Source organism: Shewanella sp. SACH, assembly GCF_001887095.2.
GTDB lineage: Bacteria > Pseudomonadota > Gammaproteobacteria > Enterobacterales > Shewanellaceae > Shewanella > Shewanella baltica.
This window is the reverse complement of record NZ_MPDG02000001.1, coordinates 830,216-887,886: the sequence shown is the minus strand read 5'-3', so window position 1 is coordinate 887,886 and position 57,671 is coordinate 830,216. Positions and strand designations below refer to the sequence as shown.

Below are 57,671 nucleotides of genomic sequence, written 5' to 3'. Positions count from 1 at the left end.
ATCGTACATGCTCGACACCATGCCAATACCGGATAAATCGATATCATCTATGATGTAACCCACAGAAGAATTAGGTGCACCTTGGTATTGCTCTTGCTCACCTACGCCGCGAATTTGAAAATACTTCGGCCGCGAACTTCCACCTGACCAGTTAAAGTTGGCGATTGAATTAAGCAGATCTTCAAAGTGCTGCGCGCTTTCATCTTGAATTTTTTGGCTGTCGATAACGGTAATGCTGGAAGGCATTTTTTCTAAGCTTGAGCTGCGAAAATCCGCCGTCACCACCATGACTTCCATCTCAGTGCTGGGATCGGGTTTATCGATAGCATCGGTTTGTGCAAATGCAGAAGTGCTCAGCGCGGTAGCAATGGCTAACGCCAGCGGCGCTCGGGTTAAAAACAAGCTGGGTGTGATGGTTGAAAATGGGGAATGACGTTTTGACGTGTTACTGTTTAGCGTTTTACTGTTTAACATAGGACCTCAAATACATAGTTTGAGATCCGGCAACGAATAAGCGATTCAGAAGTGTGCTGTTGATTGGCCCATTCCTACGCCGGTATTAGCCGGATCAGGTTCTAAGGGTTCGTCAGCTGACATCTCAGTTTGCAGTAATCAACGTAAATTAATTCGCTGCAAACACCCCTTGGCGACGCCTAGTATACATGAGTAATAGGATGGGATGACACATTTACCTCATAAAATGAAAAATGCCAGCATAGCTGGCATTATCAGGGCGAACTTCAGGCTTAATTCGAAAAAGTTTCGCGCACGTACACATCAAATTTAACCGCTTGGGCATTGGGCGCCACGGCGGCGACTTGCAATTGTTGCTTGCCATGCAGCTTGACCGATTTCCAGCTCGTCGCTTCATCTTCTATGGTGTAGCCGCTGGCGTCGTACCAAGTGAATTTATACTGCACACGCATGTCAGTTGATGATTTGCTAACAATCAGCGCTGAACCCTGCACTAAATCGCCAACTCGGCGTGCATCCACACTTTCAACTCCAATATCTCGGGCAAAGCTGGAATTATCGACGCGGGTTTCACCGAGCGAACTCACTGAAATACCTGCGGTATGTGAGGCACAAGCACCTAAGGTCAGCGCCGCGGCCAATAATAGTCCTGTATAAATTTTTTTCATCTCTTTCTCCCAGTCACGCGACAAAATGCGCGGCCAGCGCGCATCATTTCCCATTAAACGACAAGCTAATCGAACTGTGCTGAACTTATGCTTAATAAGACAGACTTAATCATCACTCGAACATCTGCTCACTAAAACGGGTTAATCAATCAGGAAGTGCGCCCGTGCCGTAGCAATGAGCTGCTTACGATTGGTTTGCCAACAATCGATATTCACGTTGGCCACTCGTCGCCCCTGACGGGTAATGCGACATTCTGCAAAGCTATCTTTATGCAGTCCTGCACGTAAATAGTCGATGGAAAAATCGACCACTTTAGGCACTTTGGCTGTTTGCATAAAGACCATTAACTGCACTATCGCCGACATCTCCATAAAACCTGCAATGACGCCGCCATGAATCGCTGGCAACACAGGATTACCGATATTGTCGTCCTTAGCAGGCAGTTTAAAAATCAGTTCATCACCAAAACGCTCAACCTTCATCCCAATAAATTTGGCATAGGGGACGTGCTCAAGTAAATGACCGAAATCGTTAAGCTCAGTCGCGCGTTTAACAATGCCTTGCACATCGATAGGCGCTTTTACTTGGGCGTGTTGAGTGGCACTGGCGGTGCCAAGTTCCGAATTATTTGCGCTCATCAGTGTCTCCTATCCCAGGCACGGCCTCACCCATTAACGCTTGTCTAAAGGCATCACCCACCATTTCTGGACTGATCCGCATAAAGGAACCAACAGCATGGGCAATAGGATCATCTATGCTGTCTTGATAAGCAATCGCGCGGGTAAAGGCAATGTTGGAAGACAACTTGTAGCATTCCGCAAACCCAAACACAGGTTTATGGGGCTGAGCGGGCTTCATATAATCCACCCGCAAATCGAGCGTCGGTGAGATTTCTAACAATTTGAATTTATGGAATATCGCGCTGACCACTGCACTGCCACAGGCGGTATCCATTAAGGTGGTAATGACTCCGCCGTGGATAACCCCCGTATCGGGATAGCCAATTAATTCAGTGCTGTAGGGCAACTCAATCAACACATGGTGCTCGCTCGCCTCCAGTACCGTTAAACCGAGACGACGACACTGAGCGAGTTGATCCACAAACCGCTGCGCCATTTGGGTCAGCGGGAAAAAATCCGAATTTACCTTCATTTGCCTTGGCTCAACATGGGCCCCAGAGGCTCCCCGCCCACAAGGTGGAAATGAATGTGATAGACTTCTTGTCCACCGTGTTGATTGCAGTTCATGATCAGTCGGTAGCCATCTTTAGCGATACCCGCTTCCGTCGCCAATTTAGCGGCAACTGTCATCATGCGGCCAAGTACCGGCTCATCAGAGGCTTTCATGTCGTTCGCCGTTGGGATCAAATGATTCGGCACAATCAAAATATGGGTTGGCGCCTTAGGGGAAATGTCTCTAAAGGCAGTCACAAGTTCATCTTGATACAGAATATCCGCGGGAATTTCGCGACGAATAATTTTGCTGAAAATCGTTTCTTCGGCCATGGGGCGTCCTCCTTGGGTTAGTTGGCATAGTATACTAGCAATTCAACGCTTTGTGTCTGTAGATATTTTGCTTTTCATTTGCCAGTTGCAGGCATTTTTGGCAGCATGGCCACCATTAAAATACTCAGGTTTTGCAGGATAAATATGATCCATTACCAGATAATCCCCGTCGATCCGAAAGCCCATTTATTCGCAGTCACTATGACATTATCCCAGCCCAAGCCTGTGCAGGTCTTTAGCCTCCCCGCTTGGCTGCCTGGCAGTTATATGGTGCGTGACTTTGCTAAAAATATCATTGAACTCAAGGCACAAGATGCTAATGGCCAAACGCTCAAGCTCATACAGCTAGATAAGCAAACTTGGTCGGTTGACAATAATAGCAGCGAAATCATTTTGACTTATCAAGTGTATGCTTGGGATCTGTCGGTGCGCACTGCGCATTTGGACACAACCCACGGCTTCTTTAACGGCAGTAGCGTGTTTTTATCCGCCCACGGTTTTGAACAACAAACCCTCACTGTCACTATGTCACCGCCCTCTGAGCCCACATTAAGTGACTGGCGCGTTGCTACGAGCATGACCCGCATCAATGGTGACGACTTTGCCTTCGGCCAATTTAGTGCCACAAGCTATGACGAGCTTATCGATCATCCAGTGGAAATGGGCTTATTTACCTTAGCCAGTTTTGATGCCTGCGGCGTCCAACACGATATCGTACTCAATGGCCGCCACCGCGCTTGCATGCCAAGGCTCTGCCAAGACTTAAAAACCATTTGTGAGTATCAAATCAATCTTTTTGGTGCACCTGCCCCCTTCAAACGTTATTTGTTTATGACCACAGTATTAGACAATGGTTTTGGCGGGTTAGAGCACAGAGCTTCTACTGCATTAATGTGTTCACGCAAGGACTTACCGCTGTCGCTCAATGCACCAATTAATAACGACTATCGCACTTATTTATCCCTGTGCAGCCACGAGTATTTCCACAGCTGGAACGTGAAGCGGATTAAGCCGGAGTGCTTTTTACCCTATAAACTTGAGGCTGAAACCTATACGCCGCAACTGTGGGCCTATGAAGGCATCACCTCCTATTATGATGACTTCCTTACCTATCGCGCCGGACTGGTAGATGAACACAGCTATTTAGATATGCTGAGTGAAACCTTCACCCGCGTCTATCGCAGCCAAGGACGCTTTAAACAAAGTGTTAAAGATTCAAGCTTTAATGCCTGGACTAAGTTCTATAAGCAGGATGAAAACGCGCAAAACGCCATCATCAGTTATTACACCAAAGGCGCGCTGTTTGCGCTGTACTTAGATTTAACCCTGCGCAGTGAAACCCAAGGCAAATACAATCTCGACCATGTTATGCAGATTTTATGGCAGGAATATGCTCTGCAAGACAAAGGCACGACTGACGGCTGTCACCAAGCGATTGTCGAGCGACTCCTTGGTCGTGATTGCCACGATTTGTTTGCCTACTTAGATAACACCGACGATATCCCACTGGCTCCGCTACTCGCCGAATTTGGTGTCGAGTTTAACCTTCGAGCCAGCCAAGGTCCGCAGGATGTGGGCGGCGGGCAAGCAAAAGGTTATGACATTGCCTTTGGCGCGAAAACTCAAGCGGCGCCGATGGGATTGAAAGTGGTGACCGTTACCCAAGGCAGCCCTGCCCACCTTGCGGGGTTAAGTGCGGGAGATATCTTAATCGCCGTCGATAACTTGCAAGTCAGCGCGCAATTTGAGTCGCAGCTACAGCAATATCCGCTGGGTGAATCCTTGAATCTACATTGGTTTAGACGGGATGAATTGATGACGGGTGAATTGATGATAACTGCCGCGCCTAAGGACACTGTCGCCCTAGCGATTAGCGACAAGACTAAACTCGCGGCTTGGTTAGGACGTTAATTTAACGTTTTGATTAGACAGGTTTTAAGAAAAACAAAAGGGGCAAAAGCCCCTTTTATCATTTCTGAGATAACACTTAACTTAGGTACTAATATCCAAACGAACACATCTATGTCTAGATCAGTATTCCCTTGCCAAATCAGTGTCTTCTATCAGTGCTAATACAGACTTAAACCACCACATCGTGCAAATAGGTTTGCGCCCACGCGATCGCTTGACCACGGCTCGACACACCGATCTTACGGAATACTCGGTACAAATGGGTTTTTATCGTGCTTTCACTGACAAACAACTGATTGGCAATATCTAAGTTAGTGCTACCCGTTAAGAGGGCTTGTAATACTTCTCGCTCACGAATCGTCAGCGGTTCAGTATCTTCGAACAAACCAAAGTCATCGTTCACCCCATTGACGAGTTGAATTGGGATCACCCTATGGCCTCGTAAAATATTCGAGAATCCTAGGCTAATCTCAGTTAAACCCGCATCGAGATAAAACACCCCTGCGGTCGTGGCAGCTTGCATTAAAAAGCGCGCATCCACTTGTTTAGGGAATTGTAAATAGACGACTCGTACACTTGGTTGTTCACGGGCAAGTAAACGCTGAAATTGATGGGCTTTTTGAAGATCAACAGTCGCTAAATCAATCACTACCATGGAGGCATGATTATCCTTGATTTGTTCACACATCTCATCTGGGCTGACTTGCGTCAACTTAACGAGAAACTCCTGTGGCCAACGTCCTGCTAGCAGTTCCATTAATACTTGCGATCGTGACACTACAATCCAATGTAATATTTTGAACATCCTGCTCACTCCCTGTCTGATTAACGATTATTCACTTTGAGAACCTAAGATCCTCTCAATACAACTTCAACATCCGTTCAATAGACTTCCAAGTCTATCGTGGTGACGATATTAGCATTAGATAAAACAGATTAAAAAGACTTACGTGAAAAATATTTACCGTACGCAAATCAAAAACTTCTAACACTTTCGTTGAATCCACTATCAATCAGAAGTCTTAATTGAAACTGAAAAAAATTACTGAAATTTTTAGATAAAAGCGTAAGATCATATCAACACAAAAAATAAGGAAATTCCATGTCCAGCAGTAAACCCACCGCGCTTGAAGTCAAATCCTACCCTGTGTGGGACAAACCGACTCGATTATTCCATTGGATAAATGTCATTCTCGTGCTCGCACTCATATTAGTGGGTGGCATCATGATGTATCGCACTGAGTTGGGCATCACTGAGTTAACCGGCAAAATTGGCTTAAAAACTTTACACGTATGCATAGGATATGCGTTTGCAATCAACCTCATCATTCGCCTTGTGTGGGGTTTTGTCGGTAACAAATATGCGCGTTTCAGCCATATGTTTCCCAATGCCAATAGCAAAAATGAGTTAATGACCTATAAGTCAGAACTGGCCGCGGGTAAAAATCCGCAGTATTTAGGCCATAATCCTAAAGGCAAATTTGCTGTCCTCGGCATTATGCTGCTGTTAGTTACTATCATGGTAACTGGGCTTTTACGCGCAGGAACAGATATTTACTACCCGCCATTGGGTAGTGCAGTACAAAGCTATCTGGCCGATACCAATGTCGATCCAGCAAGCTTAAAACCCTATGATGCCACTGGGGTGAATACCGAGAAAGCGGATGCGCTTAAACCGCTGAAGGGACTTGCCGGTGAAGTTCACGTTTATGCGGTTTATCTACTTATGCTACTGATTTTACTGCATGTATTCGCAGTGGTTTATACCGAAGTTAAACGTCAACCTGGGATTATTTCAGCCATGTTCTCTGGCAAGAAGATCATCCAAGGTCAGCCAAAAGACGAGTAATCGTTTAGTTTAATGATAAAAATAACGCCAGCATTTGCTGGCGTTATTTGTTTAGACTTGAAGGCTTGCGCCAACGTTTCTAACATTTTTTGATTATTTTTTCAGAATAGTCGCAGGTGTACGGCCATCATCATGGCAGCTTTCACAGGTAGGTTTTTCACCTACATTCATATCATGCACCGCATGACAATCTGCACAGACTAAATTGCCGTCATGTGGTTTATGAACAGCGTCCATCTCAGCAAGAGAACCGTGACAGCTTTGACACTGTTCAAATTCAAAGGCACCATCCGCAGAAGGTGTACCATCTTTATGACAGCTTTCACATCCACCCGACTCAGCGTGGAAATCAGACAATTTTTGATCTGCAGCAAATGCGGTTGGCGACAGCGCTAACGCTGCGAGACTAGCCCCGAAAAGCGCACTTAATAGTTTTTTGCTCACAATAGTATCCTCCAATGGCGATTGTCAGTGGAAATTCTTGTCAGGGTGACTTCCATCTCGCAACCAAAAGTAAATAGCACGACTCGATATAACTTAGCTAAGGATGTATGAATAAGCAAACCCATGCTAAGCACCCCAACTTTATCAACATACTCAAGGGTAAAATGTGCGCTGCATCATGTAACCACATGCTTATATAAGAGTTTTACATATGCCTAACCTAGAGGCTACATAATGTAAATCCCTAAAGCGACTAAGGACAAAATAAAAAGCCTGAATTAGACAATATGGGCTCTATTCAAGGGACTTGAAGACAAATGACAAACCCGAAGGCAATAACGCTAAACAGGAAATATAGCGAGTGATTGATGAATATGTGTAATGGAGACGAAACATGGCGCCTATATATGGTGCCTAAATGTGGCGCCTGAACGCCCTACTCGTCTCAGGCACTGAGTTCCATGACAGAACTCAATGCTCACAAGGACAAGCTCAGCAAACCGTTCAGCGAGTCGGCATCAACTCGCATCCAGTCCATGGAGAGTTTCAACCTCAGTTTTAGGCCAAGCGTTAATCACGGCTTTGACCAGCGAGGCCAATGGAATGGCAAAGAATACCCCCCACACGCCCCATAAACCGCCAAAGACTAATACTGCCGCTATGATGATCACCGGATGCAAATCCACAGCATCGGAGAACAAAATCGGCACGAGTAAATTACCGTCGAGCGCCTGAATGATGCCGTAACCCAACATCAAATAGCCAAATTCAGAACTAAAACCCCACTGAAAAAATGCCACTAAGGTGATCGGTAAGGTGACTAAGGTTGCACCAACGTAGGGGATCAATACCGACAACCCAGTCAACACCCCGAGCAACACTGAATATCTCAGTCCCATTACGGCAAACAAGATATAGGTCGCGACGCCAACAACCACAATTTCAATCACTTTACCGCGAATATAATTGAAAATTTGCTGATGCATTTCAAACCATACTTTGCGGGCTAACTGGCGATTGGCGGGGAAAAAGCGCTTACTGCCGCTGATCAGTTGGTCTTTGTCCTTTAAAAAGAAAAACACCAGCAAAGGCACTAAAATCGCATACACCATCAAGACAAGTAAAGAAGCTGAGTAGCCAATTAATTGCTTAGCAATATCCAGCACATGCTGAGTATCGAGCAGCTTTTTAAGCTCTCCGACCATCAGATCTAACTGCTCTGGATTGATAAATTGCGGATATTGATTGATCAAGGTTTGTATTGTCAGCAGCCCTTTATCTATCATGCTCGGCAGATCGGCAATTAAGCTCACGCCTTGGCGCCACACACTCGGAATTAAGCCAAACGTCAGTAGGACCACAATGCCTAAAAACAACACGATAACTAAGGATGCACCAGCGGTGCGATTAATGCCCAATTTAAGCATTTGTGCCACGGGCCATTCCAATAGAAATGCCAATACCAGCGCGACTAACAAGGGGGCAAGTAAACCTGCAGCAAAATAAATCACTAACGCGAACCCAACAAGGATAGCCATTAAGGTCACCGCTTGTGGATCACTAAAGCGCTCTTGATACCAACGAGAAAAAACAGTAAACATGGATCATTCCAATAATGATGGTTGGCTAGGCTTCCCAAACGCTCAGGAAAGTTTATTTATCATGCTGTTATTTACGACGTTACTCAATCCTACTTTTACTTCAACTTATCAGCTAAATTATAAAAACTGAGATCACAAAGTTCAAAAATCGTATCTAAGCGCAACTCTTACACTAATCAGGCACTCTGATCATGTGAACTCATCTGGCGCCCACATGAGGTTAAGCCGCGACTCGGACAGGATTTAAACATGAAAATCCTCAATTTATCCCTGAGATAGATCAACTTTGATGATCATCAAGGCTAACAGACTCACATCATTACGCAACTCTTGCACGACGTGACCTTGTTTTTTTAAATATTGGGGAACATCTCGCCTCGAGCCTGAGTCAGAGAGTAAGATATGCAATTGCTCGCCGTCTCGCATTGGCTTCAATGCAAGCTTTACTTTAACTAAAGGTACAGGACAGCGAAATAGCGTTAAATCAATAAAAATCATAATGAACTTGCTATAGACGAACTTGGGCTATTATCCTAAGTTGCACCTCAAACTACAAGCTAAGTGCAGTATCTCTGCCTTTAGTTGAGATAATTAGAAATAAAAGGATCCGCTTGCGTAATTTGACTTTTTTAACTCGATTAAAACCTTTTGTTGCAGGCGCACTCTCTTTGATGCTGCTAACCTTCGCCGCCAAAAGCTTTGCTAACAATGACTTACCGGATTTAGGTACGGCCGCAGTTAACACCTTCAGCCTTGAAAAAGAAATGGTTTACGGTGATGCCTATATGCGCATCATTCGCTCTTCGGCGCCTATGTTAAATGATCCCGTGTTAAGTCAATATCTTACTGAGCTTGGCAACAAACTGGTCGCCCATGCCACAGGGGTAAAAACACCCTTCTATTTCTTCCTGTTACAAAATGATGAAATCAACGCCTTCGCCTTCTTCGGCGGCCATGTTGCCGTACACACAGGCTTATTTCTCAATGCCGACAACGAAAGCGAACTCGCCTCAGTACTAGGCCACGAAATTACCCACGTTACCCAACGTCACCTTGCGCGTTCGCTCGAAGCACAGCAAAAGAGCAATCCTGCGACGATTGCGGGTTTACTCGGTGCCATTTTACTAACCATCGCCGTGCCACAAGCCGGTATGGCTGCGCTGGCAACGACCCAAGCGATGGCAACGCAATCAAAAATCAACTATACCCGTTTACATGAGAAAGAAGCCGACCGCATCGGTATGCAAATTTTGGTGGATGCAGGCTTTGACCCCAACGCAGCGGCTGATTTTTTTGGTAAGTTGGCCACTCGTTATCGCTTTACCACCACACCGCCACAAATGCTGTTAACTCACCCATTACCTGAGTCGCGGATCACCGAAGCCCGTAACCGCGCTGAGCAATATCCTAAGCGTTATATTCCCGATAACCTCAATTTCCAGCTGGCGAAAGCCCGTATTCAAGTCCGTTTTTCCAGTTATAGCGACGAAGCGGTTTTAAGTATGTTTGACAGACAACTGAACAAACAGACCTACAGCTTTAAAGAGGCAGCGCTCTATGGCAAAGCGCTGGCCTTGTTTAGATTGAAGAAGTTTGGTGAGTCGGAAAAAATCGTCGATGAACTGTTGAAACTTGATGATAACAACCTGTTTTATATCGATACTAAAGCCGATTTACTGACCGAACGAAAAGACTACGCGAAAGCGATTGCGATGCTTGAAGCCCAGCGGAAAATGAAGCCAACATCGCAAGTGATCAACGCCAACTTAGCCAATATCTACCTAGAAGCTGACCAAGCCCCTAAGGCAATCCCTTTACTAGAAGATATGATATTCCTCGATAAGCAAAATCAGCTGCCCTATCAATTGCTGAGCGCTGTCTATAAAAAAACAGGCAATCAGGCATTGGAATATTTTTCCACCGCTGAGCTCATGGCATTAGGGGCTAACTATAAGGGCGCTATCGATCAGCTTAACTTTGCCTACCGTGCATCCGAAAGTAATCCCTTACAGCTTGCACGTATTGAAGCCCGTATTCGCCAATTCAAAATGGCCGATAAAGAGATGGAAGCACTTAAGTAATCAGTTGTTTTATCAATTGATTTAACTTAATAGCCCATTTATGCGCCCCGAACACACTGACGGGGCGCTGTTTTTTCTGTTATCATCCGCTCCATTGTTATTTCAGCCCGTATTGAGCCTCTAGCACTATGACCCAAGCGACGATTTACCATAACCCACGTTGTTCAAAAAGCCGTGAAACCTTAGCTCTACTTGAGCAACAAGGTTGCGATATTACCCTAGTGGAATACTTAAAAACGCCCCCTACGGCTGAAGTCATCGGCGATATTCTGGCTAAATTAGGCATCAGTGCTCGCCAATTAATGCGCACCAAGGAAGCGGAATATCAAGCCTTGGAACTTGCCGACACCTCGTTGACGGAGCAGCAATTGATTGAGGCCATGGTGAACAAGCCTAAACTCATCGAACGCCCGATTGTGCTGGCCAATCAACGCGCTGCCATCGGCCGTCCTCCAGAGAATGTGCTCGCTATTCTTTAATCCATGATTTTAAAACAAAAATCGCTTTAATTTTAATCCTTAGGTAGACATATGACGTCCAACACCTTATTTACCCTTAGCCGTTTAGGTTACTTCGCGCTCGTTCTGCTATTAGGCGGCTGGTTTGTTGGCCAAGGGATTAGCGGTGAATACACTCTGCTATTTAGCCTATTATGGATAGTGCCATTATTACTACCTGCAAAAGGGGTTTTCCAAGGTAATCCATATACTTATGCTTGGGCGAGTTTTGTTCTGTGCCTTTATATGCTGCATGGACTGACACTGCTTTATGTCACTACCGATGCCTTCGCTTTTGCATTAATCGAAGTATTGTTGATTGGTGTACTGCTGATTGCCTTCCCCTTCTACGCTCGGATCCGTGGTCGTGAACTTGGATTAGGCCTGAAGAAAAAGTCTAAAGAATAAGCCATTGCATATAAAGTGATTTCAGTGCCGTCTTGCCTTACTGGATATGACGGCATTTTTATATCGTAACGCCAAACTCCGCTGCAGATCTGCGTTCAAATATCCCCTTCAACCTCAGTTCAGCGCCCAGCTAAACGAGCAGTTAAACCGCGTAGAATTAACACTTAATATACTTATACTGACTTTTTGCAACTTCCCCCCCGTGCTATAGTCAGTTTCTCATCGTGGGTCCTTGGTATCCCGTGAGTCACAAAAAGTCTAATCGCACAGCTGAGTTAACAAGGGAGAATGCTGTAATGGGGATATCGATACCACTGAAGCTTTTGGGATTAATGGCCTGCTCAAGCCTACTCATGGCGTGCGGAGGCGGTGGAGACAGCAACACAGATAATGGCGGAGTAACGCCCCCCTCCACCTCACTGCCACGCTGCACAGATAGCATTTCGCCGCTTATTGTTACCACATCATCCTCAATCCGTTTTCAAACTGAACCGACTTATGTGGCAGGTCAATCCAGTGCCATAATTGCCAACATCCTAAATCGTGATAGCCAAAACTTAACCTTTCGCTGGCAGCAAATCGATGGACCGAACATACAGTTAGTCAGTCAAAACAGCCCGGTATTAGCCTTTGATACTCCCACCGCAGGCGGCTACCGTTTTAGCTTGCATGTCACGGGAAGTAATCTAGATGTCAGCGGAGAAATTGGCATTAATGTCGATCCCGCATCGACGGGTGTACTGAACGTCCGCCAAGATCACCAAGTGGTTGAAGGTAACAATGTTAGCTTAAGGCTTGGACAACAATCAGGATTAAGCGCAGCGAATATCTCTTGGTGCGTAGCGTCTGGCCCAGATTTAATGGTCGATTTGAGCGACCCATTTAGACCTTTATTTACCGCGCCAACCGTCGCCCAAGATACAATCACTCGGCTCAAAGTGAACGCCAGCATTAACGGTAACTCACTCAGTGATGATGCCTTTGTGCTAACAACCGCGGCGCCGGCGATCAGCTCGCAATATTTCGATACTCCAGTGGCGCGCACTCACGCCTATCGTCCCGCCTCGCCTTACGCTAATGTACTAGCGGGCTGTGTTTACTCTAATCAGCTTAATGATAGTTGCACTATCAATACCTTACCTTTGATAGGACAAACCTCAAGCGATCTAAATCGTGAGACCATTCTAAATCGTGTACTGGTTTCCCACGACTGGATGGGCGATAACTTTGCCGCCTTTTTAGCTCAGATGGACCCCAACAGCGATTTTGCTCGCCTGTTACAATCCGTCACGGCCGTGGTGATTAGCTATGATGTGCGCCCTTCCTTCTATTGGGTGGTAACAGGGGCGATTTATCTCGATCCCGACGATTTATGGCTTACGCCAAGCCAGCGCGACACCATTAATGAGGCGCCGGATTACCGCAGTAATTTCGGTGATGATCTTAACTTTGTGATGCCTTGGCGTTATGTGAAAAACAATCAATATGCGTCACTTGGCGTACCTATCACCGTCAGAGCAGACCGAACGTTAGCACAAATCAATCCCGATCTAGCCTCCTTGCTGTATCACGAGCTAGCCCATGCCAATGACTTCTTCCCCCGCAGCGTACATGCCTCACTCACAGGGCCAAGACTGCTAGATGATTACAGTCGCCGCAATGCCAACAAGAGCCTGATATCTGATCAAGTCAGCACCAGCTATCCATTAATGAGCACTGAAATGATGGGGCTTGCCAATGTCCGTTTCCTCGGCGCAGCGGCGAATAATGTGCAAAAGGCCTATCAGCCATCGGATGTGAGTACTTTCTTTTCTACCGATATCGCCAGCGACTTCTATGCCTATTCCAGCACCCGTGAAGACACGGCTATGCTGTTTGAAGAAGCCATGATGAGTTATCGCTATCAAATATTGCGTGATGTCGCCGTCACCAATAAACCTGCGGTGTTAACCGCTGATACGCTGGTTATTGATTGGGGACAAAGAGGTCGAATTGCACAAGATAGTCTAGAAAATCGCGCCGCACTCGTGATTGATGAAATTCTGCCAGAGCTTGATGGCATCAGTTTGATTGAAAGCCTGCCCGAACCGATTGCCATGACCCAAGGTCAAAGCTGGCGTCAAACGCTCGCCATATCACCTGCGAATGCGCAGCTCAAAGGCCAAAACAATGCACCGACAAACGATGTGCTGCCACGCTTTGAGCCTGAACTTCACTTAAGTGGCGACCGTCACCGTCATCCTCAGCAATAGAGTATTTAAGTTGTAGATAAACAAAAGCCCGTCTGCATTCAGCATGACGGGCTTTTGATTTTTGGGCTTTACGCTTAATGGATAGTACAATGTTTAGCGTTTACATCGCTCAACGCTAATTCCAAACTAATTCAAAAACAACTCAAAAGAATGTTCAAAACACGCTAAAAAGCCGACTCAAACCATGTCTCTAACCAATCATCATGCTTTTAAAGATGCAGCATCTCTTTGGCAAAGGGGATGGTGAGCTTGCGCTGGTGCACTAATGAGGCTTTATCTAACTTATCCAGTACATCGAACAAGGTACGTAAATCCCGCGCCATTCGGTTCAGCAAAAAACGTCCCACATCTTCCGGTAATTGCAAGCCACGCATGGCAGCGCGGCGTTGCAGTGCGGCAAGTTTCTCATCATCAGCCATAGGTTGCAGTTGATAATTCAACCCCCACTGCATGCGTGAAACGAGATCAGGTAACAGAAAACCAGCATCCGCAGGAGACGAACTGCCACTGACCACTAAGGCACAATTTTTATGTTCGGCGACGCGATTATAGAGATCAAAAATCGCTTCTTCCCAGACGGGGTGACCAGCGATGGCATCGACATCATCGATACAGACTAAATCTAACTGTTCTAGACCTTCAAGCAAGGCGGTCGAAATACTCGCATGTATGCCTAAGGGAATATAAAAGCTGCGACGCTCTACTTCATTGGCATGGGCGCAAGCGGCGTGCATTAAATGGGTTCGACCCGATTTGACTGGGCCCCACAAATAAATGGCGGCTTCACCCTGCCCTTCGGCATTGGCTCTCAGTTTTTGAATAAGCTCATCATTACCCGCGGCGGGGTAATAACTGTTAAAGGTTTCGTCGTCTGGCAAATGCACAGGTAACGAGAGTTGCAGAGGTGAGTTTAAGGGCACTCGGTCTTCTCAATATCAAATAAAAACAATGCCGCGCTTAGCATGACTCAGCACGGCCGATAACAACTTAAGGTAAACGCCATTCATACACAGGCTTGCCTGTTTGGTTAGATACTGGACTAAATTCCCCCGCACTCACAGGTGCAACCACAGAAATTCGCGGCTCTAAGCTTAATAAACGTTGTAAATCCGTTTCTGAGCCAAACAAATCTAGCGAGAAGGTCACGGTATGACCTTGAATATGCGTTAACGTGGCATTTTTAATCGCGCTAAGTTGTTTCAAATATTTTTCAACTTCAACTAATTGCGCCATTTTTTGAATATTCACAAAAGTGACACTCGCGCCTTGCTGTGTACCAGTATCAGCAATGGCATACTTAGTAAAATAGTATTCGCCTAACGCCGCCATCATGGCTTCAATCGCTTGAGTAGAATTTTCAGCGGTGCCGTTGTAACTGAATAACGGTGGCGTCAAAGAGTCAATGGTGGCCTTAGTATAGAGATTTAAACGGTAACGAACTTGGCTGCCAGCGGTATCAATCGCCACCAATGCCAAAAAGTCAGCTTGATAACGGCCAGAGACACTCGCCACGATATCGGCAAACATACCTTTGATATCGTTAGGGTTAATCCCCATCAACTCATCAAGATCTAAGATTGGCAGCAATACTGGAATACCGCGAGCATCGGAAAAATCACTAAAGAGTTTACGTTCGGCTAACGCAGACGAGTCACCCAATATCGTAGTGTCGCCATCGCCTGGCATTGCGACCCAAAATAAGGTCAGCGGGCGTTGTGTTCCCCAAACGGGCAATTGCGCCTGACGCAGTAGCGCCACGATGCGACGGTGTTCAAAACTGGCAGTTAACAGTAATTGGCCATTCTGCTCGATATAACCATACTGGCTCAGCAAGGTATCAGGATTACTGAGCTGAGATTGGATCAGACTGTTATCGAGGGATCGCGCCGTGCCAGTGTTCTTGATAATGACTTGCTCAAGCGCACTTTTTAAGGCTTTGTCGCGTTCTGCAACCGCACGCGAAGACACAGGCACATTGGCCTCATCTAATTTACTCACCTCAACAGCATTAACGCTATTAATCGTGAACAGACAATATAGAAATGCAATTAAGCTCGGCTTCAATAGGAATTTCAGCATCTTTGAGTAGTTGAAGTAACGTCAGATGGGGCAAATTGTACCATAGTTAGCGCCTTAAGCGAGTCTTGGCAAAATTTAGCCCCATTTCAGTGCCAACCATGGCACGGAAAACCCAAACAGTGATCCGAGTCGGCAAAACGGGCGATTTTCTTCTGCTCAAAATCCAACAAACTGATATCATTTGGCGGTTTACCCTAAAATTAACGAGAATAATAAATGAGACGACTCGCTATCCCCCTACAGGGCGCGCAAATGCTGTTTGTAGCCTTCGGTGCCCTAGTGCTAATGCCGCTACTGACAGGACTCGACACCAGTGTGGCATTGTTTACCGCAGGTATCGGCACCCTACTGTTCCAATTGATCACTAAACGCCAAGTGCCTATCTTCCTTGCCTCTTCCTTCGCCTTTATCGCCCCCATACTCTATGGCGTGCAAACTTGGGGTATTCCCTCCACCATGGGCGGCATTATGGCCGCAGGCGTGGTCTACGTCATGCTCGGCGCCTTGGTCAAAGTGCGCGGCACCGACTTCATCCATAGGCTGTTACCGCCTGTGGTAGTGGGTCCTGTGATCATTATCATCGGCCTTGGCTTAGCACCTGTCGCTGTGAATATGGCCTTAGGTAAAAGTGGCGATGGCAGCTTGACTCTCGTTGACACCAATATTGCGCTATTTATTTCGCTCGCATCACTCTGTACCACTATAGCAGTAGCAATTTTTGCCAAGGGCTTACTACGAGTGATGCCGATTTTAGCGGGGATTATCGTGGGTTACGGCTTAAGCCTTACCTTTGGTATTGTTGACTTTGCGGTTGTGACTGCCGCCAGTTGGATTGCGATTCCTAAATTTGTCGCCCCCGAATTTAACTGGCATGCCATCGCATTTATGATCCCAGTTGCAATCGCTCCGGCGGTTGAACACATTGGCGATATTCTGGCGATATCCAATGTCACAGGTAAAGATTTTATGAAAAAACCGGGACTACATCGCACGCTAACGGGTGATGGTATTGCCACAATTGCAGCGGCAGCCTTTGGTGGCCCACCAAACACGACTTACTCAGAAGTGACAGGCGCAGTGACCTTAACGCGCAATTTTGATCCGAAAATCATGACTTGGACCGCCATTACCGCCATCACGTTGGCCTTTGTCGGCAAATTAGGTGCGCTGATGCAAACCATTCCTGTCCCAGTCATGGGCGGTATTATGTGTTTGTTATTCGGCTCAATTGCAGCCGTTGGTCTCAACACCCTTATTCGCAATCATGTGGATTTGTCTGAGCCGCGTAATTTAAGCATTGTCGGTGTCACCTTAGTATTTGGTATCGGCGGCATGGCATTTGGCATAGGCTCATTCAGTCTGACCGGTATCAGCTTGTGCGGCATTGTCGCGATTACCATGAACTTATTATTACCCGCGACCAAGCCACACGATAAACACAATGAGTCAGATGTCACCCCTCACTAGTCGTTGTTTGAGGAATCGCCGTTTTATTGAAGTGTTTGTTGTAATGTTTTTTAGCGATAGCTCTTTGAAAAACAGCGACAAAAAAGCCGCCGTGATATTAATCATGGCGGCTTTTTCATTCATACTTATAAAAAAAGCATTAACGCTTATTCTTCAGTCTTGATTTTAGCGGCAGCGGCTTTGATCAAAGGTTGTAATTCGCCTTTTTGGAACATGTCCACGACGATATCACAGCCACCGATCAGCTCACCTTCAATCCACAATTGTGGGAAAGTCGGCCAGTTAGCAAACTTAGGTAATTCTGCGCGAATGTCTGGATGCTGAAGAATATCCACGAATGCAAACTGCTCACCGCAGTTAATCATGATCTGAGCTACCTGTGACGAGAAGCCACAGCTAGGCAACTTAGGAGAACCTTTCATATAAACAATGATAGGGTTTTCCGTGATCTGCTGCTTAATTTTCTCTACTGTTTCCATTTTGATTCCTAAGTAGGATGACATTGACTCAATGCGACTATTGTACGTCAGCTAGAGGCAGAACAAAATCCCACAGTTTGTAAGGTTATGCCGACATTTGATTTTTCGATGGCGTCTATCTAGTCAATTAGCTAAACAATGATTCACATCACAAATTTTATCGGTACAATAGTCCTAAGTGAGCACGTTTAAAAACGATAACCTAAGACCATGGAGAGATACTAATGGCTTTCGAATTACCCGCATTACCATATGCAAAGAACGCACTAGAACCACACATTTCTCAAGAAACCATTGAATACCACTACGGCAAGCATCACAACACTTATGTTGTTAAGCTAAACGGCTTAATCGAAGGAACTGATTTCGCTGGTAAATCTTTAGAAGATATCATCAAAACTTCTACTGGCGGCGTATTCAACAACGCAGCTCAAGTGTGGAACCACACTTTCTACTGGAACTGCCTAGCACCAAACGCTGGCGGCGAGCCAACAGGCCCAGTTGCTGATGCAATCAATGCTGCTTTCGGTTCATTCGACGCATTCAAAGCACAATTTACTGATTCAGCAGTAAACAACTTCGGTAGCGCTTGGACATGGTTAGTGAAAAAAGCCGATGGCACACTTGCTATCGTCAACACTAGCAATGCTGCAACGCCACTGACTGACAGCTCAGTCACGCCAATCATGACAGTTGACGTGTGGGAACACGCTTACTACATCGATTACCGTAACGTGCGTCCTGACTACCTTGCCCACTTCTGGCAATTAGTTAACTGGGACTTCGTTAACCAAAACTTCGCTGGTTAATTCATTTAACCTATCGTTGTTGACTGCTGCATGAGCAGTGAGTTAATCCCAGTAAAAAGAGCCCTAGTGGCTCTTTTTTTATGCCCCTCATTTGCCGTCCACCCCTTATCCCGCTGATTGCCTCTCCGTAAACTACAAGTGCAATAATTGCGTTTGCAACTATTTGTTATTGTTTTATTTGATATTTTTTTGACACAGATAGTGAGTTTATGTCTAAGATTAGAGTAGGAGGCTGGCTAGCCAGTTATCCGTTCCATGACATCACTGGCGTTTCAGGGGGTTTATATGGGCATTTTCGAGCATTACCAAAAGCGCTACGAACAAAAACTCGATGAAGAATATTCTTTGCAAGAGTTTCTGGATATCTGCAAAGGAGATCGCAGCGCTTACATGTCAGCATCAGAGCGACTACTGCTTGCAATCGGTGAAGCAGAAGTCATTGATACCGCAAAAAATCCAACACTTAGCCGTATTTTTTCGAATAGACTTATTTCACGCTATCCCGCATTTAAAGATTTCTTCGGCATGGAAGATGCCATAGAGCAAATCGTGGCTTATCTAAAGCACTCGGCTCAAGGATTAGAAGAATCCAAACAAATTTTATACCTACTGGGCCCAGTGGGCGGCGGTAAGTCATCGCTGGCCGAAAAACTCAAAGCCCTAATGCAAAAAGTGCCCATTTACATTCTGAGTGCAAATGGGGTACGTAGCCCTGTCAACGATCATCCCTTCTGTCTGTTTGATTTAGAAGAAGATGGTCAGCTGTTAAAAGATGAGTTCAACATTCCCAACCGCTATCTCAAAACCATCATGTCGCCTTGGGCGGTAAAACGTCTGCATGAGTTTGGTGGTGATATCTCCAAATTTCGCGTGGTGAAAGTCTTTCCATCAATTCTGGACCAAGTGGCGATAGCGAAAACAGAACCCGGTGATGAAAACAACCAAGATATTTCCTCCCTTGTCGGTAAAGTGGATATTCGTCAGCTCGAGCATTTCTCTCAAGATGATGCCGATGCTTACGCTTATTCGGGTGCATTGTGCCGCGCCAACCAAGGGGTGATGGAATTCGTCGAGATGTTTAAGGCACCGATTAAAGTGCTGCATCCACTACTAACTGCGACGCAAGAAGGCAACTATAACGGCACTGAAGGCCTATCGGCCCTGCCCTATAGCGGAATTATTCTGGCTCACTCAAACGAGTCCGAATGGTCAACCTTCAAAAACAACAAAAACAACGAAGCCTTCCTCGACCGTGTTTACATAGTCAAAGTCCCCTACTGTTTACGGGTTTCGGAAGAACTACAAATCTATCAAAAACTGCTGATAAACTCTGAGTTATCAAAAGCACCCTGTGCGCCTGGCACCTTAGAAACCCTAGCGCAATTTAGTGTGTTGTCGCGCATCAAGCCACCTGAAAACTCCTCCACCTACTCTAAGATGCGGGTGTATGACGGTGAAAGCCTGAAAGATACCGATCCTAAGGCTAAGTCTTACCAAGAATACCGTGATTACGCGGGTGTCGATGAAGGCATGAATGGGCTATCCACCCGTTTCGCCTTTAAGATTTTGTCGCGGGTATTTAACTTCGACCATTCAGAAATCGCCGCCAACCCAGTGCATTTATTCTATGTACTCGAACGGCAAATTGAACAAGAACAGTTCCCCGGCGATACCGCCGAACGTTATCTGGAGTTTCTAAAAGGTTATTTGATCCCTAAATATGTGGAGTTTATCGGTAAAGAAATTCAAACCGCTTACTTAGAGTCTTACTCTGAATACGGCCAAAATATCTTCGACCGTTATGTCACTTACGCCGATTTTTGGATCCAAGATCAAGAATACCGCGACCCAGAAACAGGTCAGCTATTCGACCGCGCCGCCCTCAATGCAGAACTTGAGAAGATTGAGAAACCCGCGGGGATCAGCAATCCTAAAGATTTCCGTAATGAAATCGTCAACTTTGTACTGCGCGCCCGCGCGAACCATGAGGGTAATAATCCACTCTGGACCAGCTACGAGAAACTACGCACTGTGATCGAGAAGAAAATGTTCTCCAACACAGAAGATTTACTGCCTGTTATTTCCTTTAACGCCAAAACATCGAACGACGATCAACGTAAACACGATGATTTCGTCAATCGTATGATGGAGAAAGGCTATACCAAGAAACAAGTCCGACTCTTGTCTGAGTGGTATTTACGGGTTCGTAAATCTTCTTAAACTTGCGCTAACTAAGTACAGGGCTTTGGTGTTGCCAAAGCCTTCGCTGGGTTTTGGGAGGTGCGTATGGCGAACTTTATCGATAGACGGTTGAATGCGAAAGGAAAAAGCACAGTCAACCGCCAACGCTTTATCAATAGATATAAGCAACAAATTAAAAAAGCCGTCAGCGATGCAGTGACTCGCCGCAGCGTAACGGATGTAGATAAAGGCGAAAAAATCAGTATCCCCACTCGGGATATCAGTGAACCTATGTTTCACCAAGGCAAAGGCGGTGTCAGAGACAGAGTGCATCCCGGTAATGACCAATTTACCCGTGGCGATAAAATTGACCGGCCACCCGGTGGTTCTGGCGGCGGTTCGGGCAAAGGTGAAGCCTCAAATTCGGGTGAAGGCGACGATGACTTTGTGTTCGAAATATCTAAGGATGAGTATCTAGAATTATTGTTTGAGGACTTAGAACTCCCCAATCTACAAAAAAATCGCCTTAATAAACTGGTGGAATACCAAATCTACCGTGCGGGATTCACCAATGATGGCGTCCCCGCTAACATCAATATTGTCCGTTCATTACGTTCATCACTAGCACGTCGTATTGCGATGTCAGCCAGTAAAAAGAAATTGTTAAAAGAGTTAGAACAAGAACTTGCCGAACTGGAAAATATTCCAGGTACTAAGGCCGAGTTGATTTTGGATTTAAAAGCCCAAATTGAGGAGTTAAAACAAAAGATTGCCAGAGTGCCGTTTATCGATACCTTTGATCTACGCTTTAATAACTATTCCAAAAGGGAAATCCCTTCTAGCCAAGCCGTGATGTTCTGCTTGATGGATGTGTCTGGTTCTATGGATCAGGCCACCAAAGATATGGCAAAACGCTTCTATATCTTGCTGTATCTGTTCCTCACCCGCACCTATAAGAATTTAGAAGTGGTTTATATTCGCCATCACACCCAAGCCAAAGAAGTCGATGAACACGAGTTCTTTTACTCCCAAGAAACGGGCGGCACCATAGTGTCCAGTGCATTGAAATTAATGCATGAAATTCAACAAGCTCGCTACCCCGCCGATGAATGGAATATTTACGCAGCCCAAGCATCCGACGGTGATAACTGGGCCGACGATTCACCAACCTGTAGGCAATTGTTAGAACAAAAAATCTTGCCACTGGTGCGCTACTACAGCTACATCGAAATCACCAATCGCGCCCATCAAACCCTGTGGCGTGAATATGAATCCCTGCAACAGCATTACGACAACATCGCCGTGCAGCACATACGTCAAGCCGAAGATATTTACCCTGTCTTTAGGGAGCTATTCAAGAAACAAGCGGTTTAAGGGGGCACTATGGGGATAACTAAATCAACACCTTGGACACCACTGAGCGATGGTCCTGACTGGAGCTTCGAGCTACTGCAGGACTACCTCAAGGAAATTGAACGGGTAGCAGCACTGTATAAGCTCAGCACTTACCCAAATCAAATTGAAGTCATCACCGCTGAGCAGATGATGGATGCTTATGCGGGCATAGGTATGCCCATTGGTTACACCCATTGGTCCTTTGGCAAACGTTTTATCGAAACCGAGCAAGGTTACAAGCGCGGCCAAATGGGGCTTGCCTACGAAATTGTGATTAATTCTAACCCCTGTATTGCCTACCTTATGGAGGAAAACACCATCACAATGCAGGCTCTGGTGATCGCCCACGCCTGTTTCGGACATAATAGCTTTTTTAAAAACAACTACTTATTTAAGACATGGACAGATGCCAGCTCGATTATTGACTACCTTGTTTTTGCTAAAAACTACATCAGTGATTGCGAACAAAAACATGGCGTTGCACAGGTCGAAAGCGTCATCGACTCCTGCCATGCGCTAATGAACTATGGTGTCGATCGCTATAAACGCCCCTCAGAAATTTCATTCCGAGAAGAACAAGCAAGACAAAAAGATCGCGAGGCGTACCTTCAAAGCCAAGTTAATGATTTATGGCGCACGATTCCTACCCAGCAACATGAACAGTCTCAATTGAAGAAACGTCGTTTCCCCGCAGAACCGCAGGAAAACATCTTATATTTCATCGAGAAAAATGCCCCTTTACTGGAACCATGGCAAAGGGAAATTATCCGCATTGTACGTAAAATGGCGCAATATTTTTACCCGCAAAAACAAACTCAAGTAATGAATGAAGGCTGGGCCACCTTCTGGCACTACACTATTTTGAATCACTTGTATGATGATGGCGTGGTCACTGACCGCTTCATGATCGAGTTTTTGCAAAGCCATACGGGCGTGGTTGCCCAACCCGACTACAACAGTCGCTATTACAGTGGCATCAATCCCTATGCTTTAGGCTTTGCGATGTTTACTGACATTCGTCGAATTTGTGAAAATCCGACCGATGAAGATAAAGCCTGGTTTCCCGACATTGCCGGCAGCAATTGGATTGAAACCTTACACTTTGCAATGCAGAACTTTAAAGACGAAAGTTTTATTAGCCAATATCTTTCACCAAAAGTCATCCGCCAATTTAAGTTGTTTGGTATCCATGATGATGAGAAACGCAATTATCTGTCTGTATCGGCAATTCATGATGAACAAGGTTATCAAGATATTCGCCAGTTATTATCGCAGCAATATAACTTGTCGAATATTGAGCCGAATATCCAAGTGCATAATGTAGAGATCAACGGTGATAGATCCTTGACCTTGCGTTATGTGCCAAATAACGATATTCCCTTAGCCAGCAGCCATAAAGAAGTATTAAAGCATTTACATAGATTATGGGGTTTCACTGTCACCTTAGAGCAAAAAAATGAGGATGCGAGTGTGACCGTATTAGCTTCCTGCCCTGAAGCGGCTAAACCAGAATAATTAACCGAATAAAAAAGCCGTTTCCATTGGAAACGGCTTTTATGTATTTATCGCTATTTTAATGCGACATCAATCGCAGCAATTAATTATCCTGTGCGATAGACGCGGGCATATCATCGCGTAATTGTAACCACATCTTACCGCTGTTCATGCCGTAGGTGCGCATCAGCGCAGGAACGTCGAGATAATTTTTCGCCTGAGCCAGTAGCTCTAACTCTTTATAAAAGTTCAAAGCCAATAAACGCGCATCGGGACTGGTAAAATAATAGCGACCGACTCGGCTATACAATCCCTTAAATCCATTTAATATCAATACGTAAAGTGGATTCCCTGAGGAAAAAGCTAAAGTGTGATGCAATAAATAGTCAAATTCGGCATAGGATTCCGCCGTATCTTCAAGCTGGTGAATTTTGGCGAGCACATCCACAGCTGTATCTGGGTTATAACGCAAAGCACCGCGGAAATAGATAGCGCTAACGTTAGTACGGGCAGACAAAAGTTGGTCAACCAATACCGGAAATCCTTCGGGATTGAGATCGGCAATCGTCTCTAGAATGTTTAAGCCTGAGGTTTCCCAGAAGTTGTTCACTCGCGTTGGTTTACCGTGTTGGATTTTCAACCAACCGTCACGGGCCAAGCGCTGTAGCACTTCACGCAGAGTGGTGCGAGTCACACCTATCAATTCCGAAAGCTCACGTTCAGCCGGTAAAATGGACCCTGGAGGAAATTTATTATCCCAAATGGATCTCACAATATACTTCTCTGCAAAACTTGCAGGTCCTTTGGCATTGATAATCATCAGCCCACTTATCCAGTTGTTGTGCGTCGTAATGGTCACTGATCATACCAGAGCGGTAAAAAATGGAAACCATTCACTTAAATTCACTGTGTTATCGCCGTGTAAATGTCACACAATCGCTCAAAAAAACGACCAAGATCAAGGCAAGAAACGCCAATTTTGCCGATTAGCTCCGCTTTTTGAAATGTGGGTATCAGTATCTCGTTACATTAGCTTTCTCTTTAGGCTAGACTGATTTAACAAACGCAGGTATTGATATTAAACACGTGCAATTTTTAACATAATTAGAAGAGAGGCTGCCATGCCGGCGACAATGAGTCAGGCGTTTATTGGGAACTTCTTAGGAAATTCTCCTAAGTGGTACAAAACCGCAATACTGTCATTTTTAATTATCAATCCACTACTCTTTTTCTATGTCGACCCCTTCGTGGCCGGCTGGGTATTGGTGCTTGAATTTATTTTTACCTTAGCAATGGCATTAAAATGTTATCCATTACAGCCTGGCGGATTATTAGCAATTGAAGCTGTCGCAATTGGAATGACATCCGCAAGCCAAGTCTTACATGAAATAGAAGCCAACCTCGAAGTATTATTACTCTTGGTGTTTATGGTCGCTGGTATTTATTTCATGAAGCAATTGCTGCTATTTGGCTTCACGAAAATTATTACCAAAGTGCGTTCTAAAGTTTTAGTGTCACTGATGTTTTGTTTGGCATCGGCGTTTTTATCTGCCTTCTTAGATGCGTTAACGGTTATTGCCGTGATTATCGCGGTCGCTGTGGGTTTCTATTCTATTTACCACAAGGTCGCTTCTGGAAAAGATTTCGGCGCCGATCACGATCATACCTCCGAAGGTAAAAACGCAGCGGGCGAAGATCAGTTAAACGAAGAAGAACTCGGTGCATTCCGTGGCTTCCTACGTAATCTGTTAATGCATGCGGGTGTCGGTACTGCACTTGGCGGTGTATGTACTATGGTAGGTGAACCTCAAAACTTGATCATTGCTGCACAGGCCAACTGGCAGTTTGGTGAATTCGCCGTGCGTATGTCACCTGTTACAGTCCCTGTATTGATTTCTGGCATCTTAACCTGCTACTTAGTTGAAAAATTTGGTATTTTTGGTTATGGCGCTAAATTGCCAACGGCCGTTCATCGGATCTTATGTGAATATGCCGCCCATGAAGATGCGCGCCGTACTAACAAAGACAACATGAAGTTAATCGTCCAAGCCCTAGTGGGTGTATGGTTGATCGCAGGTCTTGCCTTGCATTTGGCTTCAGTGGGCTTAATTGGTCTTTCTGTGATTATTTTAACCACAGCCTTTAATGGCGTCACCGATGAGCATGCCCTTGGTAAAGCCTTTGAAGAGGCACTGCCTTTTACCGCATTATTAGCGGTGTTCTTTGCGGTTGTTGGCGTGATTATCGATCAACATTTATTCGCCCCCGTTATCCAATGGGCACTGGGTTATGAAGGCAATACCCAATTAGTGATTTTCTATATCGCCAACGGATTATTGTCTATGGTGAGTGATAACGTGTTCGTCGGCACTGTGTATATCAACGAAGTGAAGGCGGCATTAATTAACGGCCAAATCACCCGTGATCAATTCGACTTACTGGCCGTTGCGATTAATACCGGAACTAACTTACCTTCGGTGGCGACACCTAATGGTCAAGCGGCGTTCTTGTTCTTACTGACGTCAGCCTTAGCACCGCTGATCCGCTTATCCTATGGCAGAATGGTATGGATGGCATTGCCCTACACTATCGTGCTATCCATTGTGGGCGTTATGGCGATCCAAACCGGATTCTTAGAACAAGCCACTCAATATTTCTATGATTCCCATACAATCATCCACCACAGTGCAAAAGAAGTGTTGGGCACAGTGTCTGGACATTAATCTTCTCTATTGACTGAACTTTATTAAATAAGTAAAGTCCAAAAAACGCCCCATGTCTGAGGGCGTTTTTTGTTGATATGGAGCTCACTTTGACTGTCATTACACGCTTTGCCCATTCCCGTTCGTCTTGGTTTATTCTCGCAGGCACAGCCCTAGGCTTAGAGTTAAGCGCACTGTATTTTCAACATATAATGAAACTCGACCCCTGTGTTATGTGTATTTATCAAAGACTTGCTGTCTTTGGTATATTAGCGGCCGGTCTTATCGGCATGACGGCGCCAAAATATCGCATCGTAAGGATTCTCGCGGCCATTGTTTGGGCAGTCAGTGCGACTTGGGGATTAAAGCTAGCGCTATCACTGGTAGACATGCAAACCAACCCATCGCCTTTCTCAACGTGTTCATTCTTACCTGAATTCCCAGCTTGGATGCCATTACACGAATGGTTCCCTTCCATTATGATGCCTACTGGCATGTGTACTGATGTGCCTTGGGTCTTTATGGGGGTGACAATGGCCGAATGGATGGTAGTGGCTTTCAGTGGCTTCCTAGTGGCTTGGTTACTCTTTATTGTGCCTATCCTGAGTGGTTCAAATAAACCTTCTCTTTATAAATAACGACCTTGAGATAAGGCAGGGAGCAACCCTGCCTTTTTATTAGCGATTTGTCCCGTCCTGAAATACGTTGACATAAAGAGGACTTCTTTATGACAACATCAAGTAACTCAAGCCGTAAGCGTACTCAACGCGATTACACCTTAGCTTTTAAATTAGGCGTTGTTGAACGTGTTGAAAAAGGCGAAATGACATACAAGCAAGCGCAGACTCGTTTTGGTATTCAGGGTAAAACAACGGTACTCGTCTGGCTGAGAAAGCATGGTAAACTCGATTGGTCGAAACTCTTTCAGCATCCCCTTATGCCTCATTCAAAAGAAACCCCAGCCGAAACTATCAAGCGCCTTGAGCGTGAGTTAGCCGAAGCGAAGCTGCGTAACCAAATTCTCAATGGTATGGTCGATATCATGGACAATGAATACGGAGCCGGCCTCAGAAAAAAGTACTTATCCGGTATCTCTGGCAAGCCAAAACCCAAAGCAAAATAAACCTCGCCGTTGCGTGTCGCGCTGTCGGTATTTCACGGCAAGGTATTTATCAGGCTGTCGCCCGAATGGCGAGCCGAAGCGCTGAGCTATCGGTCATCAAAGACTGGGTCCAATATTGGCGTAACTATATGCCACGATTGGGGACGCGTAAGCTCTATACTTTGATACAGCCTAAGCTGGTTGAACATGATATCAAACTCGGGCGAGACGGGTTCTTTACCTACTTGAGAAGTGAAGGCTTGCTAGTTAAGCCCAAGAGAAGCTTCACAAAAACGACATTCAGCAAGCATTGGATGAAGAAGCATCCCAACCTGCTGAAGGAAGAGGGACTACACGATGTCGAGCATGTACTGGTCAGCGATATTACCTATCTCGAATCAGACCAAGGCGTGCACTATTTGTCACTGGTGACCGATGCCGCGTCACGTAAGATAGTCGGTCATCACTTGAGTTCGGACATGAAAGCAGAAAGCGTAGTGAAAGCACTGAAAATGGCGGTCAAAGATAAGCGCTATAGCGCTAATGCGGTCTATCACTCAGACCGAGGTTCGCAATACTGCTCAGCTGTTTATCAAGATGAACTGCAGGCCAACCATATTCAGCCGTCGATGACAGACGGTTATGATTGCTATCAAAATGCGTTAGCAGAACGAGTAAACGGGATACTGAAGCAGGAGTTTTTACTCTACCGATGTAAAACGCTGGAAGAGCTGAAGAGACTTGTTAGAGAATCGATAGCGATATACAACGAAATGAGACCGCACCTGAGTTTGGATATGGAAACACCCAATCAGGTGCATAATAGAAAAGGCCAGCTACTGGAGCTGGCCTAGAAACTGTCAACCTATCTTAGGACGGGACAATTTTATTCACAGTTTACGACTGATTCCCGCTGCTTATCCCATTCAATCCCCGCAACTTAGACATATGCCAATAGCAAAACAGCGAGAACGCGCTACACTGGCTCAATGAAAAGTGGTGATTTGGAAACTGGTGATTATGGGAAAAAGTTCGACATCTGAGCCACACACTGCCTTAACCCAATGGCAAAACAGTTTGCCGTTCAAATTTAGCCTTATCCAACTCGTCATTGCCGCTATTTTGATTTGCAGTACAGCTTGGGTCATTCTGAGCATTCAGCGTCAACAAGTGCTTGATCAACAAGCCGTATTAAACCAAAACTATGGCCAGTTAATCATAGCCAAACTGCAGGAAATGACTTCACAGGTCGAAACCGTTGTCGGCTCCATTTCCAGTATTGCAAAACTTTATCGCTATGATCATGAGCAACTGGTGAAAACCATCCCCAGCTTGCTGACGCTCGATAACCAGCAACGCATCATCTCTGGCGGTGGCGTCTGGCCGGAACCCGGCGCGTTTAATCAGCAAAAATTCCGGGATAGCCTATTCTGGGGCCACAATGTAAACGACGAGTTAGTCGCGATTGATAGCTATAACAAGGATACGTTTCCTAGCTATCACACCGAAGAATGGTATCGTCCGACGCGCTATTTCCCTGCGGGCAAAATTTTCTGGTCAAAATCTTATTTCGATCCCACCACCCATGAGTCCATGATCACGGCCTCAGGTGCTATGTGGATGGACCATCAGTTTATTGGTGCCGCTACTGTGGATATCAGCTTAGAAAAGCTCAATGCCCTATTACGCAATGCTATGGTCGATGTCAGGGGTTATGTCATTGCCTTAGATCGTCAAAATCAAGTACTCGCCTATCCCCATGGCAATAATAATCTTCAGCATCAAGCCAATACCAGCCACACCTTTGTCACTTTTAATCATCTCGTTGACCAGCAGCCAGACTTCAGCCCCATCGAAGCGGCATTACACAATGCGGATAAAGCCTTTATCGAAGAAGCCGTGGCCGAGCGCGTCTTTACCCAAGAACAGATGCAACATTTGACCCGGCTAAGTCATCAAGATGAGCGCGACATGTTAGCCGCCATAGTCAATAACAATGCCTTAAACCATTTCACCACCCCAAAACTACTGACCTCAGTGACCTTAGCCCATGATCCCATTTTGAAAACGGCGTCCCTGGTTTCGGTATTTTTGATGCCCAATACCTATTGGAAAGTGTTAGTTGTCACCCCGATTTCGCCACTGCAAGATACCGCCAAACACTTAGTTGAAAAGGTTGGTATTTATTTAGTGTGCATCCAACTTTTAGGCTTGATCCTGCTATTCTTGCTCCAACATCGGCTGTTTATTACCCCGATTATTGAAATCGTCCAAGCCCTAAAGCGTAATGATTCCGCATCAATTGAACTTAAAGCCAAAGACAGTCACGACGAAATTGGCTTATTAGCCAAGACATTCCTGTCGCGCACTCAGCAACTTGAAGTGGCGATGGCGAGTTTAGATGCCAGTAATCTTGCCCTAGAGCAACAATTGCAGAGTCAGAACCTATTCCAACTTGAATTAAAGCGCCATAAGGAACAACTAAGGGCTTTGCTGAAATTTTCCCAAAATCTTATTTATGTCAAAGATCTGCACGGCAAATATATTCTGGTGAATGACAAGTATTGTGAAATTTTAGGTATAGAACGCAGACGCATTATTGGCGCCTCGGATTTTGAGGTATTCCCCAGCCAATTTGCCCATGAGTATCAACAAAATGATCGGCGCGTACTGCACAATAACGAAGCCATTAATTTTGAAGAGGCCATCCCCTCGCCACTGGGGAATCTTATTTATATAGTGACCAAATTTAAGATAAAAGATGATGACGATACTGTGATTGCGGTCGGCGCTATCGCCTTTGATATCACGTTGAAAAAGATTAAAGAGCAAGAACAGGATAAATTACTCTTAGGGCAAGTCGAGACGCTCAATCATCTACAAGAGCAAGTTCGCCTTATCAATCAACATAATAATGAGCTTTACCAAGAGCAAGAAGCATTAACTAAAATGCTTGAGAAGCATCATCAACTCAATCTCAGCCGTGAACAAAGCCAACAGCTAATGCAAAACTTCTTAGCTGAAATGATGACGCAGATCATGCATGAGCAAGATCAGCTACTCGCCAAAGTTTGCCAACTGCAGCAAACGGACGAGGCAAATTACAGAACTCAGATCACCGAAATCATGGTAACTCAGGCAGAGAAATTGCGGCATATTGCCCAGCTGCTAACCAATCATCAAAACGATATTCGCCCATTACATCTGGCGCAATTTATGCGCCATCTCTTAGGTTTGCTAAAAGTGCAATTAGCGAAAGCAAACGTAGAAATAGTGCTCAATTGCGAGGAAAACATCATCATCGATGGCCCTGCTTGGCAATATCTGCAACTCTTCTATCGCTTAATTACTAACACTTTGAATCATGCTTTTAAGACTCACAACGAACAGCGTGAAATCACCATCGCCATCGACAAATCGAACGACGTGCTGCAGATCAGTATTATCGATAATGGAATTGGTATGACGGAGGCGCAGCTCACGCAATTGCGACAGGAACTGGAGCAAGAACTCTGCCTCGGAACCTTAACCTGCATCAATCTGTGGCTCAAAAACGATCTTAATGGCAGCCTGACCATAAGCAGCCTGTTAAACCAAGGCACACACATACAATGTCATTGGCCGCTTAGTACAAGCTTAGCGTCGCAATAAAGAAGTCGGCTTACTGATCAAGCCATGCTTTTGCTTGGGTTTGCTCATCGGCAGCAAATACCTTTACAGGGCACGGCAGCATGCAGGCAAGCGCATTGACCATAGCGCTTGTTTGAGCTTGGTTAGCAATCATCACCACTCTTGAGAAATCACTTAAGTGAAATAAACCAAGTACTGCATCATCCCACAGAGCAGCGACAGATATGCCTTCAAATTCAGAGGAAAACTCGTACCAGAGGCGAATACTGGCGTGATCTTGCAGCTTAGCTTCAATGGCGGGAACCAGATAGCCTTCAACATCCTCATGGTTAACACGACCAGATGCGACGACTGCCAATATGTCATCGGCATGGCCCGAAGAGATCGTTAGCATTGAACACTCCTTATCAATACACGAAGGGGAAAATAGTTAAAGCTCACACACTAAAGATACACAGACAATGGCATAAATGCTGGAAAAGAGAGTGGTTTATTTTACGCTAAGCCGATTTAGTCCTCACCACTCAAGTTTTAAAATCACTCGAGCTAAGTGTCAGCCAGCAGAAAAAGTCACAAAGCGAAGTGGCAATACAAGACTGAAAAGAGATGAAAAGTAGAATAACTCGAAGGGTAACGAATAGCAGATATAGCCTCACACCAAATGCTTTAAGCTTAACGCTAACTCGCGCAGCGACTTAAGACTAGATTCAAGGTGAGGAAACACATGGCACTCAAGCGTGGCAATCAAGCGTGGCAATCAAGCGGCAAAAACATCACGGTTAAAATAGGCCGTTAACACTAACTATTACAACGAGCTGAAATTACGCCCTAATTTTAATGCCTGCACGCTTGCCACTCAAGATTAGAGCGCCCTTCAGACTAGGCGCTGACTTGCTGTTTAGCGATTTCTTGATCAAACAAATTCTTAATTAAACCGGAAAATTCGGTAATAAATAACGTCTGCGCGGGCGTGGCTTTATGATTGGCAACCGAAGCTAAAATCTCTTCTAAATCATATACTATCGCATCCACTTCGCGGATAATCATGTTGCGCTGCGTGAAAGACAATGACGGATTTTGACCACACACCATAATGATCTGCGCCGACAATTGCTCTTCAAATAATTCCATCACAGTATCGTCTGAAATCACCTCAGAATTTGGTGTTTCAAATAAGCCAAGATGTTCAGTTAAATACTGGACCAAATGCATGTAACCATCTTTATCTGTGACCATTTTTTACCCTTTAAACTCATTAACTTAATATCTACTGTGGTGCTATTAATACCACAATCGGAAATATCAAAGAAGCCGAAAGTTCGGCTTCTCATCGAGATCCAGCATACGCCACTTATTCAACTCTAGCCTATCTTCGATAACCGACGTATTGATCTACACCAATCTTATTGAAGTTACTGAGTTAAGGTTAGTACAAATGACACAGGAACAGCTTGGCTAATACTCGATAAACCCGCAATTTCACGTAATTTATCAATCCCAGCGACAAGATCAAACTCATTAGCATTCACAATTATCGGCTGAAAACTGTTCACTAACAGCTTGTTATCAGAAACTTTAGTGATAATAACCGAAAAAGTCTTAGTTTGCGATTTACCATGCAATGCAATTTTACCATCGATATCAACAACTTTAGTCTCGCCAACGCCAAGATCTTTTAGCATCTTAGTGTCAACTTGTGACGACAGTTTGAGCTCAGGATATAAAGACACTTCGAACAATAAATTCTGCATCCGCTCATCACGAACATCAATACCTGTAGCCACGCCAATTAACGGAATGGTTAATTCGAATTGACCATCCTCTTTTAGCGTACCTTTGAGTTGTTTAAAGTGATGGACTTCACCAATGTCACCTTTCTTTACCGAAATAAAACTGACTCGCGAATCTTGATCCATCACTTGCCATTGCGCGGCGCAGCTAAAACTGGCCATAGCCGATAAGGCGACAATTCCCATCCATTTTTTCATCGTATCAGTCCTCAAAAAGTGAGTTTAAAAGCCATGCAGTAAAGCAAATCAACATCTGCAACAGGCGAAAATCCTGTCCAGTTAAACGTGACCCACATCACCTAACTTAAGCTAAAGATACTCTTTTTATCCATTAGCGACCAGTAAACTATGCTTCATACTCTAACGAGCCATTTATCTAAGCTATTGGCAAAAGCCTGTTTATCCGCTTGGGAAAACGAATCCGGCCCGCCGGTATGCACGCCAGAACCCCGTAAATCTTCCATAAAATCGCGCATCGTCAGCTTTTGTTTTATGTTATCGACGGTATAAAGCTCGCCGCGGGGATTGAGTGCCAAGGCGCCCTTTTCGATGATTAAAGCCGCTAAGGGAATGTCCGCGGTGATCACTAAATGCGTCGGCTCGACATGGTCGACAATGTATTGATCCGCCACATCAAATCCCGCACCGACGCGAATTTGACTGATATAGGGCGATGGCGGTATACGGATCATTTGATTGGCCACCAGCACCAGCGGCAAAGCTTTACGCTCCGCCGCGCGGAACAGGATTTCTTTAATGGGATTGGGGCATGCGTCCGCGTCAACCCAAATTTTATAATCACTCAATGTCTTTTAACTCTGTTGGTGTTAGGTTCACTGGCTCAATTATACACAGTGCTATGCCGTACTATTCGCCCTACTATGGCGCTAAACGATCGATTTCCCACTCAGCATCATGGCGAGTATAAATAAAGCGATCATGCAGCCTGTGTTCTCCACCCTGCCAAAATTCGATACTCGAAGGTCTGACTAAGTAACCACCCCAAAAACTGGGCAAAGGCACATCGCCCTTGGCGAACTTAGCCTTCATTTCGAAGAATTTACCTTCAAGTACTTGTCTCGCGCTGAGTTTACTCGACTGCTGCGACACCCAAGCGGCAATTTGACTGTCCTTAGGACGGGTCATAAAGTACTTAAGCACTTCGGCGGTAGACAGCGCCTGCGCTTCTCCGAGAACCGAGACTTGGCGCTCTAAAGGATGCCAAGGGAAATGCAAACTGACTTTATTATTGGCGGCTATCTGCTGGGCTTTGCGGCTGCCTAAGTTGGTAAAAAACACGAAGCCAGTGTCATCAAAACGCTTAAGTAACACTATCCGTTGAAAAGGTTGGCCGTGTTCGTCCACAGTCGCCACACACATGGCGGTTGGATCGCTAAGCTCAGCATCCCTCGCCTGCGTCATCCACAATTCAAACAAGTCCATCGGGTTTTGCGGTAAGTCGGCACGTCTTAAGCCGCCTTTAGCATACTCGCGGCGGATATCACTCAGATCTGTCATGGGTTTTCCTTAAGCAAATGCCAAAAATTTACATGAATTCATGGATCAGCACTTCAGCCTCAAGCTGCTGATAGTGACTAAAACTAATGTCATAACCTTGCTCGGTCGTTAATGAGCCACGCCCTAAGCATAAATGGGCAGGAAATCCCTGCGTTAAGTCGTCGGTATTAAAGCGGATGGTGTCCCAGCTGACGGGAGAAAACAGCGCTAATAGCCGTCCCAAGAGATCTTGCGGATACTGGGCTAAATCAAGATTCGTTTCAAAGCTCACATAGGAACTGGCGCAGGCATTCTCGCTTTGAGGCGTGATATGCAAGGTGACATAATATTTGCCCCAGAGGCCATTCATCGAAAAACCTGAGGGGTCAAATAAATGGGCGTCAATCTCAAATTCGGGGAGTAAATCGTTAAGTTCGAGTGCGGCGCAAATTTCATCTTTGCGTTGCGAGCCACCATTTAGATAATCGGCTAACTTGCCACGAATGTGGTACATCAACAGCTCACTGGTTTGATCATCCTTTGGTACTCGATAATCACTGTCAGAGCAGAAAAAATAATGATGGTGACTGTCTAAATGCCCCACTCTCATTGCCTTACCCGCGATACGCTGACGCAACTTGCCAACATCATCGGCAAAACTGCTGGCTTGTAGGTGGGCTTGGTATTCGTTTTTACGCTGATAACTCACCAGCGCCATCGCAGAGACGCCAAGCGCATCGATAAAATAGCAAGCGGCATCCACTAAAGTGCTATTGCCGCAGGTGAGCATGACAAATCTGTCGTGCCACACGAATAAGCTGGATTCGCTCAACAGGTAAGCATCGCAATCAGCATTACTAATTTGCGACAAAATCTCGGCATGGGCACAATTGACTAAGGCTGACCAAAAGATCACATCGAGTTCGCGTAAATTCAGCGCAGACGCCGCCACGATGATCTCAAGTTTCTTTTCTGAGCCTTCAAAAAACATCAAATCCTTAACCCCATTAAACGCTATGCGCCCTTGCTGTTGACATCCTTTATACCAATTTGGCTCCCACGGACGATAAATAAATATCGTCCAGAAAGCAAAAATCAGCCTAAGTGACCTTAGGCTGATTTATTTTAACACACTAGATCTTAAGAAAAATATCTTAAGAAAAATCTTCCAAGTAAGTGTAGCCTTTCAGGCCAACTTGCAGTTCTTCTAAAATTTGTGCGCGTTCATCTTCGGCAATATGCAAATTCACTAACTCTTCGTAAGTGCGCATAAAGGCCACTGCATCTAAGTTAACGTAACGCAATACGTCAGCGACTGTATCACCCGCCAATACCGATTCAATGTTAGTCACACCGTTATCTTCGATGCGAACAACCGCAGAGTTAGTATCACCAAACAGGTTATGCATATCACCCAAGATTTCTTGGTATGCGCCCACAAGGAAGAAACCAATCAGGTACGGGCTATCCGCACTCCAGGCTGGTACTGGCAATGTGGTTTCAATCCCTTGCCCATCAACGTATTGATCGACAATACCGTCAGAGTCACAGGTAATATCGAGCATGACAGCACGGCGCTCAGGGGCTTTATCTAAACCCGATAACGGCAATACTGGGAACACTTGGTCAATACCCCAAGCATCCGGTAATGACTGGAATAATGAGAAGTTAACAAAGAACTTATCAGCTAACTTTTCATTGAGTTCATCAATGATCGGTCTGTGATAACGGTTCTTCGCACTCAATAGTCCTTGCACTTCATGGCAAACACGCAGGTTAGCTTGTTCAGCCCACGCACGTTCTGCCAAGCTCAATTGACCAAGAGCAAATAGCGAATGCGCTTCTTGTAAGTCACTTTGGCTATCGTGATAAATCTCAATCAAAGCACGTTGATCGGCGCGACCGCTTAGCTCAGACCATGAATGCCACATGTTATGCAATAACTGTGGTGACTCTTCCGCAGGCGGTTGAATATCTTCAGGCTGATAAGCTTCAGTACCGATAACATCGGTAATCAGCACAGCATGGTGCGCGGTTAAGTAACGGCCAGACTCTGAAATAATACGTGGCATAGGCTGCTCGTATTCATTACAGATGTCGGTCAATACATTAACGATATTGTTGGCGTATTCGGTCAGGCCGTAGTTCATCGAGTTATTACTTTGGCTACGTGTGCCATCGTAATCCACCGCTAAACCACCACCGACGTCGAAGCAGTTAACGCTTGCGCCTAATGCACGTAATTCACAATAGAAACGACCCGCTTCACTCACACCTTGGCGAATATCACGAATGTTAGCGATTTGCGAACCTAAGTGGAAATGCAGCAATTGCAGCGAATCCAGCATATCGTTTTGCTTAAGTTGTTCAACAACCAGCAAAATTTGCGCAGCAGATAGACCGAACTTAGACTTCTCGCCGCCGCTCGCCTGCCATTTGCCTTTGCCTTGGAACGCTAAACGCGCACGCAGACCTAAACGCGGTGTCACACCAAGACGCTTAGATTCAGCTAACACCATTTTCAGTTCAGACAGTTTTTCTAAAACAATGTAAACCTTGTGGCCTAACTTTTCACCAATCAATGCTAAACGGATATATTCATTATCTTTATAACCATTACACACAATGACTGAACTGGCTTTTTGCGCCATGGCTAACACAGCCATCAGCTCAGGCTTACTGCCTGCTTCTAAACCCAGTTGTGGTACTTCTTTTGATGCCTGACTCGCCAGGATCTCTTCCACCACAGTTTGCTGTTGGTTTACTTTAATGGGGTAAACCAGCAAATAGTCCGCCTGATACTCATACTTCTGTATCGCTTGGTCGAATGCTTGGCACAAACTGTTCACTCTGTGGTGCAGGATCTGCGGAAAACGAACTAGTACAGGTAAAGCGACGCCCGCTTTAACCATGTCTTTGGCTAGCTCATTTAAGCCAATCTTGTAATCAGGATTTTTTGGATCCGGTGACACTGTCACCTCACCGTGATCGCTGATCCCATAAAAACCTTGGCTCCAGTGAGTAACATTGTACCCAGCACGAGCATCATCAATAGACCAATCATTCATTATTATTTAGCCCGTCTATTAAAAAATGGGTTAAACGGTTATGGCTTAATAGCACAACCGCCCGTTCGACAAACCCAGGCAAAGGGACACCTTACCTGACATACACGAAGGTGGATTTCACCTTCTACTTAATGCTGCAACGTCACGCTAGTGTAAGTGACATTGCCGCGATTTTCATTAATAGCGCAAGAGGCAACTCATCTTAGCGCACTACATCCTATCATATTGACGGGAAAGCTGATTCCCTAACCCCAGTAAAGCTATCTTTACTTGCCCAACTTGTATCTATCTTGAGGCTAAAAGGGCGTTAATACCGCCAAAAAGCCGAATGAAGTCCTGAGTCGCATCCTTAAAACATCAAGCTAATAAGCAGCTTAAAGACGTTCGAAAGAAGTTAAGACCTTCAGAAACCGATAACACAAGTAGAAAACGAAAACCGATAACACCGAACTAGCGAAAACGCCAAACCAGCTTATCTCTAGGCAAGATTATTTTAACAGGGGACTATTGGCTTCTTCGCGGCCAGAATTGATGCGGATCAACGTGAGATGCTTAAGGCCAGTATCATCGTATGGCACGACAATCGAGCGTTGGCATTGTGACACTTTTAGGCAAAGTGCAAAAAATGGATGCTTGTGCATTAGCTAATAAAAACCCTCTTAACCCCATGTAATTCGATATGTTGTCAATCACACGGTTAATGACTGCTGAACCATAAAACCTTTACTACTCACGTAATATTTGTAATGTCTCTAACGAGCGAAGTCGTTGAACGGCGCAATTAAACCGCGCAATGTCACAGAATGCAAGCAAGAATCTCATTTAATATTTTGCATTAAAATATAATAAACACTCGCTTAACAATCACTCACCTTGCATTAGGGTTAAGCTGAATAATATTAGCCAGTTAGCGCATGAACGCCGCACTCGTCTGTTCAATATTTTTTAATAGCCTTTGTAACTTTTTTGACATTTATCCCCGCAAATAACCCTTCATTTTGTGTGTAACTTTAGCCCCATTCATATGTCGCGATTAAGTAAAGCAGGACTTGCAGTATCACAGCATAAAACTATGCATCAATAAGCCATAAACCGAGGCGTAATTCCACCTTAAAACTTAAGACAATCCTAGATACCAATATGGGGTCAGTCTTGGTAACAATCCTCATCACTTTTCCAACCACATTTCTTGTCATAGCCCTTACCAACATCCGACGAAACAGCGGTGAAGATTAACGGCTGAGTCGCCCTAAGATAAAACCCAAAGACAATAATGCTGCAGTTTCAGCACCGAAGTGTATAATCGCAGCCGAATCACATTCCATTATGCACAGAGAGATCCATGGTACAGATAGGTAAAACCTGCAAACTTGAGGTTGTAAAACAAGTCAGCTTTGGCGTGTATTTAAACGCCCACGAATTAGGGCAAGTACTGCTGCCAAACAAAGTCACCCCAAAAGACTGCCAAGTCGGTGATCTGCTTGACGTGTTTCTGTATCTAGATTCTGAAGATATCGTGATTGCCACCACGCGCCGTCCATTGGCACAAGTAGGCGAATTTGCCTATTTAAAAGCCGTTGCAACCGGTCCTTACGGCGCCTTTTTAGACTGGGGCTTAGATAAAGACTTATTACTGCCCTTTGGTGAGCAACACAAGCCTATCGAAGAAGGTCGCTCTTATCTGGTTTATGTGCACGCTAATCGCGCCGATGAACGCATCATGGCCTCTTCAAAAATCGATAAATTCCTCGATACGACAGAGCCAGAGTACACAGTGGGTGAGCAGGTCGATTTATATATCGGCGGCACCACAGATTTAGGCTACAAAGCCATTATTAATCATGCCCATTGGGGCGTGATTTACGAAAACGAAGTGTTCCAAAAACTGCGTTTCGGCCAACGACTCAAAGGTTTTATCAAACAAGTGCGCAGCGATGGCAAAATCGATCTTGTGCTGCAACAAGGCAGCAAACAAGAGTTAGATAAGCACGCCCACATTATCCTGATCAAACTTAAACAGGCTGGCGGCTTCTTAGCCCTGACCGATAAAACCGATGCTGAAATCATTTACGATCAGCTTGGTATGAGCAAAAAGGCCTTCAAAAAAGCCATAGGTGGCTTATTTAAGAATGGTCAACTGAGCATAGATAATGATGGTCTGCGTTTAACTGAAACTGCAGAATAATCAACTCTATTCAGGACTTAGCGTTAAAGTTGTACAGTTTACCGCCACTAAGGCAGAGTTTGACTGACAACTCCTAGGATATTAAGCATGGCTCTGTTATAAACAAAGCCATGCTTTTTTCTTTGGAGCTTATATGGAACTCACGTTACACGAAGCCAGAGTCATCGGATGCCTGCTTGAGAAAGAAATCACTACCCCTGAGCAATATCCACTCTCGCTAAACTCTTTGACCTTAGCCTGCAATCAAAAAACCAGCCGCGAGCCGGTACTCGAACTTAGCGAAACCCAAGTGCAAATCGCCGTCGATTCCCTTAATCGAAAACGTTTGATCAGCGAACAGTCGGGATTTGGCAGCCGCGTCGTTAAATACAAGCACAGATTCTGCAATACCGAATTCAGCGAACTTCAACTGTCCCCCGCCGCACTCGCCATCGTCTGTTTGTTGCTATTACGTGGCCCACAAACGCCGGGAGAATTGCGCACCCGCAGCAATCGCCTACACGAGTTTAAAGACGTGATCGAAGTGGAAGATTGTATCCGCCAATTGATGAACCGCGAAAAGCCTTTCTTAAAACAATTGCCCAGAGAAGCCGGCCGCCGCGAATCTCGTTATGTGGAATTATTCTCTGCCGCCTCATCGCAACTCGAAACTGCGCAGCCCGAAAGTACGAGCCATACCGTCGCCCATGTCGCTGTGTCTTTGGATGCTGAGCCGCTTGAATTGACCAAAAGAGTGACCGAGCTTGAGCGACAAGTGGCTGAACTGACGCAAAAACTTGATGAGTTAATGGCCTCGTTGAGCTAATCGCCTTTTTAAGCTAATCAAAGCGTCGTTTAACTCGCTTTTAATGCTGCCATCTAGTCTGTATGTTGTAGCAGGATGCTTTGAGCATATGTTTGAGAGCATCAATAGGAAGTCGAAAACCGATTGAATACAGTGCCATTTGGGCAAAATGGCACTTATGGACTAATTCACTGTCTACCCAAGGGTAAGAAACTTAACTGCCCCAGAATCATAGCGCCAAGAATAATAGAGACAGCACATGACCAATAATCCACCCAGCAGTTTCAACAACATGCTTATCATCGCCATGTTTGAACTGCGCAAATTTTTATTTAATACCCGAGGGATCATCGCCTTGGTCGCCTTTGGTTTAGTGTGGGGCGTACTCCTGCTTTATCCCATTCAAAGCGCATCGGCGATGTTATTGCAGCCGAATGTGAAAGATGTCATCGACAGCTTATTTGGGGCCAATACCCTCAATGTGCTCTTTGAGTGGCCCGTGGCAGAAATGGCGGTGTTTTGGTGCTTTGCGCTGTATTTGTTCCCAATGTTCAGTATTTTGATCGCCGCCGATCAGTTCTCCTCCGATAAAACCCGTGGCACGCTGCGTTTTTTAACCATACGCACTAGCCGTGACAGCTTATTGTTCGGGCGTTTTCTCGGCCAAATCCTGATCCAAGGCTTGCTGATCCTATTGACGATTATCGCCACTGTCGCCCTCGCGCTTAGCCGTGACAGCCAGCTCTTTTTGCCGGCGTTAACCTCTGGCGCCTTAGTTGGCCTTAACCTCATCATAGTGATCTTGCCCTATACGGCAGTGATGACCTTATTGTCCCTGTATGCGCGCACGGCACGCCAAGCTATGGTGTTTGCGACCATTTTATGGACAGTGATTTCCATCACCATCATGGTGTTAGGCAGCCAATCTAGCGTATTGGCACAGCTGCAATGGGTATTACCCGGTGCTCAGCTGTCGGACATGCTCAATACAAATGGACTCAACAGCTTAGCTTATGCCCCTATTCCACTGATCCAAACCGCTGCGGCCCTCTTGCTCGGCAGAATTTATATGCAAAGGAGCTCGCTATGAGTCTGATCCAATGCCAAGGGATGTCGCAACTTTACGGCAGCAAAAAGGCGCTGAATGATGTTAACTTCAGCCTAGAAGCAGGTGCGCCCATCGCCCTTGTCGGTCCAAATGGCGCGGGTAAAACCACGCTTTTCAGTCTGTTGTGCGGCTATTTGTCGCCAAGTGCAGGGACAATAACCCTGCTCGGTGAAGCGCCTAATAGCCCTAAACTTTTAGGCAAAATTGCCGCTTTACCTCAGGATGCGGTGCTCGATCCCAATTTGACCATTGTTAGCCAGTTAAGCTTTTTCGCGCGTCTGCAGGGCATGGGCGTAGAACAAGCCAGACAAGAGGCCATTCGCGTATTGACCTTAGTCGATTTGGCGGATGTCGCCGAGCAAAAACCACCAAGCCTCAGCCACGGTATGAGTAAACGCGTATCGATTGCACAGGCGCTGATTGGCTCGCCAGAGTTAGTGTTATTGGATGAGCCGACCGCGGGGCTCGATCCTGCCAACGCGAAAAAAGTCCGCGAACTGGTCAAAGCCTTATCGCCCACCACAACTTTTATGATCAGCTCCCATAATCTCGATGAGCTCGAAAAGCTGTGCGATCAGGTGTTGTATTTAGACAAGGGACAATTGAGCCAAGCCGTGTCTATGCATGCATCGACCGACAGTGATTACCTGACGTTAACCATGCAAAGCTGTGACAGTGATTTGCTGCAAGCGGAAGTGACGAAACTGGCGGGCGTGGTGAACGTCAGCTCAAAACAGAGCAAGGTGTTTATTATTAAGCTCGCAACGGATGAAGAAAAAGCACAGAGCAGCAATATTGAAATGCGCCTATTTACCCTGTTTAACCAACATAAGTGGCAATACAAGATGCTGCTGAAAGGCCGTACCTTGGAAGAAACGCTCTTTTCATAGGCGAGCTTTAAAAAGTTGGTATCTCATCAGCCAGCTGTTAAATAGTGTTACTCATGACTTAAGCGCAACCCAGTTGCGCTTAAGTTTTTTCACTCAAGACTGACAACGTTCCCGCTCAACTTATCAACACTCTGTGACCAAAAAAGTCACAAGCCAGTCAATAAAACACCACTCGGCCGCGCTAAGCTTGCTATGGCTTTCAATCTTAAGACGAGCTTGTTATAACACCCCTTCGATTGAACCTACGCTGACTTCAGAGGTATCCATGAACAAAGCACAACTTATCCAGCGCATTGCCGCCGAGCTCAATGCATCGAAAGCGAGCACTAAACCTGTGGTTGAGCAGATATTGCAACAGATCCACGTCGCCCTGAGCGAAGGCGAGAAAATTTTCCTGCCGCAATTTGGCACCTTTGAACTCAGATACCATGTCGCTAAAACGGGCCGTAATCCACAAACGGGCGAAGCCATAGAAATCGACGGTTACAATCAGCCCAGCTTTAAAGCCTCAACGGCATTGAAGCAACAGATCAATCGCTGATAGCACTTTCGCTTTAATTTGTAATCACTCATTTGCGAACATTAATCAGCAGCCTTGATATAAATAAGCCTCAACGCAATGTGAGGCTTATTTTTTTGTCTAAAGACATTAGCAGTACCGCTCATTAAGCCGCTCAGCGGCTAAACATTAGTTAGGCACTGCCTATGCATTAGCCTCTGCGCTTTGAAAAAGCGGCGAAGTATTAAGATAATCGGCGGCATTTTCAGCACTGGGATCATCAAGAAAAGGCACACAGCCGAGGAAAGGCGCTGACATCATCTCTTTAAGGCTCGTCAGATTCTCCGCAAACATACTCATATTCGGGTCGACACAATTGGCGACCCAACCTGCAATCTTAAGCCCATCGGCCAGTATTGCCTCTTGAGTGAGCAGTGCGTGATTTAAGCAACCGAGCTTCATGCCTACCACGAGTATCACTGGCAGTTCTAATCTCTGTACCACTTCCGATAAATATCGGCCCTCGCCTAAGGGCAAACGCCAGCCACCCGCACCCTCAATCAAACAAAAATCCGCTTGAGCAAATGCCGCTAAATCCAAACTTTCGATAATAGCCTCAGGCGCTAAACTCACGCCCACTTGGGCGGCAGCAATATGCGGCGCAATTGCAGGTTCAAAGGTAAAAGGATTAATGACAGGATAAGTAAGTTTCAGCGACGATGAAGTCATCAACTGCAACGCATCGGCATTACGTAAGCCTTCGGAGGTTTGTGCGCAGCCAGAGGCGATGGGCTTAACGCCTAAGGTCGACAGCGTATTAGACGCCAAAATACTCACAGCCGAGTCAGCACTGGCGATCGCGCCCAAACGGTTCACCGCGGTTAACAGCGCCGATGAGACTAAGGTTTTACCACTGTCGGTATCTGTACCTGTTACAAAAAACATATTAGATCCTTATCTGTCGCTATTGAGTGCACCCTTGTGAAGTGCACTCTCCATAAAGCTAAAACGCAAACCTGTAGACCTTTAAATCCACAAGTCCACAAATCAAAGTCCCTATCGTTAACCAATGCTAAACATGTGTACATCAATACTGCTGTAGCTAGAACATAAAGTGCAACAGTTACATCCTGCGCCGAGCACGTATCTGCACTATCTGGTAGGTTAACGGCAAACCTTGGGGTACACGTAAGGATTCGGCTTTGGCCTGCAATGCCTGCCAATCTTGGCGACCACGCAGCCGCGGGGCTAATTCTGCAGCGGCTATTGCGCCAGCAACCTCTCCTGCTGACTGAATCGTTGAATTATCTAAACTGATTGAATTGGCTAAACTGATTGAACTAGCTGAATGGGTTGCACTGGCCGATTGCACCGAGGCGCCCACCCCTTTGATGGAATAGAGTAATGCTTTGAGAGTATCAAAATGCACTGTCATAGGAATGAGCTGCACCTCTAAGAACTGCCATGTATCGAGTTTAAATGCAGTTTTTAGCGCCTCCAGTGTCGAAAAGTCATTCACTCTTAAGCCTAATTCGGCTAATTGATTCAAACTCCCCTGCGCCACTAAGCTCAAATGACACTCGCCATTCGGCTTGAGCACTCGCGCCATTTCAGCTACCGCGGCGGGAAAATTCGCACACCACTGCAAAGCCAGATTCGAATAAATCACATCGATGCAACCATCGACAAAGGGTAAACACTCGGCATCGGCACAAACGCCGTGATAATCGGGATAAGATTGTTTTAGCTTATGCAACATGCCAAGGGCGATATCCACAGCAAACACAGCTGTCGGTGGATTTTGTATCGAACCATGCTCAGAGTGATGCTCTGATTGACACCCTGATTGATGTGCCGATTCATGATCAGAGTGATGTTCAGATTGATGCGCACAGTGATACGCCGCAAAATCTGTCCCAGGGCCTGCGCCAATATCTAAAAGATGACCTTTGGCGGTAAACTCACTGAGTAAACTGGCGGTGCTCAGACGCTGTAACTGATTATGGTCTTGATAACTATGGGCCGCTGCAGAGAATCGTTCAGCAATCTGAGCACCGTGAACATTGGATTCTTTGTCAATTGCTCTTTTTCCGACAGCTAGTTTTTCAATCGCTTGTTTTTCAAAAATTTGCATTACAGCAGATTCGCTCACACTCGACTCGTGAGCTGTTGACTCGCAAGATTTAGGCTCGCTGGATTTAATCGGGCTTGGCATTGCAGTTAACACTCAACCATAAAAAATTAAAATTCAATAGAATAACGCGTTCTATAGCGTACATTTATCTGTGATCATCCGCAGCTTGTCGTTCAGTCACAAGCGGCACACCGACGCGACTGAGCACTTGAGCTAATTGCGCAACACACGCCGCAATATCTTCGGCGGCGTGAGCGGCCGTTAAGGTGATGCGTAAACGTGCTGAGCCCACAGGCACGGTCGGCGGGCGAATCGCGCCAACCCAAATCCCTGCAGCCCTTAACTCCTCGGCTACTTGCAATGTTTGCCGTGCATCACCAATGATCAGCGGCTGAATCGCGGTATCTGAACCTAAAAGAGGCACATTAACCTCACGGCATAACTGTTTGAATAGCGCAATATTCTCAAGCAGTTTTTGCTGTAACTCGGGATGTGCTGTGCTGTACTGAGTCGCGGCTAAGGCCAACGCTGCATTGGCGGGCGATAAAGCGGTCGAGTAAATGTATTCGCGGGCGTTACTGACCAAAAAATCGATCAGCGCCTGACTCCCCAACACGGCCGCACCTTGGCAACCTAAGGCTTTACCAAAGGTCACCACTTGCACATCGATAAGCTTGGCGGCCTCAGCATTGTTATAGCCATCGAGCACCGCAAAACCATGTGCATCATCGACAATCAACCAAGCATGATGTTGGCGACAAAGCGCCGATAACTCAGCAATCGGTGCACAATCTCCGTCCATGCTAAACACGCTTTCAGTGATTAACGCCGATGTCTGATGTCGAGCGAGTAACCGCTCAGCGCTTTCTAAGGAATTGTGTAAAAAACGTTTAAGCTGCGCGCCGCTATCTTGCAAACCATCGATAATGGAGGCATGTACGAGTTTGTCGGCAACCACAATATCTTGCTGATCAAACAAGGTTTTCATCAACGCCGTATTGGCACTAAAGCCCGAGCAAAATAACAATGCCGCTTCATGTCCCGTTAAGTCGCAAAGTTCACGCTCCAGCGCCAAATGTGCGTCACTGTATCCTGTCACTAAGGGCGATGCGCCGCTACCCACACCGTAGGTTTGCGCGCCAAGGTGCAAGGCTTCTACAAGTTCAGGGGCGCGCGATAAGCCTAAATAATCATTACTGCTGAAATTGACATAGGCGCGACCTTCGAACACAAAACGTGGGCTCGAAGTGGATGCGTTGGTGTTAAGGGCATGATCGACACTCAGCACTTTACGTTGCCGCAGTAATCCTTGCTCACGCAAAGCGTGCTGACGGGCGGCAATTTTAGTCTCAAGCAGAGAACTCATCGATGTAGCCTCAAGCATGACTGACTGAAAAATGACTGTTTCAACAATGGTCTCAACAATAGTTGCCCCATGAGTGTTCGGTTTAAGACGGTTGCCTTAGGAATAGAACACATTGAATAAACCTGTTGGCCGCAGTCAATACAGACTGCGCCGACAGGATTGATATGTTATTCAAGATATACGTCAAACAACATGAAGTCAGTGTGCTTACAAAGCCGCCGCGTCATAGAATTGTGCCGATGACTTATCTTGATAGGCCGCCGCTTTGGCTAATACAGCACTTTCTTCTTCCAGTTTTGTCGCAGCGCCCTGTTCTGGACGTAAGCCTAAACGTCGGAATAGCCCCATATCATCGCTTTCTTCTGGGTTTGGCGTAGTCAGCAATTTACAACCGTAGAAAATCGAGTTGGCGCCAGCAAAGAAACACATGGCCTGCAGTTCATCACTCATATTTTCGCGGCCCGCCGATAAACGTACGCGCGAAAGTGGCATTAAAATACGCGCTACAGCAATAGTACGCACAAACTCGAGTGGATCGAGATCGTCAAGTTTCTCAAACGGCGTGCCTGCCACTTTGACTAACATATTGATTGGCACTGAATCTGGATGCTGCGGTAAATTGGCCAGCTGTTGCAATAATCCTGCACGATCCGTCGCCTTTTCACCCATGCCGACAATCCCGCCAGAGCAGACTTTCATGCCTGAGGCACGCACATTTGTCAGTGTATCTAAACGATTTTGATAGGTACGAGTGGTGATCACATCGCCATAATATTCAGGCGAGGTATCTAAATTATGGTTGTAATAATCTAAGCCTGCGCTGGCTAAATCGTTCGCTTGATCTTCAGAAAGCATGCCGAGCGTCATGCAAGTTTCCATGCCTAAGGCTTTGACTTCTTGTACCATTTGCTTAAGGTACGGCATGTCTTTTTCTTTGGGGTTACGCCAAGCCGCCCCCATGCAGAAACGAGAAGCCCCCGCGGCTTTAGCGCTGCGAGCTTCGGTCAGCACAGTTTCCATTGCCAGCAAACGCTCTTTTTCTAGACCTGTGTCATAACGGGCGCTCTGCGGGCAGTATTTACAATCCTCAGGGCAAGCACCGGTTTTAATCGATAACAAACGGCTAATTTGCACTTCATTGGGATCGTACACTTCACGGTGAATGCTGTGGGCTTTAAATAACAAATCATTCATCGGCAGCGCAAATAAGGCTTCGATTTCTTCCCGCTTCCAATCATGACGAACTTGCAACTGCGACATTGAACACCCTTTTTATTCTGTCTTTTATCTTGGCTAGGATAACCTCAGCCCTTAAACTGTCAACGCCAACCAGTGAACCCAGTTTACTAATGGCTATTTTACCACCAACTTAGTGAGCATTTATGCGCAATTTACTCGATTTTGATTTTGATAGCGCCCATATTTGGCATCCTTACACATCAATGACCCGTTCTCTTCCTGTTTTTGGTGTACATAGCGCAAAGGGCTGCGAGCTCGAACTTGTCGATGGCCGCAAGCTGGTCGATGGCACTAGCTCATGGTGGGCCTGTGTGCACGGTTATGCGCATCCTGATATATTAACCGCGATGGAAAAACAGCTGCATCAGCTGAGCCATGTGATGTTTGGCGGCATCACCCATGAACCCGCCATTGAACTGTGCAAAAAACTTATTGCTATGACCTGCGAGCCGCTGACGAAAGTCTTTTTATGCGACTCTGGCTCTATCTCAGTGGAAGTGGCGATCAAAATGGCGCTGCAATATTGGCAAGGTCAGAGTTTGCAAGGTAAGAGTTTGCAAAGTAAGCGCTCGCAGGGGCAAAGCGCACATAAAGAACGGCCGCTAAAACAACGCATTCTTACCGTTAAGAAGGGTTACCACGGCGATACCTTTGCCGCCATGAGCGTGTGCGATCCAGAGGGTGGCATGCACACTATGTTTGGCGATGCGGTAACGAAACAATCTTTTGTGCCCGCGCCACAAACCGCCTTTGGCGAAACCTTACAAACTGATGATCTAACCGCAATGCGCAGTTTTTTAAGTGTAAATCACCATGATATTGCTGCTGTGATTATAGAGCCGATAATGCAAGGCGCTGGCGGGATGCGTTTTTACAGCGCAGATTATTTAGCGGGTATTCGCGCCCTGTGCGATGAGTTTGATGTGCTATTAATCTTAGATGAAATTGCCACAGGCTTTGGTCGCACAGGCAAGTTGTTTGCCTATGAACACGCCAATATCACTCCAGATATCTTATGTTTAGGTAAAGCGCTAACGGGCGGTTACATCAGCCTAGCGGCGACGCTGTGTACCGATAAAGTTGCCCAAGGAATCAGCCAATCTCCCGCTGGCGTGTTTATGCATGGGCCGACATTTATGGGTAACCCGCTGGCCTGCGCGGCGGCATGTGCGAGCTTAGACTTAATCAACCGCAATGAATGGCAAGCGCAAGTGGCCGCTATCGAGCAGCAAATGCGCTTAGAACTTAAAGATGCGATTGATTTACCGAGTGTTAAGGACGTGCGAGTCCTCGGCGCTGTCGGTGTGTTAGAGATGCATGATCCCGTCAACACCGCAGAGCTACAGCAACAATTTGTTGATTTAGGGGTGTGGGTTCGCCCCTTCGCTAACCTTATCTATATCATGCCGCCCTATATAATTAGCTCGGCGCAATTAAGCCAACTCACCGGTGCGATGAAGCAAGTGGCGGCTGGCATTAGTGCAACATCCGCCAGTGCCGAGCCACAGCTTATCAGTCACGGTTGATGCCAACAGCATAAGCCTTCAACGTAAGAATCCTTCAAATAGACAACACTCAGCGCACCGTTCTAGGTGCGCAGGGGTTTAAACTGAGCAGCTGTGTTAAGTTACTCGGCAGTCACCTTATACCAATCACATTAAATATCTAATCAGTTCAGAGCCTCACAGGCATCTCAATCCAAGGCGCATTGACGCAGAAATGGTTATTCCCTTTTAAGTCAATGCAACACCGGAGTGGGATGCCTGTGAGGCTCCCGAAGGGCGGCTGATGTTAACGGCGTAGCAACGCGCTTTATACTGCGTTTAAGGCTTTCGACAGAGCACCACTATGCCTTCAAGCCTTCGCCTTGTCTAAAGCGCGTTGAACTCCCGCTGAATGAACAGATATTTAATACGATTGGTATTACCCCTTCTTCAAACCTCGCATCCTCTCAATAGCTAAAAGCACTAAGGTTGCAATTGCAACATTGCTCACAATTCCTATTAAAACTCCGCAATTTAGCCGATTAATTTAATCCATCAACTGGAAATTTTACCAAAGCCAGCAATGCTTATATCGCTAACTTTACCCCACACATCTTTCGCCAATATCCGCCAACAAATTGAGCTGAGGAATGGCTTAAATAGCTACACCAAGACATGGAGATCATATGTTCAAACTCGCTGACATAGCCGTCAATCGCAAACTCGCATTACAGCTCATCATCGCCCTCGCAGGCGCCTTAATTTTACTCGTTATTTCTGTTACCGCTTTAAAGCACAATCTGATGGCGGAGCGTGAGTCACGGCTTAATGCCGTATTGTCCCTCGCCAGCAGCCGCATTCAGGCGTTATCCCAATCACTGCCCTTAGAGCAAGCACAGCAAGCCGCCAAGGACATGTTGAACGACATGCGCTTTGATAATGATAACTACTTGTTTGTGATTGATGAATCGAGGCGCGTCATCGTCCACCCCATCAAAAGAGAATTAGTTGGCCAACAAATGGGCAATCAAGGCGAAGAAAACTACTGGTACAAAATGGTCGAACTCGGCCGTGATGGCAAACAAGGCTTAGTCGAATACCGCTGGACGACAGCTAACGGTAAATCGGCGCAAAAAATGTCACTGGTAATGGGATTTAAACCTTGGGGCTGGATCTTGGGCTCAGGCATGTTGCTCCAAGATATCGAAGCCACCATTTGGCATGAGTATTTTGTCATGGGAGGCACGACATTAGCGCTTATCTTGCTCATGGCTTGGCTAGGTTATGCCATTAGTCACTCTATCACTCGGCCACTGGATGATGTAAATCTGGCGATGCTCGCCATCACAAAGGGGGATTTAACCACGCAATTAAAGGTCTATGGTAAAGACGAGCTTGGCACCTTAGCCCGCAACATCAACCAAAGCATTGGCTCGATTCGTAGCACCTTACTGGAAGCGAGTCATAGCGCGGATAATGTTGCCCAGGCCTCGGCTCGTATCGCCTCAACCGCAGAGGAAACCAATCAAGCGGTGAATAATCAGCGGGATCAGCTTGCCCAGCTCGCCACCGCCATGAATGAAATGAGCGCCACTATCGCCGATGTGGCGAATAATGCGGAGAGCACGGCCAAAGATACCAAAGAAGCCACATGGGAAGCAGGCCTTGGCGACCAAGATGTTCACGCCAGTGTGGACGGAATTCATGCCCTCGCCAAAGAAGTGGAGCAAGCGACGGATCAAGTGAACATGCTAAAAGAGGAAGTCATGCAGATCAGCGAAGTCACCTCAGTGATCAGCGCAATTTCAGATCAAACTAACTTACTCGCACTGAATGCCGCCATTGAAGCCGCCCGCGCAGGCGAGCAAGGACGAGGGTTTGCTGTGGTCGCCGATGAAGTGAGACAACTCGCCAGTCGCACCAGACAATCAACCGAAGAAATTCAGAACACGATTTCATTATTGCAACAACGGGCCGTGAGCGCCGCTAAAGCAATGGATGCAAGCCGTGCGCTGGCAGAAAACAGTGTGAGTCAATCGGCAAAAGCGGGAAGTGATTTATCGCTTATCGTAGCCCACATCAAACATGTGAGTGACATGGCGACCCATATCGCTACCGCCGCAGAAGAACAAAGTGTGGTCGCTGAAGACATGAACAGAAACGTGTGCGGGATTAATAACTCAGCGCTCGAAGTTTCTGAATCGGCAACCTATCTCGCCCAAGAAAGTGAAAGTTTGGCGGAGTTATCACTGAATTTAAACGGCAAACTCGCCGTTTTCAAACTCTGATCATTGACTTGATTAGGGATGAACTAAAGAACGATGACAAACCTTTAGCCTATTCTATAGCAAAGTGTCTAGCCAAGCGTTTAGTACAGTGTTGAGCCAAACTTTTAGCCCCGTGTTTAGTCCAGATAGTCCGCATAGCAACTGCGCGGGTTATCTGGACTTTCGATTAACGTACCGACTCCACTAAACTCATTTTACCGAGCGCCTATTACTAAACCTATCTTGCCAAGCTAGTTTTGCTAAGTTAATTATGCAAAACACATGCTACTCAACTTATTTCACTAAGCTGGAAATCAATGCACGCAGCGCGGCAGGTTTTATCATTTTCGCCATATAGTGATAGCCGCGGCGCTGCACATCTTCCACCAGCTCTTTACGGGTATTGGCGGTGATCAAAATGCCGGGCAAGTCTTTGCCATACAGGGCACGAATACCGTCCATCGCATCGACACCATTTTGGCCATCATCTAAGTGGTAATCGGCGAGCACAATATCGGGCGCAACGCCCTTCAGCCCCAGCTTAATGCGTGCATCGGATAAATCTTTGGCGCAGATAACCTCACATTGCCAACGACTTAATAGACTTTCTAAGCCAGCCAGAATCGCCTCTTCGTTATCGATACACAGCACTTTGATACCCGATAATGGCTGCAACAGCGATGGCAACGCCTTCACTTGTGGCTGGCGTACAGTCTCCCCGAGCGGCACACAAATAGAGAATACCGAGCCGCGCCCTAAATGGGACGAGACTTGAATACCATGTTCCAGCACTTTACTGATGCGATCGGCAATCGCTAAACCTAAGCCCAACCCGCTGACATTGTTGCTCTTAGGATTATTCAGCCGTTTGAATTCTTTAAAAATTTCTTGGGTTTCCTTTTCATCGATACCACAGCCTGTGTCTAATACTTGGATCTCAAGGTAATGACCGCGATGGCGACAACCAAACAAGACTCTGCCACCACGGGCGTAACGGTAGGCATTGGTTAAAAAGTTTTGTAGGACTCGGCGTAACAGCGAAGGATCGGAATTAACAGTCGCGCTGCATGGGATCATCTTAAAACGGATTTGGTTGTCCGCTGCCATCGCCTCAAACTCTACGGATAAGCCGTTGATCAGTTCTGAAATCGCAAAGTCACGCCGATTGACATCCACCATGCCGGAATCGAGTTTAGAAATATCCAGCAGATCGGTAAGCAACTCGCCGGCGATCTTAAGCGAGCTATTTACATGGGATAAGGTGGTTCTGGCCTCGCGATCTAAATTGGGATACTGAGATAAAGATGCAGTAAACAGCCGCGCGGCATTAAGCGGTTGCATTAAATCATGGCCAACAGCAGCCAAGAAGCGACTCTTAGAGGCGTTAGCGATTTCTTCCTGCGCCTTAGCTTCCAGTAACTCACTGTTCAACATGGCTAATTCGTAGGTTCGCTCATTAACGCGGCTTTCTAAGGTTTCATTGGCCTCGAGCAGTGCGCGCTCCTGCTCGCGATACTGAGTAATATCGGTAAAGGTCATCACAAAGCCACCGTCTGGCATGGGATTACCTTGAATTTTAATCACTTTACCATCCCTGCGATGGCGCTCAGAAGTGTGCGGCGTGCCATTACGCATGTGCTGCACCCGCTGTTCAACCTGCTGTTCGATTTCACCTTCACCACAATAACCCCGCGCCGCATTAAAACGGATGACTTCGCTGATGGGCATGCCCTGCTGCAAGAATCCATCGGGATATTGATACAGCTCCACATATTTATAATTCCAAGCTACTAGGTTGAGATCGTTATCTATCACGCTCATGCCTTCATAGGCGTGCTCAATCGCGCCGCGCAGCATGTCTTGGCTGAGCATAATTTTCGATGAAGCTTCATCCACTAGACTGAACACTTCATCCAGCGCCAAATCACGCCCTTGCAGCACAGAATCCATCACCAGCGCTGCGCTTGAGGCGCCGAGTACGCCCGCCAATAAACGTTCCGTGTGGAAAATCAGCTCAGGCGGCGCCGCTTTATGCCAACTATCACTTTTTACCGCATCAATAGAGAAACGGCTAAAACTCTCGTAGGCGCGTGTTGGGCTGACGAATCGACTGGCAAGAATAAGCAAATCCTGCTGTGAAATCGGGCCATTTTTCTTATTGGCGCTGTTTTTCAACTTGCCAGGACTGACAAAGGCACTGGCCTGAATTCGCTCGGCCACACCCGCCCTAAACCAAATAGACCCCAAAATATAACAGGCGATATTGGCAAAAAGTGCCGTCAGCGCATCACGCACATTGGGCGTTATCGCATCTAGCAAGCCTTTCTCGCTCGCGACGCCAGACAAGAACACCGATGAACTTTGCACATCTGTCATGCCCTGCAACATGATGTAAAACCACAGCGTAAAGCCTACGCCGAGCCCTAAAAATACCCCAGCACGATTGCCGTGTTTCCAATAGAGTCCGCCCACTAAGGCGGGCGCTAACTGAGCAAAAGCCCCGAAGGACAACATGCCGAGATGGGATAAGGAATCACTGTCGGCTAAGGCCAGATAACTGCCATAACCTAAGCCAAGAATGATCACGATCGCCAAACGGCGGGCATTGAGTAGTAGCTGCGAGAACTGACTGAAGTTTTTCTCACGGATATGGCCCGTACGCAGCATCACAGGCACTAGCCATTCGTTACTGACCATCACACTAATGGTCACCACCGCCACTATCACCATGCCGGTTGCCGCCGAAAGTGTGCCCAGCAGTGCAATCACCGCCAGCAAAGGTTGATCTAAGGCGAGTGGCAAATTAATCACATAGGTATCGGCCGACACTGAATCGCCGAGGATGATCTTCCCCGCTAAGGCGAGCGGCCCAACGAATAAACCAAAAAGCGCTAAATAGATGGGAAACAGCCAACGTCCTTTCGACAACACAGACTCATCGGCGCATTCCACCACCATCACATGGAACTGCCTTGGCATACACAAAAACGCCGCCATTCCGACAAGTAACTCAGGCATTAGGGCTTCAATACGAGGATTGGGATAATTGATCAGCGACTGCGCATTCGCCTGCTGCCAAATATCCCCAAAACCATCGAACACCCCAAAACTAATGACGACGCCGACCAATAAAAATGCGGCGAGCTTCACCAGAGACTCAAAGGCAATCGCGAGCATCATGCCGGGATTGTGCTCGGTGGCATCGAGTTTGCGGGTACCAAATAAAATGGCAAATATGGCTAACAAAGACGTGATCAGTAACGGAATTGTCACGCCATCGAGGGGATCGTCTGCGGGTTGAAACAGGTTAAGGCTGAACACCATCGCCTTAAGCTGCAGGGCGATATAGGGCATGATGCCAAACAAGGCGATTAAGGTGACTAAGGCAGCTAAGGTTTGGGATTTGCCGTATCGGGCGGCAATAAAGTCTGCCACTGAGGTGATATTTTGTGCCTTAGACACTAACACCATCTTGCGTAACATGCCAAAACCTAAGGTGAAAATCAGAATGGGGCCGATAAAAATCGGTAAAAAAGACCAGAGATCCTTAGCCGATTGGCCGACTGTGCCTAAAAAACTCCACGAAGAGCAGTAGACCGCTAAGCTCAGGCCATAAATACCGACCTGTAGCTTTTTGGTGATCCGGCTAAACCAACGCTCCGCCCCCCACGCTAATAGGAATAAAAGCGAGACATAACAGACGGCAATAACGGCGACGACTAAGGTTAAATTCATACTTTGCTCTTTTTTCTGATTATTGTGCGATAAAACCTGTCTAAAATCTAGCCGGATTTTTAATGCAACAGACTAAATATAAAGGAAAATTTAAAACTAGACCAAGGTCTAATGGAGTTGCCGCCCCCTTGCATACCATACTCAGTCCACGCAATTTTTCAAAAGGGAAGCCCTATGAGCTCGCAGTCTCTCTACAAAGTCTCCGGCAATATCGCTGCCAATGCACTTGTAAACAACGATAAATATAAAACAATGTACCAAGAGTCGATTGTCAATCCCGAAGGTTTCTGGAGAGAACACGGCAAGCGTATTGATTGGATAAAACCCTATACCAAAATTAAAAAAACCTCTTTTGATGATCATAACTTATCGATCAACTGGTTTTACGACGGCACCCTGAATGCTTCTGCCAACTGTTTAGATCGTCACTTAGCCGAGCACAGTGATCGCGTGGCGATTATTTGGGAAGGCGACAACGCCAGCGAACAACGCAAAATCACCTACGGTGAATTACATGCAGATGTGTGTAAATTCGCCAACGCATTACGCAGCCAAGGCGTGCGACGCGGTGACATAGTCACGATTTACATGCCTATGGTGCCAGAAGCCGCAGTGGCTATGCTCGCCTGTGCCCGTATCGGCGCGGTGCACTCTGTGGTCTTCGGTGGTTTCTCACCGGATTCTATCGCCTCTCGCGTCATTGATGGCAAATCAAAAGTCATCATTACCTCCGATGAAGGTATGCGCGGTGGCCGTGCTATTCCATTGAAACGCAACATCGATGATGCCTTAAAAAACCCTGATGTTACTACGGTTGAGAAAGTCATAGTGCTTAAACGCACGGGCGGCAAAGTGGATTGGGTCGAAGGCCGAGATGTGTGGTGGCACTCACTGATGGAAACCGCATCTGAGTACTGCCAACCAGAGGAAATGGATGCCGAAGCGCCGTTATTCCTGCTGTATACCTCAGGTTCAACCGGTAATCCCAAGGGCGTATTGCACACCACTGGTGGCTACATGGTTTATGCGTCTATGACCCATGAGTATGTGTTCGACTACAAAGCGGGAGAAGTGTACTGGTGTACCGCCGATGTGGGTTGGATCACTGGCCACTCTTACATGGTTTACGGCCCACTTGCCAATGGTGCGACTGTGCTTATCCATGAAGGCGTTCCGAATCATCCAAGCCCTGCCCGTTTAGGCGAAATGATAGACCGCCATAAAGTGAGCATTCTTTACACAGCGCCAACCTTAATTCGCGCGCTGATGGCCGAAGGTAAACAACACTTCGATAAGTTCGATGGCAGCAGCTTGAGGATCATGGGCTCAGTAGGCGAACCCATCAACCCAGAAGCATGGCGTTGGTACCATGAGGTCATAGGTCATGAACATTGCCCTATCGTCGATACTTGGTGGCAAACTGAAACTGGCGGTATTTTGATCACGCCACTGCCAGGGGCGACCGACACTAAACCTGGTTCAGCAACCCGTCCATTCTTTGGTGTTCAACCTGCCTTAGTCGATAACATGGGTAACATTTTAGAGGGTGAGAACGAAGGTAACTTAGTGTTACTCGACTCTTGGCCGGGCCAAATGCGAACTGTATATGGCGACCACGAACGATTCGTACTGACCTATTTTAAAACTTTCCGCGGCATGTATTTTACCGGTGACGGTGCCCGCCGCGATGAAGATGGTTACTACTGGATAACAGGCCGCGTCGATGACGTGATCAACGTATCCGGCCACAGATTAGGTACGGCAGAGGTAGAAAGTGCGCTGGTATCACATGAACTGGTTGCAGAAGCTGCAGTAGTTGGCTACCCACACGATATTAAAGGCCAAGGTATTTATGCGTATGTCACGCTAACCCGCGGCACTGAAGAAACCGAAGAGCTACGTCAAGAGCTGCGTCAATGGGTCCGTAAAGAAATTGGTGCGCTGGCAACCCCAGATCTCATCCAATGGGCGACAGGCTTACCTAAGACACGTTCGGGCAAGATCATGCGCCGCTTCCTGCGTAAGATTGCCGCTAACGAAGTGACCAATTTAGGGGATGCATCAACCTTGGCCGATCCAGCTGTGATCGAGACGTTGATTGAATCACGCTTAAATCGTACTGAGTAATATCCGAGTCACGAATAACGTCCACAACGCTTAGTCTATGCCCAATAGGCTAAGCGTAACCTGAACCTCCCTTTTTAAACCTCAGGTTAATAGTGAACCCTGTTGAGAGAGTGTGTGTGATTGCTCCTTTCTCTAGCTTGCCCCTCCAACCAGGGGCATTTTTTTTGCCTGTTATGTTAAGCTTGCGACCTCACTTTTATTCAGCATAGATTTTTTATCAGCGTGTCAGTCAAACTCAGAGACTATCAACAGCAAGCGGTTAATGCCGCCATCGCCCATTTTAGGCAAAGCCAAGCTTCCGCCGTACTCGTATTGCCCACAGGCGCCGGCAAAAGCATAGTGATCGCCGAATTGGCGCGCATCGCCAAAGGCAGGGTCTTAGTGCTCACCCACGTGAAAGAATTAGTCGCGCAAAATGCTGAGAAAGTAGGCCTACTCACGGCACAAGCCAGTATCTATGCGGCGGGAC

At 46.3% G+C, this 57,671-nt stretch carries 50 protein-coding genes and 1 riboswitch (1 of these 51 cut by a window edge); of the genes, 24 read left to right on the top strand and 26 right to left on the bottom strand.

Features of this window, described 5'->3' with window-relative positions; all coding sequences use genetic code 11:
- From BM607_RS03900 to hinT, 5 genes are all read right to left on the bottom strand, one after another.
- Nucleotides 1–474, bottom strand: partial view of a TonB-dependent receptor gene (locus tag BM607_RS03900; protein ID WP_071938838.1) — the 5' portion only. The gene continues 1,758 nt to the left of window position 1, outside the view; the window shows 474 of its 2,232 coding nt (coding positions 1–474); the start codon lies at nucleotides 472–474; its stop codon lies off the left edge, out of view.
- Nucleotides 475–528: 54 nt separating this feature from the next.
- A riboswitch (TPP riboswitch) is annotated at nucleotides 529–654 on the bottom strand.
- Nucleotides 655–746: 92 nt separating this feature from the next.
- Nucleotides 747–1,142: a YcfL family protein gene (locus BM607_RS03895; RefSeq protein ID WP_071938839.1), complete on the bottom strand. Its 396-nt coding sequence runs from the start codon at nucleotides 1,140–1,142 to the stop codon at nucleotides 747–749.
- 141 nt (nucleotides 1,143–1,283) lie between these two features.
- Nucleotides 1,284–1,781, bottom strand: a complete 498-nt coding sequence (locus tag BM607_RS03890; RefSeq protein ID WP_006086342.1) for a PaaI family thioesterase — start codon at nucleotides 1,779–1,781, stop codon at nucleotides 1,284–1,286.
- Complete coding sequence (locus BM607_RS03885) at nucleotides 1,768–2,295, bottom strand: PaaI family thioesterase (RefSeq protein ID WP_071938840.1); 528 nt, start codon at nucleotides 2,293–2,295, stop codon at nucleotides 1,768–1,770. Before BM607_RS03885 ends, BM607_RS03890 begins: the two co-directional genes overlap by 14 nt.
- Nucleotides 2,292–2,648 carry a purine nucleoside phosphoramidase gene (gene hinT / locus BM607_RS03880; RefSeq protein WP_071938841.1) on the bottom strand — a complete coding sequence of 119 codons (357 nt, stop codon included), beginning with the start codon at nucleotides 2,646–2,648 and terminating at the stop codon, nucleotides 2,292–2,294. Before hinT ends, BM607_RS03885 begins: the two co-directional genes overlap by 4 nt.
- Nucleotides 2,649–2,792: 144 nt before the next feature.
- Between hinT and BM607_RS03875 the strand changes: the two genes are divergently transcribed.
- Nucleotides 2,793–4,559 carry a PDZ domain-containing protein gene (locus BM607_RS03875; protein ID WP_071938842.1) on the top strand — a complete coding sequence of 589 codons (1,767 nt, stop codon included), beginning with the start codon at nucleotides 2,793–2,795 and terminating at the stop codon, nucleotides 4,557–4,559.
- 169 nt (nucleotides 4,560–4,728) lie between these two features.
- Here the strand turns inward: BM607_RS03875 and BM607_RS03870 are convergent, their stop codons facing one another.
- Nucleotides 4,729–5,364, bottom strand: a complete 636-nt coding sequence (locus BM607_RS03870; protein ID WP_006081301.1) for a LuxR C-terminal-related transcriptional regulator — start codon at nucleotides 5,362–5,364, stop codon at nucleotides 4,729–4,731.
- A gap of 297 nt (nucleotides 5,365–5,661) precedes the next feature.
- Between BM607_RS03870 and BM607_RS03865 the strand changes: the two genes are divergently transcribed.
- Complete coding sequence (locus BM607_RS03865; protein WP_071938843.1) at nucleotides 5,662–6,408, top strand: cytochrome b/b6 domain-containing protein; 747 nt, start codon at nucleotides 5,662–5,664, stop codon at nucleotides 6,406–6,408.
- A gap of 93 nt (nucleotides 6,409–6,501) precedes the next feature.
- On the opposite strand, the gene BM607_RS03860 is transcribed toward BM607_RS03865, so the two are convergent.
- The 3 genes from BM607_RS03860 to BM607_RS03850 all read right to left on the bottom strand — a co-directional run bounded on the left by BM607_RS03860 (nucleotide 6,502) and on the right by BM607_RS03850 (nucleotide 8,951).
- Nucleotides 6,502–6,852, bottom strand: a complete 351-nt coding sequence (locus BM607_RS03860) for a cytochrome c3 family protein (protein WP_006081299.1) — start codon at nucleotides 6,850–6,852, stop codon at nucleotides 6,502–6,504.
- Between the two features lie 518 nt (nucleotides 6,853–7,370).
- A complete protein-coding gene (locus tag BM607_RS03855) occupies nucleotides 7,371–8,453 on the bottom strand; it encodes an AI-2E family transporter (RefSeq protein ID WP_071938844.1) in 1,083 nt (360 codons plus the stop codon).
- A 264-nt stretch (nucleotides 8,454–8,717) separates the two neighbouring features.
- Nucleotides 8,718–8,951, bottom strand: a complete 234-nt coding sequence (locus BM607_RS03850) for a sulfurtransferase TusA family protein (protein WP_071938845.1) — start codon at nucleotides 8,949–8,951, stop codon at nucleotides 8,718–8,720.
- Nucleotides 8,952–9,064: 113 nt separating this feature from the next.
- Here BM607_RS03850 and BM607_RS03845 point away from each other — a divergent pair, with 113 nt between their 5' ends.
- The 4 genes from BM607_RS03845 to BM607_RS03830 all read left to right on the top strand — a co-directional run bounded on the left by BM607_RS03845 (nucleotide 9,065) and on the right by BM607_RS03830 (nucleotide 13,691).
- Nucleotides 9,065–10,534, top strand: coding sequence for a M48 family metalloprotease (locus tag BM607_RS03845; RefSeq protein ID WP_071938846.1), 1,470 nt, complete (start codon nucleotides 9,065–9,067; stop codon nucleotides 10,532–10,534).
- A gap of 128 nt (nucleotides 10,535–10,662) precedes the next feature.
- Nucleotides 10,663–11,013, top strand: a complete 351-nt coding sequence (gene arsC / locus BM607_RS03840; protein ID WP_071938847.1) for an arsenate reductase (glutaredoxin) — start codon at nucleotides 10,663–10,665, stop codon at nucleotides 11,011–11,013.
- Between the two features lie 51 nt (nucleotides 11,014–11,064).
- Entirely contained in the window at nucleotides 11,065–11,439 is a 375-nt protein-coding gene (locus BM607_RS03835; RefSeq protein WP_006081294.1) for a DUF2069 domain-containing protein, read from the top strand.
- 296 nt (nucleotides 11,440–11,735) lie between these two features.
- Complete coding sequence (locus BM607_RS03830) at nucleotides 11,736–13,691, top strand: hypothetical protein (protein ID WP_071938848.1); 1,956 nt, start codon at nucleotides 11,736–11,738, stop codon at nucleotides 13,689–13,691.
- Between the two features lie 209 nt (nucleotides 13,692–13,900).
- Here the strand turns inward: BM607_RS03830 and hda are convergent, their stop codons facing one another.
- Complete coding sequence (gene hda / locus BM607_RS03825; protein WP_006081292.1) at nucleotides 13,901–14,611, bottom strand: DnaA inactivator Hda; 711 nt, start codon at nucleotides 14,609–14,611, stop codon at nucleotides 13,901–13,903.
- A gap of 67 nt (nucleotides 14,612–14,678) precedes the next feature.
- Nucleotides 14,679–15,770, bottom strand: a complete 1,092-nt coding sequence (locus tag BM607_RS03820; RefSeq protein ID WP_011846574.1) for a DUF2066 domain-containing protein — start codon at nucleotides 15,768–15,770, stop codon at nucleotides 14,679–14,681.
- A gap of 216 nt (nucleotides 15,771–15,986) precedes the next feature.
- Between BM607_RS03820 and BM607_RS03815 the strand changes: the two genes are divergently transcribed.
- Nucleotides 15,987–17,237, top strand: a complete 1,251-nt coding sequence (locus BM607_RS03815; RefSeq protein WP_071938849.1) for a uracil-xanthine permease family protein — start codon at nucleotides 15,987–15,989, stop codon at nucleotides 17,235–17,237.
- A 146-nt stretch (nucleotides 17,238–17,383) separates the two neighbouring features.
- On the opposite strand, the gene grxD is transcribed toward BM607_RS03815, so the two are convergent.
- Nucleotides 17,384–17,716, bottom strand: a complete 333-nt coding sequence (gene grxD, locus BM607_RS03810; protein WP_011846572.1) for a Grx4 family monothiol glutaredoxin — start codon at nucleotides 17,714–17,716, stop codon at nucleotides 17,384–17,386.
- Between the two features lie 224 nt (nucleotides 17,717–17,940).
- On the opposite strand from grxD, the gene sodB reads away from it, so the two are divergent.
- From sodB to BM607_RS03790, 4 genes are all read left to right on the top strand, one after another.
- A complete protein-coding gene (gene sodB / locus BM607_RS03805; protein ID WP_006081288.1) occupies nucleotides 17,941–18,525 on the top strand; it encodes a superoxide dismutase [Fe] in 585 nt (194 codons plus the stop codon).
- 285 nt (nucleotides 18,526–18,810) lie between these two features.
- Nucleotides 18,811–20,745 carry a PrkA family serine protein kinase gene (locus BM607_RS03800; RefSeq protein WP_006081287.1) on the top strand — a complete coding sequence of 645 codons (1,935 nt, stop codon included), beginning with the start codon at nucleotides 18,811–18,813 and terminating at the stop codon, nucleotides 20,743–20,745.
- 66 nt (nucleotides 20,746–20,811) lie between these two features.
- Nucleotides 20,812–22,080, top strand: coding sequence for a YeaH/YhbH family protein (locus BM607_RS03795; protein WP_006081286.1), 1,269 nt, complete (start codon nucleotides 20,812–20,814; stop codon nucleotides 22,078–22,080).
- A 9-nt stretch (nucleotides 22,081–22,089) separates the two neighbouring features.
- The gene (locus tag BM607_RS03790; RefSeq protein ID WP_071938850.1) at nucleotides 22,090–23,616 is read left to right on the top strand and encodes a SpoVR family protein; all 1,527 of its coding nucleotides are present in this window, start codon (nucleotides 22,090–22,092) and stop codon (nucleotides 23,614–23,616) included.
- Nucleotides 23,617–23,698: 82 nt separating this feature from the next.
- On the opposite strand, the gene fadR is transcribed toward BM607_RS03790, so the two are convergent.
- On the bottom strand, nucleotides 23,699–24,415 hold the full coding sequence (fadR, locus tag BM607_RS03785; protein ID WP_071938851.1) for a fatty acid metabolism transcriptional regulator FadR: 717 nt from the start codon (nucleotides 24,413–24,415) through the stop codon (nucleotides 23,699–23,701).
- Between the two features lie 301 nt (nucleotides 24,416–24,716).
- On the opposite strand from fadR, the gene nhaB reads away from it, so the two are divergent.
- The 4 genes from nhaB to BM607_RS03765 all read left to right on the top strand — a co-directional run bounded on the left by nhaB (nucleotide 24,717) and on the right by BM607_RS03765 (nucleotide 31,050).
- Entirely contained in the window at nucleotides 24,717–26,318 is a 1,602-nt protein-coding gene (gene nhaB, locus BM607_RS03780) for a sodium/proton antiporter NhaB (protein ID WP_006081283.1), read from the top strand.
- Nucleotides 26,319–26,407: 89 nt separating this feature from the next.
- Entirely contained in the window at nucleotides 26,408–26,935 is a 528-nt protein-coding gene (gene dsbB, locus BM607_RS03775) for a disulfide bond formation protein DsbB (RefSeq protein WP_071939277.1), read from the top strand.
- Nucleotides 26,936–27,024: 89 nt separating this feature from the next.
- A protein-coding gene (locus BM607_RS03770) for an IS3-like element ISSba4 family transposase (protein ID WP_087486471.1) occupies nucleotides 27,025–28,253 on the top strand; the annotation gives its coding sequence in 2 pieces (ribosomal slippage) (nucleotides 27,025–27,376 and nucleotides 27,376–28,253; 1,230 coding nt in all).
- 166 nt (nucleotides 28,254–28,419) lie between these two features.
- The gene (locus BM607_RS03765) at nucleotides 28,420–31,050 is read left to right on the top strand and encodes a PAS domain-containing protein (protein WP_071939278.1); all 2,631 of its coding nucleotides are present in this window, start codon (nucleotides 28,420–28,422) and stop codon (nucleotides 31,048–31,050) included.
- 10 nt (nucleotides 31,051–31,060) lie between these two features.
- Here the strand turns inward: BM607_RS03765 and BM607_RS03760 are convergent, their stop codons facing one another.
- The 8 genes from BM607_RS03760 to BM607_RS03725 all read right to left on the bottom strand — a co-directional run bounded on the left by BM607_RS03760 (nucleotide 31,061) and on the right by BM607_RS03725 (nucleotide 38,025).
- Nucleotides 31,061–31,423, bottom strand: a complete 363-nt coding sequence (locus tag BM607_RS03760; protein ID WP_071938852.1) for an STAS/SEC14 domain-containing protein — start codon at nucleotides 31,421–31,423, stop codon at nucleotides 31,061–31,063.
- A 485-nt stretch (nucleotides 31,424–31,908) separates the two neighbouring features.
- Nucleotides 31,909–32,265, bottom strand: coding sequence for a DUF3802 family protein (locus BM607_RS03755; protein ID WP_006081279.1), 357 nt, complete (start codon nucleotides 32,263–32,265; stop codon nucleotides 31,909–31,911).
- A gap of 176 nt (nucleotides 32,266–32,441) precedes the next feature.
- Nucleotides 32,442–33,017 (bottom strand): YceI family protein, encoded by a 576-nt coding sequence (locus BM607_RS03750; protein WP_071938853.1) that lies wholly within the window; start codon nucleotides 33,015–33,017, stop codon nucleotides 32,442–32,444.
- 155 nt (nucleotides 33,018–33,172) lie between these two features.
- Nucleotides 33,173–33,625, bottom strand: a complete 453-nt coding sequence (locus tag BM607_RS03745; RefSeq protein WP_012587870.1) for a YaiI/YqxD family protein — start codon at nucleotides 33,623–33,625, stop codon at nucleotides 33,173–33,175.
- A gap of 73 nt (nucleotides 33,626–33,698) precedes the next feature.
- Nucleotides 33,699–34,337, bottom strand: a complete 639-nt coding sequence (gene pdxH / locus BM607_RS03740) for a pyridoxamine 5'-phosphate oxidase (RefSeq protein WP_006081276.1) — start codon at nucleotides 34,335–34,337, stop codon at nucleotides 33,699–33,701.
- A 28-nt stretch (nucleotides 34,338–34,365) separates the two neighbouring features.
- Nucleotides 34,366–35,307 carry an adenosylmethionine decarboxylase gene (locus BM607_RS03735; protein WP_071938854.1) on the bottom strand — a complete coding sequence of 314 codons (942 nt, stop codon included), beginning with the start codon at nucleotides 35,305–35,307 and terminating at the stop codon, nucleotides 34,366–34,368.
- A 163-nt stretch (nucleotides 35,308–35,470) separates the two neighbouring features.
- Complete coding sequence (speA, locus tag BM607_RS03730; protein WP_006081274.1) at nucleotides 35,471–37,384, bottom strand: biosynthetic arginine decarboxylase; 1,914 nt, start codon at nucleotides 37,382–37,384, stop codon at nucleotides 35,471–35,473.
- A 488-nt stretch (nucleotides 37,385–37,872) separates the two neighbouring features.
- Nucleotides 37,873–38,025 (bottom strand): hypothetical protein, encoded by a 153-nt coding sequence (locus tag BM607_RS03725; RefSeq protein WP_011846564.1) that lies wholly within the window; start codon nucleotides 38,023–38,025, stop codon nucleotides 37,873–37,875.
- Between the two features lie 701 nt (nucleotides 38,026–38,726).
- On the opposite strand from BM607_RS03725, the gene BM607_RS03720 reads away from it, so the two are divergent.
- The 5 genes from BM607_RS03720 (at nucleotide 38,727) to BM607_RS03700 (ending at nucleotide 42,892) form a co-directional block, all read left to right on the top strand.
- Entirely contained in the window at nucleotides 38,727–39,569 is an 843-nt protein-coding gene (locus BM607_RS03720) for a S1-like domain-containing RNA-binding protein (RefSeq protein ID WP_071938855.1), read from the top strand.
- 133 nt (nucleotides 39,570–39,702) lie between these two features.
- A complete protein-coding gene (locus BM607_RS03715) occupies nucleotides 39,703–40,374 on the top strand; it encodes a DUF480 domain-containing protein (RefSeq protein WP_071938856.1) in 672 nt (223 codons plus the stop codon).
- Between the two features lie 238 nt (nucleotides 40,375–40,612).
- Nucleotides 40,613–41,443, top strand: a complete 831-nt coding sequence (locus tag BM607_RS03710) for an ABC transporter permease subunit (protein ID WP_012587874.1) — start codon at nucleotides 40,613–40,615, stop codon at nucleotides 41,441–41,443.
- Nucleotides 41,440–42,351: an ABC transporter ATP-binding protein gene (locus tag BM607_RS03705; protein ID WP_071938857.1), complete on the top strand. Its 912-nt coding sequence runs from the start codon at nucleotides 41,440–41,442 to the stop codon at nucleotides 42,349–42,351. Before BM607_RS03710 ends, BM607_RS03705 begins: the two co-directional genes overlap by 4 nt.
- Before the next feature lie 265 nt (nucleotides 42,352–42,616).
- A complete protein-coding gene (locus BM607_RS03700) occupies nucleotides 42,617–42,892 on the top strand; it encodes an HU family DNA-binding protein (protein WP_071938858.1) in 276 nt (91 codons plus the stop codon).
- 162 nt (nucleotides 42,893–43,054) lie between these two features.
- On the opposite strand, the gene bioD is transcribed toward BM607_RS03700, so the two are convergent.
- From bioD to bioB, 4 genes are all read right to left on the bottom strand, one after another.
- A complete protein-coding gene (gene bioD, locus BM607_RS03695) occupies nucleotides 43,055–43,795 on the bottom strand; it encodes a dethiobiotin synthase (RefSeq protein WP_071938859.1) in 741 nt (246 codons plus the stop codon).
- Between the two features lie 178 nt (nucleotides 43,796–43,973).
- On the bottom strand, nucleotides 43,974–45,065 hold the full coding sequence (locus tag BM607_RS03690) for a methyltransferase domain-containing protein (protein WP_071938860.1): 1,092 nt from the start codon (nucleotides 45,063–45,065) through the stop codon (nucleotides 43,974–43,976).
- Between the two features lie 64 nt (nucleotides 45,066–45,129).
- Nucleotides 45,130–46,350, bottom strand: a complete 1,221-nt coding sequence (locus BM607_RS03685) for an 8-amino-7-oxononanoate synthase (RefSeq protein WP_071938861.1) — start codon at nucleotides 46,348–46,350, stop codon at nucleotides 45,130–45,132.
- Nucleotides 46,351–46,557: 207 nt separating this feature from the next.
- The gene (gene bioB / locus BM607_RS03680) at nucleotides 46,558–47,610 is read right to left on the bottom strand and encodes a biotin synthase BioB (RefSeq protein WP_071938862.1); all 1,053 of its coding nucleotides are present in this window, start codon (nucleotides 47,608–47,610) and stop codon (nucleotides 46,558–46,560) included.
- A gap of 122 nt (nucleotides 47,611–47,732) precedes the next feature.
- Between bioB and bioA the strand changes: the two genes are divergently transcribed.
- Nucleotides 47,733–49,115: an adenosylmethionine--8-amino-7-oxononanoate transaminase gene (gene bioA / locus BM607_RS03675; protein WP_071938863.1), complete on the top strand. Its 1,383-nt coding sequence runs from the start codon at nucleotides 47,733–47,735 to the stop codon at nucleotides 49,113–49,115.
- A 644-nt stretch (nucleotides 49,116–49,759) separates the two neighbouring features.
- A complete protein-coding gene (locus tag BM607_RS03670) occupies nucleotides 49,760–51,361 on the top strand; it encodes a methyl-accepting chemotaxis protein (protein ID WP_071938864.1) in 1,602 nt (533 codons plus the stop codon).
- Nucleotides 51,362–51,634: 273 nt separating this feature from the next.
- On the opposite strand, the gene BM607_RS03665 is transcribed toward BM607_RS03670, so the two are convergent.
- Nucleotides 51,635–55,075: a PAS domain-containing hybrid sensor histidine kinase/response regulator gene (locus BM607_RS03665; RefSeq protein WP_071938865.1), complete on the bottom strand. Its 3,441-nt coding sequence runs from the start codon at nucleotides 55,073–55,075 to the stop codon at nucleotides 51,635–51,637.
- Nucleotides 55,076–55,249: 174 nt separating this feature from the next.
- Here BM607_RS03665 and acs point away from each other — a divergent pair, with 174 nt between their 5' ends.
- Both acs and BM607_RS22060 read left to right on the top strand, forming a co-directional pair.
- Nucleotides 55,250–57,202 (top strand): acetate--CoA ligase, encoded by a 1,953-nt coding sequence (gene acs / locus BM607_RS03660; protein ID WP_011846554.1) that lies wholly within the window; start codon nucleotides 55,250–55,252, stop codon nucleotides 57,200–57,202.
- Between the two features lie 222 nt (nucleotides 57,203–57,424).
- Nucleotides 57,425–57,671: DEAD/DEAH box helicase family protein (locus BM607_RS22060; RefSeq protein ID WP_249269545.1), on the top strand; the 247-nt coding region annotated here is incomplete at its 3' end.

Bases quoted from the DNA above. Each gene is read 5' to 3' on its own strand.
- BM607_RS03710 (WP_012587874.1), top strand. From the start codon at position 40,613: ATGACCAATAATCCACCCAGCAGTTTCAACAACATGCTTATCATCGCC.
- BM607_RS03755 (WP_006081279.1), bottom strand. From the start codon at position 32,265: ATGGTCACAGATAAAGATGGTTACATGCATTTGGTCCAGTATTTAACT.
- BM607_RS03820 (WP_011846574.1), bottom strand. From the start codon at position 15,770: ATGCTGAAATTCCTATTGAAGCCGAGCTTAATTGCATTTCTATATTGT.
- BM607_RS03855 (WP_071938844.1), bottom strand. From the start codon at position 8,453: ATGTTTACTGTTTTTTCTCGTTGGTATCAAGAGCGCTTTAGTGATCCA.
- BM607_RS03795 (WP_006081286.1), top strand. From the start codon at position 20,812: ATGGCGAACTTTATCGATAGACGGTTGAATGCGAAAGGAAAAAGCACA.
- BM607_RS03875 (WP_071938842.1), top strand. From the start codon at position 2,793: ATGATCCATTACCAGATAATCCCCGTCGATCCGAAAGCCCATTTATTC.
- bioA (WP_071938863.1), top strand. From the start codon at position 47,733: ATGCGCAATTTACTCGATTTTGATTTTGATAGCGCCCATATTTGGCAT.
- BM607_RS03725 (WP_011846564.1), bottom strand. From the start codon at position 38,025: ATGCACAAGCATCCATTTTTTGCACTTTGCCTAAAAGTGTCACAATGC.
- BM607_RS03665 (WP_071938865.1), bottom strand. From the start codon at position 55,075: ATGAATTTAACCTTAGTCGTCGCCGTTATTGCCGTCTGTTATGTCTCG.
- BM607_RS03800 (WP_006081287.1), top strand. From the start codon at position 18,811: ATGGGCATTTTCGAGCATTACCAAAAGCGCTACGAACAAAAACTCGAT.
- sodB (WP_006081288.1), top strand. From the start codon at position 17,941: ATGGCTTTCGAATTACCCGCATTACCATATGCAAAGAACGCACTAGAA.
- BM607_RS03865 (WP_071938843.1), top strand. From the start codon at position 5,662: ATGTCCAGCAGTAAACCCACCGCGCTTGAAGTCAAATCCTACCCTGTG.
- speA (WP_006081274.1), bottom strand. From the start codon at position 37,384: ATGAATGATTGGTCTATTGATGATGCTCGTGCTGGGTACAATGTTACT.
- arsC (WP_071938847.1), top strand. From the start codon at position 10,663: ATGACCCAAGCGACGATTTACCATAACCCACGTTGTTCAAAAAGCCGT.
- hinT (WP_071938841.1), bottom strand. From the start codon at position 2,648: ATGGCCGAAGAAACGATTTTCAGCAAAATTATTCGTCGCGAAATTCCC.
- BM607_RS03885 (WP_071938840.1), bottom strand. From the start codon at position 2,295: ATGAAGGTAAATTCGGATTTTTTCCCGCTGACCCAAATGGCGCAGCGG.
- BM607_RS03735 (WP_071938854.1), bottom strand. From the start codon at position 35,307: ATGTTTTTTGAAGGCTCAGAAAAGAAACTTGAGATCATCGTGGCGGCG.
- nhaB (WP_006081283.1), top strand. From the start codon at position 24,717: ATGCCGGCGACAATGAGTCAGGCGTTTATTGGGAACTTCTTAGGAAAT.
- BM607_RS03830 (WP_071938848.1), top strand. From the start codon at position 11,736: ATGGGGATATCGATACCACTGAAGCTTTTGGGATTAATGGCCTGCTCA.
- BM607_RS03750 (WP_071938853.1), bottom strand. From the start codon at position 33,017: ATGAAAAAATGGATGGGAATTGTCGCCTTATCGGCTATGGCCAGTTTT.
- BM607_RS03690 (WP_071938860.1), bottom strand. From the start codon at position 45,065: ATGCCAAGCCCGATTAAATCCAGCGAGCCTAAATCTTGCGAGTCAACA.
- fadR (WP_071938851.1), bottom strand. From the start codon at position 24,415: ATGATTATCAATGCCAAAGGACCTGCAAGTTTTGCAGAGAAGTATATT.
- BM607_RS03835 (WP_006081294.1), top strand. From the start codon at position 11,065: ATGACGTCCAACACCTTATTTACCCTTAGCCGTTTAGGTTACTTCGCG.
- BM607_RS03705 (WP_071938857.1), top strand. From the start codon at position 41,440: ATGAGTCTGATCCAATGCCAAGGGATGTCGCAACTTTACGGCAGCAAA.
- BM607_RS03685 (WP_071938861.1), bottom strand. From the start codon at position 46,350: ATGAGTTCTCTGCTTGAGACTAAAATTGCCGCCCGTCAGCACGCTTTG.
- pdxH (WP_006081276.1), bottom strand. From the start codon at position 34,337: ATGACAGATCTGAGTGATATCCGCCGCGAGTATGCTAAAGGCGGCTTA.
- BM607_RS03715 (WP_071938856.1), top strand. From the start codon at position 39,703: ATGGAACTCACGTTACACGAAGCCAGAGTCATCGGATGCCTGCTTGAG.
- BM607_RS03890 (WP_006086342.1), bottom strand. From the start codon at position 1,781: ATGAGCGCAAATAATTCGGAACTTGGCACCGCCAGTGCCACTCAACAC.
- BM607_RS03815 (WP_071938849.1), top strand. From the start codon at position 15,987: ATGAGACGACTCGCTATCCCCCTACAGGGCGCGCAAATGCTGTTTGTA.
- BM607_RS03670 (WP_071938864.1), top strand. From the start codon at position 49,760: ATGTTCAAACTCGCTGACATAGCCGTCAATCGCAAACTCGCATTACAG.
- BM607_RS03790 (WP_071938850.1), top strand. From the start codon at position 22,090: ATGGGGATAACTAAATCAACACCTTGGACACCACTGAGCGATGGTCCT.
- acs (WP_011846554.1), top strand. From the start codon at position 55,250: ATGAGCTCGCAGTCTCTCTACAAAGTCTCCGGCAATATCGCTGCCAAT.
- BM607_RS03700 (WP_071938858.1), top strand. From the start codon at position 42,617: ATGAACAAAGCACAACTTATCCAGCGCATTGCCGCCGAGCTCAATGCA.
- BM607_RS03720 (WP_071938855.1), top strand. From the start codon at position 38,727: ATGGTACAGATAGGTAAAACCTGCAAACTTGAGGTTGTAAAACAAGTC.
- grxD (WP_011846572.1), bottom strand. From the start codon at position 17,716: ATGGAAACAGTAGAGAAAATTAAGCAGCAGATCACGGAAAACCCTATC.
- bioB (WP_071938862.1), bottom strand. From the start codon at position 47,610: ATGTCGCAGTTGCAAGTTCGTCATGATTGGAAGCGGGAAGAAATCGAA.
- bioD (WP_071938859.1), bottom strand. From the start codon at position 43,795: ATGTTTTTTGTAACAGGTACAGATACCGACAGTGGTAAAACCTTAGTC.
- BM607_RS03760 (WP_071938852.1), bottom strand. From the start codon at position 31,423: ATGCTAACGATCTCTTCGGGCCATGCCGATGACATATTGGCAGTCGTC.
- BM607_RS03895 (WP_071938839.1), bottom strand. From the start codon at position 1,142: ATGAAAAAAATTTATACAGGACTATTATTGGCCGCGGCGCTGACCTTA.
- BM607_RS03870 (WP_006081301.1), bottom strand. From the start codon at position 5,364: ATGTTCAAAATATTACATTGGATTGTAGTGTCACGATCGCAAGTATTA.
- BM607_RS03850 (WP_071938845.1), bottom strand. From the start codon at position 8,951: ATGATTTTTATTGATTTAACGCTATTTCGCTGTCCTGTACCTTTAGTT.
- BM607_RS03765 (WP_071939278.1), top strand. From the start codon at position 28,420: ATGGGAAAAAGTTCGACATCTGAGCCACACACTGCCTTAACCCAATGG.